Here is a 57671-nt window from a genome sequence, read left to right as displayed (position 1 = left end):
CCTGCACTCTTGCTCTGACGGGAGTGGCGGAAGCCCAATCCATGCGTCTGATAACCCAGAACCAGGAACAACGCGCGCAGTACCCGGCCGAGGCCGAGGCGGTCGCAGCGCTTGCCGAGGCCGGCTTCGATGTCAGCCGCAGCGAATACCAGGCGGTCGGAATTGATCTTGCCGACGGTCTGCGCCTCTTGAGCACCGGCGCGTTCGACATGGCGACGATCCAGGTCGGCAGCGTCGCCAAGGACGACCCGTTTCTCGAGGGGATCGACCTCATCGGCGTGTCCACGAACATGGATGATCTGAAGTCCGCCGTGGACGCCTTCCGCGACGCGTTCAACGCGCGTCTCGAAGAGAAATTCGGGGTCACGGCCGCCGCGATCTGGCCGTTCGGTCCGCAGGTCTTCCTGTGCGGCGCGGAGATGTCCTCGCTCGATGATCTCGACGGGATGAAGGTCCGGTCGTTCACCGCCTCGATGTCGACGCTTCTGGAAAACCTCGGCGCGACCCCGGTCACGCTCTCCTTCCCGGAAGTCTACCCGGCGCTGCAACGGGGGGTCGCCACCTGCGGCGTGACCTCGCCGACCTCGTCCAATACCGGCAAATGGCCGGAGGTCACGACACATCTCTATCCGCTGTCGGTGTCGGGGTCGGTTCAGGCGCATATGGTCAACCTGGATTGGCTGAACGGCCTCAGCGAAGACGCCCGCGCCGCGTTCGAGGAAACCATGGCCGCGATGGAGGCGGAGCTCTGGGATGTGGCGATCAACACGAACGGCACCGCGCAATCCTGTTCGACGGGTGGCGAATGCCCGGAAGGCGGCATCTATACCTCCTACGACATGACGCTGGTTCCGGTGAGTGATGACGACAAGGCGCGCGTGGCCGAGATCTCGGTCTCGGCGGTGCTGCCCGAATGGGCAGAGAAGTGCGAGGCGTCCTATCCCGGTTGCAAGCAAATCTGGAACGACACGGTCGGTGCCGCCCGCGGCCTCTCGATCGACTGACGGCCGAAAGACGTGGAGGCGATCCTCAGGACCGTTGAACACATCGCTGCCGCGCTCGCGCTTGTCGCGGGCGCGGCAATCGCCGTTCTCGGGGCGCTGATCACCATCGACATCGTGGGGCGCGACTTCTTCGGCGCGTCGATCCAGGGGACGGACGAGATCGGCGGATATGTCCTGGCTTTCGTCGGATCATTGGGGATGGCCCTGACCCTGCTGCGGCGCGGGCATCCGAGGATCGAGATTTTCTTCCGGTTCTTCCCGCAGGTCTTGCGGGACTGTCTTCATGTGCTGGCTCAGATCGCCATGGCGGGCTTTGCCACCTTCATGGCCTGGCACGCCTGGGGCGAATTGCAGACGACGCTGCGGTTCGGTTCGATCACCAACACGCCGCTGCAGACGCCGCTCTGGGTGCCGCAGGGGGTCTGGGTGATCGGCATGATCTTCTTCGCCCTGACCGCCTGTCTGGCGACGGTTCACGCGCTGGTGCTTCTGTTCACAGACCGGGCAGCGATCGAGCGCCGCTACGGTGCGCCGACCGTCGAGGAAGAGGTGAGCCAATACGTTCATCCGGGGGCCGACGATGCTCGGGATTGAAGACGCGGCCGTCGGATTCGCGCTCCTCTTGTTCCTGCTGTTCATCGGGCTGCATATCGCCACCGCGCTCTTCATCGTCGCCATAACGGGCGCGTATGTCTTCATCGGGGATGCGATGATCCGCCCCTTCGGCACGATGATGTGGGGCACGCTCAACAACTTCCTGCTGGTCGCGATCCCGCTTTTCGTGCTGATGGGAGAGATCCTCGTCCGGGGCGGCGTGACGGAACGGATGTATCGTGCGCTCGCCGATTGGACGAAACCGCTACCGGGCGGATTGCTGCACACCAACATCGCCGCTTCCACCGTTTTCGCATCGATCTCGGGCTCGTCCGTCGCGACCGCCGCCACGATCGGCACGGTCGCCTTCCCGACCTTCCGCCGTCAGAACTATGCCGAGGCCTGGGTGGCGGGAAGCGTTGCCTCCGGTGCGACCCTGGGCATCCTGATCCCGCCGTCGATCAACCTGATCATCTACGGCGCGATCACCAACACGTCCATCGGTGCGCTCTTCACCGCGGGCATTCTGCCGGGGGTCATTCTGGCACTGTGCTTCATGCTGATGATCGCAGTTGCCTCGTTGCTGAACCCGGCGATCGCCGGACGGCCCGAGCCGATTGCGCCCTGGCCGGAGCGCAGGAAGAGGTTGACCGATCTGGTGCCCCCGCTCGTGATCTTCATCCTCGTGATGGGATCGATCTATCTGGGCTTCGCCACTCCGACGGAAGCCGCGGGCGTGGGCGTGATGGCGGCGCTGGCGCTGACCGCGTTCTACCGGACGCTCGGCTGGCTCATGCTGCGGGAAGCCATGATGTCGGCGGTCACGACCACGGGTATGACCCTTCTGATCCTCATCGCCGCCTTTTATCTGAACTTCGTTCTCGGCGTGCTCGGTGTCCCGGCGCAGGTCTCCGCTTTCGTGTCCACCTTCGATGTTGCGCCTCTGACCATGGTCCTGCTTTTGGTGGTTCTCTACATGCTGCTCGGCTGTTTTCTGGATGCACTGGCCATGATGATCGCCACGATCCCGATCGTTTTGCCGGTCGTCACCTTGCTGGGGTATGACAGCATCTGGTTCGGCATATTCCTTGTGCTGATGTGCGAACTGGCGCTGATCACGCCACCCGTGGGCATGAACCTCTACGTCACCCAAAGCGTCCGGGGCCGGGGCAATGTCGGCACGGTGATCGCTGGCGTGCTGCCCTTCGTGTTCTGCATCCTCGCCGTCGTCGCGATGATCGCGATCTTTCCGGGCATTCTGATCTGATGGCGCGACGGGTCCTTGTCGTGAACCCCAACACGTCGCCGGAGGTGACCGAGGCCTACCTCGCCGCCGCCCGCGCGGTGGCGCCGGATGACGTGGTCCTGACCGGGGTCACGGGACGGTTCGGGGCACGGATCGTTACGATCGAAGCCGAGAACATCATCGCGGGGCATTCGGCGCTGGACCTTGTGGCGGAGCATGTCGGGGGGCACGATGCCGTCATCCTCGCCATCTCTTTCGACACCGGTCTGGCCGCGCTGCGGTCGGTATTGGGCGTGCCGGTCGTCGGCATATCAGAGGCCGCGCTGCAGGTCGCATCGGCCGGCGGACGTCGCCCGGGCGTCGTGTTCTTCGGCGAAATCAGCCGGACGCTCTACGCATCCGTCCTAGAGCGCAACGGGATCGTTCCTGCGGGGATGGTCGCCATCGAGATCGGCGGCGCATCGGATTACCTGTCGCCCGAAGCGAAGGACGCCGCCGTCCTGGACGCCTCTTTGCGGTTGGCGGCAGAAGGGGCCGAGGCGGTCGTAATTTTCGGTGCCGCTATCGTTGGGATGGCGGCGCGGATCGAGGCTCGATCGTCCGTGCCGATCTTTGACGGGGTCGAGGCTGTCGCAGCCTGCCTTGGCGCAATGGCTTCCCATCGGCCACGACCCGCGGTCCGGCCATTGAGCGAAAGCGTGGGGCTGTCGCCTTCGCTGACCAGGCTCTTGAACGGCGACCTGCGATGACTGCGCCGGTGCTCTTCCGCAATGTCCGGCTGCTGGATCTCGACGCGGAAGACGGCATGACGGCGACGACCGAGCTTTTGGTGCAGGGCGGGAGCATCGCCGCGACTGCGCCGCAGGCCGTACCGGACAATGCCCGCGTCATCGAGGGAAACGGCGATCTTCTGATGCCGGGGCTGATCAACGCGCATTTCCATTCCTCGGTGAACCACATGAAGGGGCGATTGCCCTGCCTGCCGCTGGAGCTGTTCATGCTCTACGAAAGCCCGGCGCTGGACACTCTCAGGCCCACGCCAAGGCAGGCTTATCTGCGGACCATGCTGGGCTGCATCGAGATGCTGCGGGCGGGTACGACCGCGGTGATGGACGATTGCTTTTTCGTGCCCGAGCCCACGCCGGAGATCATTGACGCGGTGGCTCAGGCCTATACCGACAGCGGTATCCGCGCGACGCTGGCCCTCGATGAACCCGAGCTTTCGGAACTGGAAAAGCTGCCTTTTCTGGAAGAGATTGCGCCCGAAGCGCTGCAAGCCGGGCTCGGACGGCGGCCCCGGCTGTCGGCGCAGGACTTGCTCGGGCTTTACGATCACCTGATCGGCAAATGGCACGGTACCGAGGATGGCCGTATCGGCGCGGCCGTGTCCTGCTCGGCGCCGCAGCGCGTCAGTCCGGAATATTTCGCCGCGATCGACGCACTGAGCGCCAAGCACGATCTGCCGGTCTTCGCGCATATGCTCGAAACCCGGCTTCAGCGCGTCCTCGGCCAGGAGAAGTTCGGTGGCCGGTCACTGGTGCGATACACGAGCGATCTTGGGCTTCTGTCGGACCGAATGCAGGTGATCCATGCCATCTGGGTCGATGCCGACGACCTTGACCTCATTGCGGAGGCGGGGGCGAACATCGCGCATAATCCGATCAGCAACCTCCGCCTCGGCTCGGGCGTCATGCCGCTGCGCGAAATGCTGGAGCGGGGCATTACGGTCTCTCTCGGCGTCGATGAGGCCATTGCGGATGACGCGGTGAACATGTGGTCGGTGATGAAGACCGCCGGAATGATCCATACGCTTTCGGGCGACGATCCCGACCTCTGGCCGACAGCGCGCGAGGTGCTGCGTGCGGCGACCGTCGGCGGCGGCGCGGCCATGCGGCGACCCGGTCTCGGAACGCTTGAGGTCGGCGCGCCCGCCGATCTGATCCTCGTGGACCTGTCGTCGCTGGCGTTTCTGCCACTGAACGATCTCGTCCGGCAACTGGTGCATGTCGAGACCGGCACATCGGTCCGGCTGACCATGGTCGCGGGGCGCGTGGTTGCCGATAACGGGCATGTCACGTCGGTCGATGAAGCGGCGTTGCTGGACGAAGCGCGGGAGGTCTTCGGGGCGCTCGCGCCGGTCCTGCGCCGTGCCGCCGAGGAAGTGTCGTATCTGCTGCCGGTCTATCGCGCGATGCACGACCGCGCAGTCGCGGTGGACGTGGACATGACGCGGAAACTCGGGAAGGGTCTCGCGTGACAATGCCGTGGACATACTCGGCCATCCCGAGCCGTCGTGAGGGCACCTGGCCGAACGGTGCCCGCGTCGCGCTATGGGTTGCCGTGGGGATCGAGAGCTATCGCCCGGATGACGGCATCACGGAAGACATCCTGCCGCGCGGACCGGCGCCGGATCTCGTGAATGCCGCCTGGCGCGACTATGGCAACCGTGTCGGCGCCTTCCGGCTGTTCGAGCGGCTGTCGGGCATTGGCATCAGGCCTGCGGTTCTGCTCAACACCGATGTCTACGATGAGGCCCCCGAGGTGCGTGCCGCAGCACGCGCAGCGGGATCGGAGATCGTCGGGCATGGGCGTTCGAATTCCGAGAGCCTGACGACGCTGCCGCCGGGCGAAGAGGAGGCTTATATGTCCGGTGTCGCCGCCCGGATCGAAGCCGTGGAGGGCACGAGGCCGAAAGGCTGGTCGTCGCAATGGCTCGCCCACACGCCGACATCCCTGGGGAGCCTCGCCGCCGCCGGGTATCGCTATTTGCTCGATTTGCGGCTGGACGACCAGCCGGTCTGGCTGGACACCGGGGCAGGGCGGATCCTTGCCATTCCCTATGCGGCCGAACTCAATGACAGCACGACGATGATCGGGCGGCAGATGGATGCGCGCCGCTTTGCCGATATGATCCGGGACGAGGCGGCGGAGCTCTTGGCGTCAAGGCAGCCGGTGGTGATGAGCGTCGTGCTGCACAGCTTCATCTCCGGGCAGCCGTGGCGCTTGCGTCCGATTGCGGACGCGCTGGCCGAGGTGGCCGCGACAGACGGCGTCTGGTGCGCCACGCCGTCGGAGATACACGCCGCCGTCGTGTCCGATCCCGACCTCGCAGCCGGGTAAGCGATGCGCATTCTGTTCCTGAACCCCAACACGTCCGACGCCATGGCTGAGGTCATGGCATCCGAGGCCCGCCGGATCGTTTTCACTTAGAAAAACCTGCCGAACGAGGACCTGGTGACCGGGCTCTTCAATGACGTGATCCTGCGTTGCGGCGCGACCGAGATCGCGCTTGCCGACATGCGGCAGGGCAGCGCACCTGTCCAAGCGGGCGACACCGTGGCGGCGGGCCAGCCCTTGCGCGGGGTCAGCGATTTCGGCGCGTCGCGCGAGACGCCCCCGCGCATCCATGCGCAACGGCCCGTCCAGTCTTGTGCACAGGGTATCTCGGACGATCCGCTTGGCCTGAGGATCGACAGGCGACCCCGGAGCGCGGCCGCAGGGTGAATTGAGTGCGCTCGGCGGAACCGGTGAAAACCGTGGCGCCCGCTCGGCGGTCATCCTTCTTGCGCACCGGGCGCGGCGGCCACCGTGGCCAAATCGGTCCGGCCGTTGAGAACGTCCTCAAGCAGGATGCGGGTCGCGACATCCGGTTCCTCGAAAACCGGGCTGTGGGCGGAGTTCTCGAACAGGTAGAACCCCTTCACCGGGGCCTCTATCGCGTCGAAATAGCCGCGCGAGAGATCGGGATTGGCGGTCTGGTCGTGCCGAGCGACAAAGAAATAGACCGGAAGCCCGAACTCGGTCAGACGTGCGCTCAGGTCGTCGCGGATCAGGTCGTCCCAAAAAACGGCCGCGACCAGAGCTTGCCACGCCAGATGTTGACCTTCTCGCTGAGGGTGTAGGCGCGCACCCGCCACGTCGGCAGGAAGATGCCCGTAATGACCGAGTCGATGTCGCGGGTATGCCCGACGCCGATCCGGTGCATCGCGGCATCGCGCAGCCGCATCCATTCGGGCGAGGTGCCCGCCTCCATGCTGACCGGCGCGGCTTCGAGCCGGTGCACCATCGAGATGTCGTCCCGCGCCCGGTAGGCGGCGATCAAGTACGCGCGCGCCATGATCTCGGAGCGCAGCTGGTGCACGATCTGGGCCATGCCCACATATGCGCGGAACCGATCCGGTGCGGCGGCAGCGACCTGGATACCGAGATAGGCGCCCCAGGAATGGCCGAGCAGGAGGATCCGGTCCTGGCCGAAACGGTCACGAAGATAATCGGCGACCTCGACCGTGTCCGAGATCATCTGCTCCATCGTCATGGTCTCGGGCGGGATGTCCGGCGAGAAGGACATACCCGCCCCGCGCTGTTCCCACCAGACCATGGTGAAGTGGTTCTCGAGGCCGGTGGGGTAGTCCTGTTCCATGAAGAACTCGACCATCCCCGGACCGCCATGCAGAAACAGCAGGACCGGGTTCGACGGATCCGCGCTCTGGATGAACATCCCCTGCGGGATGCCACCGATCTCGACGGTTACACGCTCGGACAGGCTGCCCGGGATCGGGTTTTCGCCGGGGTCGCGCAAGGGCGCCAGGCGGCCGGGGCTGATGGCGACAAGGTAGGCAAGGCCCCCGGCGACCGCGAGGAGAAGAGACGCCAGGATCATGATGCGCATCTTACTACCCCGCCGAGCTGAGAGCCGTGTCGCGTGTGACGAGCGCGGTGCGGTCAAGCACTCCGCCACCACGGATCGCGGTGAATCCGGTATGGGGTGCGTCGGCGATGAGTATCTTTCGCGCCATCCTTGGCTCTCCGGTGCATGATTGAACGATCACGTCGGGTGCAAGGCGTCATGTCGCGGATCACGCCTCGAAAGCGGCCGCGGCAATGCACCCGCGGCCCAAAGGAAACCTCGGCGCTGCATCACACCAGCACCGCCTCGACGGGCCGTCTGAGCGACATCGGCAGCGCCGGCGCGCGTCCGAACCGGATCACCAGGTTCGGGCGGGCGCCGGGAATGCCCAGCCAGTCGGCGAAGGCGGGGCGCACCGACAAGACCTCGACCGGCATGTTGAGATGTGCGTTGCGGATGCCGAGCGCGGTGGCCTGAAGCGAAAAGCGCTCGAAACTGCGTCCGACCCGGATCCAGTGCGCGGGGTCGTCGCGGTCGCCGACGAAGACGGCGATCCCGGCGGAGGAATCGACATGGCTGCGGTATTTCTCGTTCTCGGCATCCTTGGTGAAGAAGGACCGGAAGAGCCGCGAGCCGATGAAATCCGGAACTACGGGGTTGCCAGAGCAGGCTGCGAATAGCCCGTCGCCTGTCTCGACCGCGCGGAAAGGGCTGAACCGGATCCAGTCCTCCAATTCCTGCACGAAGGCCGGGTCGTCCACCTGTGCGCTGTTCCCGGCGATGACGAAGTCGAGGATCGCGTCCAGATCCGAGCGCTCGGTAAAGAGCATCAGATTGACGCCATCCTCCCGCGCCGCATTCTCGAGCAGGCGCAAGTCCTCCGTCGAGACGGATTGCCCGTCGTAGACCGACCGCGTCGATTGCCGGAACGGGATCGCCTCGTAGAGCGGTCCTTGCGCCGCAGCCGAAGGCGACAGCGCGATCTCGATCTGCGCCTCGGCACCGGTCCCGATGGCGATATCGGCTGCGCGACCCTGCGCCGCGGCGGCGATTACCAGGTTCTCTGCCGCGCATCCCAGGCTGACGAAGAGGTGATGGTCGTCGGGATCGACGATTTCGGTGCGGCGCGTGAGATCGGGAAGGATCGTGACACTGTCCTCGGCAAGCCGGAACTTCCACGGCTGTGTGTTGTGCCCGTTAGCCGCCAGCGTCGCCATGCGCACGAGCTCCTTGAGGTCGGGATCGTTGCCGAGAAGGCGCCGTTGCCGCTCGACCTCCTCGCGATACCCGTCCATGCGCGGCCACAGGCCGTAGCCGACCGCTCCGAGTGCGGCGACGGAAAGGCCCGCGCCGATCAGTGTTCTTCTTGTCATGAAGGCCATTTTTCGAATTCCCAAATCAGATGCTGCCGCTTCTGTCTTCGCTCAGGGGTCTGTTCATCGGTTCTCACCACCGTCGGCATTGCCGATCGCGAGATCGGCCAGCGCCGCCTCCAGCGCCGGGACAAGGTCGGTGTCGTCGTCGGCGATCCCGACATCGGTGTTGATCTGGAAGGCGACCGTCACGCTGTGATCGGCGTAGTGGCGCAGGCTGGAAACATAGCCCGGGATCCAGCCGCCATGCCCGTAGACGGGACCGCGTGGCGTGTCCGAATGGATCGCGACACCTGCGCCATAGAGAACGCCAGGCGCTTCGGGGGAGACCGGGACACCGTCCAGCACCCGATCGAGATAGGGACCCTCCAGCGCCTCTCCGCCGAACAGCGCTTGGCCCCAACGGGCGAGGTCGCGCGACGTGGAGAGAAAGCCGCCCCCGGTCCATTCCATGCCGGGATCCCAGAGGAGACGCCCGTCGGCATCCGCCGTCCGCTCCGGCAGGCCGAAGGGGTTGTTCTGGGCCACGTAGCCGATGGCGACACCCGGGAGGTCGGGCCGGTCGGCAGGCGCAGTGTTGTCGAGCCCCAACGGGTCGAGAAACCGCGCGGTCACGAGGTCGAAAAACCCGTCACCGCTGACCTTCTCGATCACGAGGCCGAGGAGCAGATACCCCGTATCGGTGTAGGCCCAGCCCGATCCGGCCGGAAACAGCGGCTCCGCGTCCAGAACGAAGGCGATGGCCTCTTCAGGTCCGATTGCCGCGCCACCGCTCGCCATCCGCATACCCATGTCGGCCTGAAAGGATGCGATATGGACGTGGTCCGGCAGGCCGGACGTGTGGCGCAGAAGGTCTTGCACCGTCATCGTGGCATGGTTGGGCAGGCGCGCGACCCAATCGCGGTGGCCGAGGTGCTTGGAGACGGGATCGGTCAGGGACAAAAGGCCCTCATCCTCTAGCGCGAGCACGGTGACCGCCACGAAGGTCTTGCCGATGCTCGCCGCCAGCATGGGGGTGTCCGGTGTCATTGGCCTGCGGGCCTCAAGGTCGGAAAAGCCTATGGCGGCCGTCACCACGGGACCACCGGGCGATGCGATGGCCGCCGTCACGCCCGGGAACCCGTACTTTTCGTGAAAGCCGGCCAGAACGCCTTGCAGGCGGGTCTGGAGCGTGTCGGCGGCAACCGGTGCCGCGATGGCCCACAGCGCTGCGATAACGACGGAACCGACACCGGGCCTCATCGCCGATCCTCGTCCGGGATCACGTCCGTCACCGCGCCGTCGCGCGAGAACATCTCGTCGCGTTTCCACCAGACGATGACAGCCGCCACGCCGATGAGGATCCAGCTGTCCCAGGGCTGCGCGTCCGGCCAGAACGGGTTGATGAGCTGCCAGTGGAACAGCATCGGAAGCAGAAGGCTGCCATGAGACGCGTTGAACATCGGCGTCACCAGAACCGCCAGCGTGATGTTGCCGATCAGAAACGGCAGGAAACTCCAGTTTTCGTAGACCACGCCCGCGAGGTAGAACGCCGGCAGATGCCATATGCCCCACACCGTGCCGATCAGCGCACCGGCCCAGACCGGGGCCAGGTATCGCTGCAGCAATGGCTGGGCGACCCCGCGCCAGCCGAACTCCTCGACGGGCCCGAGAAAGAGCATCATGAACATGAGGCCCAACATGGCGCCCGCGCCCTCGGGCGGCATCGGCGCGATCAGCGGCCCGCCCTTGATCAGCGACCCGGCCATGAAGACCAGCGGGATCCCGACAAGAATGAACAGCCACCACGCGGCCGGGCAGCGCCAGATCAGAAGCCGTGTCAGGAACCGTTTCAGGCCAGTAATCCCGCCATAGAGCAAGACGAGGCAGAGCCCTGCGAGGGCGGGGGACCAGGTGGCGAGGAAGTAGAGCGGGTGCGCACCACTGACTGCGCCGAAACGGGCACTCATTGCGTCTGGCCAGAATATGTAGCTGCCGATCACACCCCAGGTGATCGCGAAGGTCAGGACAAGAAACACAAGGATCGACCAGGCCGGGAGGCGTCTTGTCGGTATTTCCAGAGCGTGGGCCATTCGAATCACCTGACAGGAAAGGGCCTTTTCGATTGTGAATTCTTTTCGAAGATCGGGTCTGCTGACATGTTCTGGATCAAACGGCCGCGGCGCTGCCAGCAATTGCGGGCGATTTCTGGGACCTTTGCGGTGGAGAGATTGGGAAAATTCCCGTTTAATCAATGTCATGGCCGCTTAGTGCGCAAAATCGTGGGCAACCCAATGTCAAGGTTCGCGAAGAGCGCGAAAGCAGCGATCCGCGCAGACGCGCGAATTCGCACTTCGGTCGCATGTGGCGAGTTCAGGCGACGCCGGGAGAACGACAAATCTGCGCCTACGGCACGGGTAGTTTTTCCGCAGAGAAACGGGCAGGGGTTGAGCCACAACAGGCCACTTGGTCTCAAAGCTTGCTGTAAATGGATCGTAGACTGCCTCGGCTGGCCTTCAATCAGCGTGCCGGGCTTGTCGACGATCTCGGTGTCGACCCGCGTCAGGCGTTCCCGCGCCTCGGCATCCTCGATCAGCATCCCGGCCCACGCACCGCGCTCCGCGGCGGCGGCTTTGATCGAGATCGGCGTGGCGAGGCGCGCAAATCCTCCTGCGCGGTCACACCTGCCGCGGCAACGGTCGGTCCCCGGGCTCGAGGGTCGGCAGGCGGTCTTCCGTCAGCCCTCGACCGCGGGAGCCGGCATCCGGAACGTGAAACGGATCACGTCACCCGACGTGACCACGAGCAGGCCGCCATGGGCCTTGGCGATCTCCGAGGCGATGTAGAGCCCGAGGCCCAGCCCTTTTCGGCCTTCCGTGCCGAGCTTCACGAACGGATCGAACAGCTTCTCCAGCGCCCCGAGCGGGATCGGCGCGCCCCGATTGCAGACGCTGATCTCGAGCGCCCCCGGCGCCGATGTCGTGGCCTCCACACTCACCGGCTCTTCGGGATCGCCATGAGCCAGCGCGTTCCCCAGCAGGTTCGATACCAGTTGCCCGATCCGCCAGACATCGCAGGGAACGTCGTGGGCAAGGGATAGATCGAGCCGAACCGCGCGGTCCGGCTCGGCGGCCCGCAATTCGTCCACTGCCTGTCTGATCGCCGCTTCCAGGTCGCCACTTCTGAGATCGAGCACGATGCCGCCACCGAGCCGGTTGCGGGCGAAATCAAGCACATTGTCAATCAGGCGCGACATCCGCTGGATGCTGCCCTGCATCAGCCGGAGGATCTCGGCCTCCTGCGCTTCGCCCGGACGCCGAGACAGCATCCGGACGCCGGAGGACATCGCGGCCAGGGGATTGCGCAGGTCGTGACCGAGAACCGCGACGAATTGCTCGCGCAGTTCGCCCTGCCGCTGCGCCAGAGACAGCCGGACCTCGGCATCGGCGCGGGCCTGCAGCAGCTCCCGCTCGAAATCGCGGCGCGCGCCGGCCTTCAGCATGACCAGACGGGTCAGGCGCTCCTCTCCCTCGCCGCGGGTGTCGGCACTCATCATGACGGCAACCTTGGCGCCGTCCCTCGCCTTGAGGTCGAGGCTGACGCCCGCCACCTCGTGCTGGAGCCGGAGGAGCGGCAGGAGACTGGTCTCGAACACAACGGCGCTGGCAAGCCCGAAGATCGCCGTTGCCTCGCCACCTTCAAGCTCTGCGGCCGGGATGCCGAGCCATCGGGACAGGGTCGCGTTGACCGAAACCACGCGGCCGAGATGATCCATGACGAGATAGCCGCAGGGCGCATCTTCGACGGCGCTCCCGGCCGGTCCCGCATCGCGATCCGGCGTCATTCAGAGAAAGGCGCGCATCGCCGCCACGACCTGGTCGGGCGCGCTGAGGTTCGGACAATGCCCGGTCGCGTCGAGCACGACCATTTCGCTGTCGGGCACGTGGTCGCGGACATAGGCGCCGATGGCCTCGGAGGCGAGGATGTCCTGCCGGCATTGCAGGATCAGCGTCCGGGCCGCGACCTTGGGCAAATCGGCGCGGTTGTCGGCACTGAAGATCGCGCGGGCGAAGTCGCTTGCGATGCGGGGATCGAGGCGGCAGAAGCTTTCGGTCAGTTCGGCGCCCAGCATCGGCTGGTCGGGCGTGCCCATGATCGCCGGCGCCATGGAGGCCGACCACGCCAGCGGGTTTTCCTCGAGCGCGGCGATCAGCTCGTCGATATCGGCCTGGCTGAAGCCGCCCGGATAGCCGACATCGTCGACATAGCGCGGCGAGGGGCAGACCATCACCAGCGTTCCGAACATCGCCGGCGCGCGGATCGCCGCCAGCGCCCCGATCATCGCGCTGACGGAATGGCCGACGAAGATCGCATCGTTCAGGTCCAGCGCGTGCCCGATCTCGACCACGTCCTGGGCATAGCCGTCCAGCGTGCGGTATCGGTCGGGGTCGTAGGCGGTGACGTCCGATCCGCCCGCGCCCACGTAATCGAAGGTCACGACCGTGAAACGATCGGCGAATTGCGGCGCGACGTGGCGCCACATCGTCTGGTCGCAGCCGAAGCCATGGGCAAAGACCATCACCCGGTCTCCCGAACCTGTGACCCTGAAATTGTTTCGTTTTAGCGCAGACACGAGTGATCCCACCGGACATCCTTAGGTTAACGACCGCTAAACCATTACGGCCGCAAACCAAAGAACCAAGTTGCGAGGTCGCGGGGCTGCCGCGCGCCGGGGCAGGGGGCGGAACCAAACCGCCCAAGAGCGGGTTGACCTCGCGAAGGTCATAGCCTTCCGCAACAACAGGAAGCGCTTCATGTCCGGCATCCAGACAATCGACCCGACCACGGAAGACCTCATCGTCACCTATGATCTCATGAGCGAGGACGAGGCGGTCGGGCGCGTCGAGGCATGCCACCGCGCCTTCGAGGACTGGCGCCGGATGTCCCATGCGGAGCGCGCCCCGGTACTGCGCGACGTCGCGGCTTCGCTACGCGAGAATTCCGACAAGCTTGCCCGGCTGATGACACGGGAGACCGGCAAGCTTCTGCGCGACGGAGCGCGGGAGGTCGAACTATGCGCGGCGATCTTCGACTACACCGCCGAGCATGGGCCCGAGCTGCTGGCCGACGAAGAGCGCACCCATTCCGGCGGCGAGAAGTCCGGGATCGTCGCGTATTGTCCTATCGGCGTGGTCTACAGCATCCAGCCGTGGAATTTCCCGGTCTACCAGCCGGTCCGCGTCCTTGCCGCGAACCTGATGGCCGGCAACGGGGTCGTCCTGAAACACGCGGGCATCTGCACCGGAAGCGGGCTGTTGCTTCGCGAGATCTGCGTCAAGGCGGGCTTGCCAGAGGATCTGTTCCAGGTCGTGATCGTCGATCACGACACCTCCGACAGGATCATCGAACACCCGCTCGTCCGCGGCGTCACGATGACCGGCAGCGACGGGGCTGGCAGCCATATCGGCGCGCAGGCCGCGAAGAACCTCAAGAAATCAGTGCTGGAGCTGGGGTCGAACGATGCCTACCTCGTCCTCGAGGACGCGGATGTCGCGCTGGCGGTGAAGACCTGCGTCACGGGCCGCCTCTTCAACAACGGCGAGACCTGCGTGTCGGCCAAGCGCTTCGTGGTGACCGACAAGGTCTACGACGCCTTCATGTCGGACTTCGTCGAGCAGATGCAGGCGATCCGGATGGGCGATCCCACCGACGACGACACCGAGCTCGGCCCGCTGGCCAGCAAGGAGCAGTTCGAGACCGTCTCGAAGCAGGTCAGCGAAAGCGTCGCGAACGGCGCAACGATCCTCTGCGGCGGCACCCCGCCCGACGGGAAAGGATATTTCTATCCCGCCACCGTCCTTGCCGATTGCAAGCCGGGCATGCCCGCCTATGACGACGAGATCTTCGGCCCGGTCGCCGCGGTGATCCGCGCGAAGGACGACGAGGACGCGATGCGCATCGCCAATGACAGCCGCTACGGGCTGGGCGGCGGCATCTTCTGCGGCGACGAGGAGCGAGCCGTGCGCCTGGCGCGCGACCATTTCGACACCGGCATGGTGCGGATCAACAGCTTCGGCGCGGCGGATCCCAACATGCCCTTCGGCGGCGTGAAGGATTCCGGCTTCGGGCGCGAGCATGGCGGGTTCGGCATGAAGGAATTCGTCAACGTCAAGGCGATCTATCGCGCCTAGAGCGGGCCGACCTATAGCGGTCACCACGCCCGCCTCGACGGCAACACTTCTTTTCAGGGATGCACCCGATGATCGACATTCACTGCCTTCAGTATTCCCGCGCGGTGCGCGTCGTCTGGCTGATGGAGGATCTCGGTCAAGGCTACAACCTGATCGAATATCCGCGCACCGATGCGTTTCGCGCGCCCCCGGCGCTTGCCGAAGTGCACGAGCTCGGCAAGTCCCCGGTCGTCGAGGACGGCAAGCTCGTCCTCGCGGAATCCGCCACGATCCTGCGCTATCTCGTCGACAAATTCGCCGACACGACCCACCGGCCGGACACCGGGACGCGGGAGTTCTGGCAGCATGAGGAGCTTTTTGACTATGTCGAAAGCGCCTTTGCGGCCGCGGCGATGGGTGTCTTGCTGCCCGCCATGACGGGCAGCGCGCCGTCGGACGATGGGTCGTGTCGGCGCCTTCGGTGTCTTCCTCGAGGGCGAACTGCTCGACCGGATCGGTCTTGGCACCGTAAGGGTGGCGGCCGAGGAACCGCGGCATGGCAAGGCCCAGGTAGCGCGCATCCTCGCTTTCCCGAAGCGCGCGCCAGGCGGCATATTCCGGGGTCTGGAAGATCTTGGTCAGGTCACGCGGATTGGCCAGCTCGTCCCAGCCGTCCATCTGAAACAGGGTCGGATCGGCGCCGGTCAGGAAGGGCGCGTGGGCTGCCGCTGCGATCTTCGACATCTCGCCCAGAAGCTCGACGTCCTTGGGGCTGTGATCGAAATGATAGTCGCCCACGAGGCAGGCATAAGGCTCGCCGCCGAACTGGCCAAATTCCTCTTCGTAGATCTTCTTGAAAACCGGTGATTGATCCCAGGCCGTGCCTTTGAATTTGCGCAGCGTCTTGGACAGATCTTTTTTCGAGACATCCATGAAGCGGATTTTCAGCATCTCGTCCGTTTCGGTATTGTTCACGAGGAAATGCAGCCCGCGCCAGGCGCTTTCGAGTTGCTGGTATTCGGGGTGGTGGAGCACGTGGTTGATCTGCTCGGTGAGCTTGGCATCGATCTCGGCCACGATCGCCTCGATCGAGCGCAGGGCGTCATCCGAGACAAGCGCCTCGTTCTGCAAGACCTGCTCGGCGAGCGTTTTCACGGCCTCTTCCACGGCCGTTTTCGCCTGCGCCGATTTCGGGCGGAATTCCCTATGCAGCAGATCGGCGAAATCCGTCGAGGCGAAAATCGTGCCGGTCTGCGCGTCTGCGCTGATCTGGGTCGCTTCAGTCATTGGCTTTTTCCTCATCTTCGGACGTCGCGGCGGGAGCCTGAGCCAGAGCTTTCAGCAGGGAAGGGTCGTTGATGATCTTTGCCATCAAGTCTTCGGCACCGGTCTTTCCGTCCATGTAAGTGCTGAGGTTCTGCAGTTGGGTTCGCGCCTCGAGCAGTTTTTTCAGCGGTTCGACCTTTTCGGCGACGGCGGCGGGCGAGAAATCGTCCATGCTCTCGAAGGTCATGTCGACCGCGAGATTGCCGTCGCCCGTAAGCGTATTGGGCACCGTGAAGGCCGCGCGCGGCTGGATCGCCTTCATCCGGTCGTCGAAATTGTCCACGTCAATTTCGAGGAACTTGCGGTCGGCCACGGCGGGCAGGGGCGTTTCGGACTTGCCCGAGAGGTCCGACATCACGCCCATCACGAAGGGCAGCTGGATCGTCTTGTCAGCGCCGTAAAGCTCCACATCGTATTCGATCTGGACCCTCGGGGCGCGGTTGCAGGCGATGAATTTCTGGCTGCTTGCCATGGTCCGTTCCTTTCCTCATCAGGCTGGCATCGCCCGCGGAGGGCGCCGTTCTGTCAGTAAGTGCCCTCTTCCCCCTCATCGGGTTCAAATCCGCCGATCAAAGCGACGTTCTGAACGCCTTCGGGCGCCATATCCTTCATGATCGTGACGAAATCGGCCGAGACGAGGCGCTTGGCGCGGGCAAGAAGAATGGGCAGGGGGCTCGAAGGCTCAAAGCGCGCGTAATAGGCCATGATCCGGTCAAGCGCGGCCTTGACGTCCTGCGGGGTGGTGATCGCGCCGCCTGCTGCCGGGAGAGCCGCGGGTGCGTGTGCGGCACCCTGCTGAGCGGGGATATCCTCTCGGGCTTCCGCTGCTCCGTAGGGAGCAAGCCTTCTGCGGATGTCACCGAGCATCCTCGCCAGGGCCTCGAGGTCCGGGCCTTCTGCCCCGAGATGCGTGTCAAACGTCGCCGAAATCGCCTTCAGGGAAGCCGTCGCGGCTGCAAGCGCGCCGAGCGTTTCGTCTAAGGCCTCGGCGCCCGCGTCCTGAAACGCCGCATGAACGGTCTGGCTGTCGGGAATGCGGTCAAGGCCTTCGGGAGGCACCGCATCGCCGCTTGCGTATTCCAGATCGCGCAACGAGATCCGGCCGAAGGCGCGGCTTTCGATCAGGGGCGCGCGGCGCAGGGAGGCCAGAACGCCGTCTCGTGCTGCCAGTGCGAGGACGGCATTGACCCGCATCGTCGGATCGCCGTCATCCTCGTCGAGCCGTGGATGAACGCTCTCCCAATACTGCGCGAGCGCGCCTTCGATGAAGCCAAGCGCGCGGGCAAGCCCTGCAAGCCCCGAGGTCCTCAGTTCGGCATTGGCCAGCGTCACGGCCACGCGCAGATCGTGGGTCCGGGCCAGAAGACGCTCGGCCTGCCGTGCCACGTCTTCGAAATCCGGGTCGGCGGCGGGGATCAGGCTGTCGCCTATGACGCGCTCTTCGGTGGGTTTCGCGGCCATCTCGAGGGCCACGAAATCCGTGTCGTATTCGAGATCCTCGCCGCAGGGAGCGTCCTCGCTGATGGGATCGAGAAGAGTGTTGGGGTCAAGAATGTTCGGATCCGTTCGGAATGTTTGCCCGTGCATCGGCCAGAAAGCGGGTATGGGCATCCGGTTCGTTGTTCAGATCGGCAAGGCGATCGAGAAGCTGGGTCAGGGATGCCGAGGCTGCCGCCTCGCGCCGGACAAGCGGTCGGGCAATGGGCCCCAGATGCGGTAGCAGCGCGTCGGTGGTTGCCGCGATGTGCACTTGGGTCACCGAGCCCGCGCTCCGGTCGGCAGAGAGGTATCTTGCCATGGCCTGGCGAAGGTGTTCGCGTTCGGGGCCTTCTGCAACTTCGGCCAGGATCTGCTCCATGAGATCGCTCTGATCCACCGCCGTTTGAGCCGCGCGTCGCGCAACGATCTTGCCAATGGGTCCGATCCGCCCCACGAGGCTTTCTTCCAGCCCGCGCATCGTCTCGTTCGAGAGCCATCCGATCATCGTTTGCGGTGCGGGGCCGGTCGGTTTGGCCGCGGCAATCGTGGTCTGGCCGGGGTTGCCCATCTCAAGCGCCGCGGCAAGAGCCTTTCGCATTTGCGCCGCGCTGGCATGGCGGCGGGTCAACTCAGGTGAGATCGCCGTCATCACCACTGCATCGAGCGCCCGCGGCAGGCCGGGCACCAGCGCGGACGGGGGGTCTACAGTCTCTCCCTTTGAGGCGCGCATCACCGCCTCTATCCCGCCGCCCTCGTAGGGCAGGCGGCCGGTGTGCACCTTGTAGAGCACCACGCCTGTTGCATAGATATCGGCCCTGTCATCGACCTCTTCGCCGGAGAATTGCTCGGGCGCCATGAAGGAGGACGTGCCGATCATGCCGGCGCTGGTCCGGTCGGCCTGGGAAAAGCGCGCGATTCCGAAATCCGTGAGCTTTACGGTGCCGTTTTCTGTCAGCATCACTTTGGCGGGCTTCATGTCGCCGTGGATGATGCCTTCGGCATGGATCGCACTCAGGCCGTCGAGGATCTGTGCGAACATCGTGCCAACGTCGCCAAGCGTGAGGGCGTCGGGCTGGGCCAACCGGTCCTCGAGCGTGTGAGCCTGCAACCGCTCCATCACGAGGAAGGGTTGGCCGTCCTGTTCGAGGTAGTCGAAGATCGTCACAAGGTTGGGATGCAGAACCCGGCCCGCCGCGCGGGCTTCGCGCGAGAAGCGCGCCAGCCAGTCCGCGCCGCTGTCGGTGTCGATCAGGTGGCGGTGGATGGTCTTGATCGCCACGATGCGGTCGATGTCGGCGTCATGGGCCTCGTAGACCACCCCCATGGCACCTGCGCCCAGCTGCCTGCGGATCTGATACTTGCCGATCCTGAGCGGCCTTTGGGGCGCGATCTGTGTCTGATCGGTCATTGCGGGTCGTCCTCCAGCATGCGCAGGGCCCGGTCGAGGCTGCGGCGCATGCGGTTGAAGGAACCGGCGAGCGATCCGATTTCGTCTTTCGAAACGCGCGCGTATTCGGCCACGGAGAAATCGCCCAGGCTGACCCGCTCGGCCATTTCCGTCAGATAAGTGACGGGGCGAATGACAATCCGGGTGAGCAGCATGTTTGTGACGATGAGTACCAGCAGGAAAGATGCCGCAAGAACGCCCGCGACCATCACTGCCGTGTCCTCTGCGCGTTCGGCAATCACCTTGAGCGGCACGGTGATGATCTGCGCGCCCACGGTTTCATTCATCTGCCATCCGAAACCATTCACGGTGCCATAGAGGTCGACCATGGCCGGCGGCGCAATGTCGGGCGTGGCATGACAGTTCAGGCAGCCAGGGTTCTTGATCGTAATCGGAAAGGCCATGGCCAGCACCGGGCCTTCCTCGGAGGCGACCTCAGCGGTCAGTCTTTGAAGATCCGGGTCTGCGCGAAACTGCTCGATCATCCGGGCTTCCTGCGGTGTCGGCAGGTCGTCCGGGTTGGTCGGATTGAGAGCGGCTTCCTTGTAGGTGTATTTCGGAAAGTCTTCCGTCACTGCCTCAAATACGGTGCGTGCGGCAAAGGAGGTGACGGCTTCGGGCTGAAACAGGATGTCGCCATCATCCGACAAAAGCGGCTCGATATGTTCGAGCGTGTAGTTGCGCACGGCATTGGCGTTGGTGCGCATCAGCTGCGCTTCGCGTTCCACGTCCCGCAGCGCCGTTTCCTGGACCAGCGTATAGCTTAGCCCGGCGGCAAATAGGACGCCAAGAAGGCTCGCTGCGATCAGAACAGCGTTGTACTTGAAGCGTAATCCCATGAAATGCGATCCTTCTGTCTCTCACCGGGTAAGTCCCGGCAAAGCGCAGGAAGGTTCATCCCCGAGACAAGAGTTCTCGCAATTGGCGGGGTGTCAAAAAGCCCGTGGTCTCATCGTCGCGGTCGGCCTGAAAGCCGGTGATCGCCAGACGGCTCTGGGCGCCGATGATCCCGTCGATGAGCCCCGAATAGTGGCCGAGGCCGCGCAGGGCACGCTGCAGATCGCGTTTCACCGCCGGTGAAAGCGACTTTTCGAGAAACGCCAGTTCCTCTTCGGTGGCAGGTTCATCCACGGGCTCGGGCGCGGCAGCTACGGGCTCGGGTGCTGCACCGTGCGGCGGGCCGACGATGATCGGGGTTTTCAGGACGATAGGCTGGGCGGGACGTGCTGACAGCGTGGCCGGGTCATGCTCTGCTGCGGCCGCGAGCACGCTGGCCAGATCCACGCGCAGGGCACGGGAGGTTGCCGTGTCGAAAGCGCCCAGAAATCCCGAGATGTTTTCGGAAGGGCCAAGCAGGATTTCGCTGGTGCCGGGCACCGGCGCCGGCGCTGATATGGCGCGGGTGATCCCTGCTGGCAGGTCGTCCCCGGCGACACCGGCGGAGACGATGACCGCGCCGCCCTGCGCCGCAAGCGCTGTCAACCGCGCGAAGGCCCGCACCGGCACGCCTTCGGTGAAGAGATCCGTGGCCCGCGCGAGCACGGCGCCCTCAGGCAGTACGAAGGCGCGGCCGTCAAACTCCACTGTTGGCAGATCCAGAAAGACGATGGCCGCATCGGCTTCGGACGCCTCGCGGGCGAAGCGGCGCATGATCGCGCGCAGCTCCGCATCGGTGGAGGCAACCACCCGCAGGATTTCAGCGTCGAGCCTGTCGAGACTGCGCACCACAGCGTCTGCGTCAGGATCGTTGCTTTCGGCCGTGACCACCATCGAAACGATGCGCAGATCCGCGAGAGCGGGCCCCGCGGTCAGGCACGTCAGGGCCAGAGCGGCGAGAGGCGTTCTCCAGGTCATGGCGCGCAGGTCTCCGCGGAGCCGACGATGGCCTGGCACGCATCCAGCATCGCGGAGGTGATGTCTTCGCCGCGCACGGCATTATTCAACCGCTCCGAGATGGCCTGTGGTGTGAGGCCCGGCTCCAGCGCAAGCATCAGGGCCACCACGCCGGACACATGTGCGGTTGCCACCGAAGAGCCCGAGACGTAGCGGTGGTCCGGTCCGGGGGCGGTACTGAGCACGTCGACCATGGGTGCCGGGACGCTGTGCGCCGTGGCTCCCGCAGCGATCACACCGTCGAGGGCGGCGGGATACACAAGGTCCGATTCTTCGCCGGAGGCGGCGATGACAACGATTCCCTTCGCCAGAGCGGCCTCGATCAATTCGGTCAGAAGCGGGTCGTCAGGGCCGCCAAGCGACAGGTTCAAGACATCGATATCGTTCAGTATGGCAAAGTTGATGGCCCGCGCGAGGGAGAACGAATTGCACAGGCCACCGCCGTCGCTTTGCTGCCAGCAGGCGCGCAGCCCCACCAGCTCTGCGGCTGGCGCGACCCCCACAATACCGTCATTCGTGGCCGTGGCCCCAATAATGCCCGCGATCGCAGTCCCATGATCCTCTGCAAGAGCGACGGGCATTCGGGCCACGAAGTCGCGCGCGTCCGAGACACGTTCGGTCAAGTCGGGGTGTGTGCGGTCAATGGCGCTGTCGACGATGCCCACGCGCACACCTTCCCCCATCGAAACTTGATGCGCGACCAGCACATTCAGGCGCTCCAGAGCCCATTGCAGCGGAAAGAGCGGGTCGGAATGGCGCACCTCGGACGTGTTGAAGTCACGAACCCTCTGAACTGTGCGAATACGGTCGTCGGCTGCCATTGCCGCGATCAGAACGTCGATATCCGAACTTTGCCGGGCATCGAAGACGAAGCAATGGACCTGAATGGCGTTGAGAGGCCACTCAGCGGTGAGCGGAACGCCGAATTCAGCTTGAAGGTTCGCGGCCAATGCAGCCAGCGCCTCCGGGTCGTCCCGTTCGATCGTGAGGATCAGAAAGCTGCCGTCCGCGATCGTGTTCGCGTCCACCAGACGCCACTCCTGTGCCGCAATCGGGCGTGCGACAGTCAGGCATAGGCCGAGGCAAAACAGGCTGATCAGACGCCGTATCATCGGGATGTGTCCGGCGCAGCAAAGAGGATCTCAGCGCGCTCCCGGATCAGGGCCGCGATGGCCTCGACATCCGCATCCTCGGACAGCACTGCCGAGTAGACGCCGGATTGCGAGGGACCTTCGACGCTGACCACGCCCAAGGGCGCCAGAAGATCTTGCAGCGCGTCGATTTCCATTGTTTCGGCGGTCTGGAACCGCACCACGGGCACGTCGACGCCGTTCGAACTGGTCAGGGTCACGAAGTCGCTGCCTCCGGGCGGGGCGTCAAACTGAAACGCCAAAACCAAGACGATTGAGGCCGCGATCAAGCTGCCGGCGGCCACCAGACCGCGCCCCCGAAACGCTGCGCGCCAACCGCTCAGACCTTGCTTGGCCGGGGTTCGGGCGGCAACATCGGCCTCCACCTGCGCGCGCAGGGTCTCCCAGCTGCGCTCCAGGGGCACCTCAAAAGGGTCCGTCTTGGCGACACCTTCTGCGAGAGCAGATTGCCGAGCGATCTCTTCCGCAAAGGCATCGCTGTCCATCGCGTGCGCTTCAACCAGACGCACCTCGTCCTCGGACAAGGTGCCGTTGACGTACCAGGGGATCAGTTCCCAGGCCTTGTCACGCTCGTTCGGCGGATCGGATCGGATATCATCATGCAACTTCATTTTCTGTGCCTATCGTTTCTTCGTCGGCGAGGATGTCGCGCAAGCGTCTGCGGGCCGTCATCATCCGCGTCTGCACGGTGCCCACCGGGCAGTCGAGGATTTCCGCGATCTCGGTGTAGAGGTAGCCGTTATAGTAGGTCAGCTCGACCACCGCGCGAAGCTCCGGCTTGAGTTGTTCAAGCGCGTTTTTCAGGTCGGTACCGCGTATGACGGTTTCTGCCGTATCGTCCTGCCCGGCGACCATGCCTTCGTCGAGTTCCACATCACCACTGCGGCGCTGCAGTTTCGTGCGCTGTTTCATCGCAACGCGGTAGGCGATGCCGAATATCCAGGTCGAGGGCTTGGAGCGCCCCTCGAAGCGGTCCGCTGTCCGCCAGACCGTCATCAGCACATCGTTGGCCACCTCTTCTGCGGCTTCTGCACTGCCGGTGATGCGGCGGGCGAAATGCATCAGCTTGGGAAAGTACTTCTTGTGAATGTGTTCGAACGCAGTCACATCCCCGCCGGCAACGGCTGCGATCAACGCGTCATCCGTCAATGCGGCCGGAGCCTTGCCCCGTGTCGTGATGGATTTAAGCAAACGCATGGCTTCGATTTCCTCTTTCGTAGTCTTTGGTCCCCCGGCTGCGCCGAAAGGTTCACGACCCCTGCAAACAAATTTTCGGAGCGTGTCTGTCCCGAATGCGGAAGCCCCGTTTGTGCGTTGACCCTAGGGAAAGGCTGTTGGCGCTAACGTGTGAAAGAGCGTTTGAATTCCCACTGAAAGCGAGCGATCCGGAAAAAATCCATCCGATACGGCAGGGTTTCGGCGTCGAGGCGCACACTTTCTGGGCACTCGACGAACGCAAGACGGCCCTTGAGAGGGCCGCCTGGTAAGTTTCGAGAGAAATCGGGGAATCATGTGCGAATGGTCTGGCCCCAGCGACCCAGATCCATCAGCACCTTCTTGAGGTCCGCCAGTTCCTCGATCACCGTCTCGAAGTCGTGACCCCGTTTCGGATCAAGCTTCTTGTCGCGGTTTCCGTACAGCCCGGTGAATTGCTTCGCCGCTTGAAAGAGCCGTCTTTCCGCATTGCCGGTATAGATCAACTCAAGGTTCACGATGCAGGCGTTCACGTCGCGGCAGACCTGATTGATGCCCTTGTTGAAGAACTCGACATCCGGTTTGCGGTTGGCCTTTCCGTGCCAGGCGAGGCCTTTCTTGAAGTTGGACAGAAGCGCAGTTTTCAGGACCTTGGGGTCGCCGAGGGAACGCACTGCGGATGCCATGTCCTTTTCGCCGCGGGCGTTGCGCGATTTGCGCATCCGGACGAGACTCGCATGCGCATTGGTTATCAGAGTGTCCACGTCGTTCTGCAGGATCCTGCTGAGATTGGTGATGTCCTTCTTCTTCTGCTCCAGTTCCGCCCGGCCCATGTCGGCCTCCACCGCCTTGTCGGTGAGCGTCACGAAAAGCTGAGCCACTTTGGTACTGGCTTTCTTGCCGACGAGCTTGATCAGCTTCTCGAAATTGTCGAAGGCGGTTTTGGCCTGATCTGCCGGCGCATCTTGGGCGATCCTGTAGGCTTCATCCATTTTGCCGAAAAGCTGGGACAACTCCGTCTCGGCGGGTTTCTTGGCCTTGTGGAATTTGGCAAATACTCTCTGGCGCAGATTTTTCTCTTTCACCTTCTTTTCTGCATTGCCGACTTCCTTGTTGAAATAGGCCAAGCGCCGTTTCCACTCAGCTTGCCATTGTCCGTTGAGGTTGGTCATCGGGGGTCTCCGTATTTGATGCCGTTTTCTTGAGTGGCGCGGCTGCGCGACAAGGTTCATGCGCGCTCTAAAGAAGCCCCAGGCTGCGCCATTCCTCGATCTTCTCGCGGCTGACTTCGAAGTGCATGCTGTCTTCGCGGCTGAAGCCCGCACCCCAGATCCAGCCTGCCTTGTTGAAAAACTCAGCCAGCAGGATCAGACCCAACTGCGTTCGCCCATCGGCGAAGCCGTCCAATTCGCCATCGATGTTGAGGTCGACCGCGAGCCCGTAGGCGTGGGCGGAAGCCGCACTTGCCGAGCCACGGATGAGCCGCACACAGAGCGAGCCGGAGGAAGCGATCCGCGCGTAAAGCTCGGGCTCGAAGGCCTCGATCTCGGCAAAGACCGCGCGCAGGGAGGCCAGCGCCGGCGCCAAGAGGCGCGCGCGGATCGGGCCGACGTCTTCGGTGGCGATGAGATTGCGCAGGCGTGGGTTGGTCAAGGCACCGCACTCATCGCCAAGCTGCGCGCCAGGCAGGCCAAAGGTGTCCCGCAGAAAGCGAGGCGAGGCCACCGTGAGCCCGTCATTGGCGTTCCGACGACCGGCGATCAGCACCACCTGCGCAAAGTCGTCCTTGAGACTGTCGGCCAAGGGAACCCGCGCGGCGATGGCAGCTTGCGCGGGAGCGATTGCGCCGCCCAGACCCGGCGCAGTTGCGCTGGAGAGCCCGATGGCCGTACGCGCATCGAGCCCGTCGACCCGCTCGCGCAGCGTTTCGACTTCGCGCCGGAGGGCTGCGATCTCTGCCTGCAAAGCGTCCGCAACGGGCACTTGCGCGCCCACGGAGCTTCCCGGCAGAGCCGTTTGGTCCCCGCGCATCACCTGCCAGATCACCGGTGCGATCAACACCACCGCAGCGGCAAGTAACCCCAGAGCGATCATGCCGAGACGCTGCGCCATCTCAAACCCCTTTCAAATCGGTCCGTGTTGCACGTGAGTGCCGTCAGATCGAAGCAGGGTTTGGACCCCGTTGCGCGTTCCTCTCTACGGATGGCTCGAAGGCGCACCCTGTTGCTTGCATGAGGTCCGCCAAAGGTAGTTGCGCCCCGCACGCGACTTGCGCGCGGCGTGAACCCACGCGCGGTTTGGCGTCACTTACAACCTGTAGCCCGCATGAAGGGATGACCCTCGGGCCCTAAAGGCTCCTGATTACGCGGGGAGATAAAAGCGATGGCCCTGGAAGACCTGCGCCAGAAGCAGAAAGACAGGGGTGAAAAAGCAAAGGGTGTCGGGACACAGATGTTCATGACCTTGCGGCTAAAAGGTTTCATCGCCTGACGGATGGGCGTCTGCGCCTGCACTTCCCGTAAGTCGTCTTCGGGTCTGGGCCCGTTTGCTTGACCCGGGTGTCAAGGAACGCACTTGACAGGCGAGGGGAGCGGCGGGCAGGTTGACAACCATGTGTCATGAGCGCCGTCGCTTGCCACCAATCTGGCACGCGGCCCGCATGCCATGTCCGGGACGGGTTCTACAGAAGTTTTCGCCGGATTTTTCGGCTACGAGCCGTCGCGAAACCGGGGCCGGCGTGCGGCGACGCATCTTCCAATCCTTGTGGCCGGTGACCAGCGAGACCTGTTCGATCGCGAACCCGGCCTCGAACAGGCGGCTTGTGCCTTCATGGCGCAAGTCGTGGAAATGCAGGTCCTTCACGCCGACCTCGACGCAGGCGCGCCGGAAGGCTGTACCGACCGATTTCGAGTTATAGGGAAAGATCCGCCCGTTGGTGAGATCCAGATACTTGGCCTGTTCAGTGACCAGCGCCCAGGCGTCGAACCCGTTGGCAGCGAAAAGGGGGATCCGCTGGTCGTTGCCGGTCTTGTTGCGAGGATCCTTGCGGTCGCGGATCATGAGCATCCGTCGGTCCACGTCGAGATCGGTCCATTTGACGCGGCAGATCTCGTCGAGCCGCACGGCCGTGGCCACCGCGAACTTGACTATCCGCGTCATCGGCAGGGTCAGGCGATCGTTGTAATAGAAGCAACGGAAGAGGCGGTTCAACTCATCGCTGGTGGGGCGACGTTCCCGCTTCGTGCCCTTGCCGATCAGCCCGAGACGCTTGAGCGCGACACGCGCCAGATCGACGGGCTCCGGAGAGATGTCGAGCCCGTGCACGGCTGCGGCGTGGGTGATGATCATCTCGATCACGCCGATGTCGATCCCGAGCGTCACCGGGCCGTTCGGCTCTCAAATCGGTCCACTGGACCGATTTACATGCCGCGCCTCACCTAACTCCGCGCGCATCTTGCCGACGTCGATCAGCTTCTACCGATCGAGGTGCCTGACCCTCTCTTTGCCGAGATCGCGCTTGAGCGTCGTGAGCGTGGCGGCCTTGGCTCGCGACGCGGCGGTTTCCCTACCTCGCACATATCGGCTATATGAAGGTCGATGAGGTCGTCAAAGGTCTGGAGGCGGGAAACGGACGACTTGTTCGGCGCCAGCCCCTGATCGACCCGGGTCTCCGCCTGGCGGGCCCAACGATGGGCGTCGTCGCGGCGGAGGAACGTCTCGCGCAGAAAAGCGGCCCTTTCGTCTGATCTGGACGCGGGTCAGGCACCGGAGGGGAGCTTGGTTATGGAGGCCATTTTCGTGTGCGCTGTGTGTGCAATGAGTCGTCGTAGAGGGGCAAATTTGGGGATATCGGGGCGTATTCCAGCGTAGCAGCATCCGCCGCCAACAGTTTGAAGATACATAAAAAATGCATATAAAACAACACGCTAGATTATCCACGGCCCCTATGATGGACTGGACCGACCGGCATTGCCGGGTGTTCCACCGGGTGCTCTCTAAGGAGACGTTGCTCTATACCGAGATGGTCACCGCGCCGGCGTTGGTGCGGGGGGGCGCGCTGCATCTCCTGGACCATGACCCGCGTGAGCATCCGGTGGCGCTGCAACTCGGTGGCAGCGATGCTGCGGAGCTGGCCGAGGCGGCGCGGCTCGGGGAAGAGGCGGGGTATGACGAGATCAATCTCAATTGCGGCTGCCCGTCGGATCGCGTGCAATCGGGCACGTTCGGCGCGGTTCTGATGACCGCGCCCGACACGGTCGCGCGGGCCGTGCGGGCCATGCGGGATGCGGTGTCGGTGCCCGTCACGGTGAAATGCCGCATCGGCGTGGACGATCAGGACCCCGAGACGGTGCTGCCGGATTTCCTGGCCCGGATCCGCTATGCGGGCTGCGAACGGGTCATCGTGCATGCCCGCAAGGCCTGGCTGCAGGGCCTCAGCCCGAAGGAGAACCGGGATATTCCGCCGCTCGATTACGACCTCGTGGCGCGGATGAAGACGGCGTTTTCCGACCTGCACCTGTCGATCAATGGCGGGATCGAGACGCTGGAGGCGGCGGAGCGCTTCCTTGCGGCGGGTCTCGACGGGGTCATGATCGGGCGGGCGGCCTATCACCGGCCCTGGGATATCCTCGCCGAGGCGGACCGGCGCATCTTCGGACAGGACGTGGAGCCCATCGCGCCCGAGGACGCGGCGCGGGCGATGCTGCCCTATATCGAGGCGCATATCGCGGCGGGCGGCAAGCTCCATCAGGTCATGCGGCACATGCTGGGGCTCTTTGCCGGGCGGCCCGGGGCACGCACATGGCGGCGGGTCCTGTCGGAAAACGCCACCCGGCCCGGCGCCGACGGCGCGCTGGTGCTGCGCGCGCTGGAGGAGATGCACCTCGCGCGGGACGCCGCCTGGGCGTGCGTGCCCGCCTGACCATCGCCCCCATAAATGATGGCCGAATTGTGGCGCAATTCGGGCGCGCCCATGCATTTGTTTCCGGCACGGCGACAATCGGAAATAAAGCTTCCCATTCTGCCGGTTCGCGCGGATCATGGTGCGATTGCAGTGTTTTACCGGGGGGGATGGTTTCATGTTGTGGCTGCTCAGCGCTTTGCCTTTTGTGCTCATCTCGACGCTCGTCTTTCGCGATGACGACGATGACGACGACACCACCACAGACACGTCCGGAGAGGTCGGCGAGCCGCCGCTTTCAACGGGCGTCGACGATGATCTCGACCTGACGGAGGGCGACGACCGCTTCGACGCCAGTTCCGGCGACGACTTCGTCCGCGGGCTCGGCGGGAACGACTTCATCGAGGGCAGTTCCGGCAACGATGCCCTTTCGGGCGGCGACGGCAACGACACGCTGCTGGGCGAGGGCGGTCGCGACCTGCTCGAGGGCGGACCGGATGACGACCTGCTCGACGGCGGGATCAACGACGACAGCCTGCTGGGCGGGACCGGCGATGACCTTCTCGACGGGGGCGATGGTGCCGATTCCATCAAGGGCAATGACGGCAATGACAGCATCAGGGGCGAGAACGGCGATGACACGCTGCAAGGCGGCCTCGGCGAGGATGACCTGCGCGGCGGCGACGGCGACGACATCGTCGAAGGCGGGGCCAATGACGACGTGGTGCGTGGCAATGACGGCAACGACACGGTTCTGGGCCTTGAGGGCAACGATACGCTCGAGGGCGGCGCGGGTGCGGACGTGCTCGATGGCGGGCCGGGCACGGATCAGCTGACCGGCGGCGCAGACAGCGATACCTTCATCATCTCGATCGATCGCGGTGCCGGGGAACCGGTGCCGGAAAACACCGCGACGATCACCGATTTCGCCACCGAGGGCGCGGAGGAAGACCTGCTCGAGCTGTTCCTCGGCCCCGAGGATGACGCTCTGGACCTGAGCGTGGCGGAAGACGGCGACGATGCGCTTCTGACGCTGGGCGAGGGCGCGGAGGCGGTCACCATCGCGCGGATCGTGGACGGGGCCGTGAAGGGCTTTTCGCTGGCGAATGTGGTGACCATCGCGGAGGATGCGGTGCCCGCGACGGCGGCCTGAGCGGCCGTGGTCCGGGACGGCGATCCCGACGGCTATGGCGTCAGGTCTGGTCGGTCGCGATCCGGGCTTCGCGGCCACCCCGGCGCTTTTTCAGACGCGGTGCGCGGTCGGGCAGTTCGGCCATGATCGCGCGGCGCTCCTCGGCGCTCATGCGGGACCAGCCGGTGATTTCCTCGATGGTGCGCAGGCAGCCGACACAAATGCGTTCGGCGGGATGAACGACGCAGGTCTGCACGCAGGGGCTTTCGATCTCGTCGCGGCGCCAGACCTTCTCTGACGGCGTCTGCCGGTCGGTCATGGTGAACATCCCTATCCCTGTCCCTGACGCAGATGCCTAATGCGGTCGAGTGCGCCCTGCAAGATGTATGACGCCGCGACGTGATCTATCAGTTCGGCGCGTCTTTTTCGCGACGTATCCGCTTCGAGAAGCGCGCGTTCGGCGGCCACGGTGGACAGGCGTTCATCCCAGAAGGCGATCGGTCCGTCCCAGAGCCGCACGAGATTGCGCGCGAAGGCGCGGGTCTTCTGGCAGCGCGGGCCCTCGCTGCCATCCATGTTGCGCGGCAGGCCGAGCACCACGCCGCCGATCTCGCGCGAGGTCAGGATCGCGATCAGTGCCTCGGCATCGAGGGTGAACTTGCGCCGCTTGATCGTCTCGAGCGGGGTGGCCACGGTCAGAAGCCGGTCCGACACCGCGACCCCGATGGTCTTGTCGCCCAGATCGAGCCCGGCCAGCGCCCGCATCGGCGGCAGCGCCTCCGCCGCCGCTTCGAGGGACTCGTGGATCATTCCGCGACACCGGCGCTGCGCGCACCTTCGCGCACCACCTCGAGCGCTTCGGAATTGCCCAGGAAGACCTCCTGCGCATTGTTCCAAATCGCGCGCGCCTGGTCGGCGTCGCCCAGAACGCCGTAAGCGGTGATGAGCCGCGCCCATTCCTCGGGCGTCCCGCCTTGGCGCGACAAGCGGTCGGAGAGGCGTGCAACCATGCCCGCGATCATCTCCTGGCGGGCCTCGGCGCTCATCTCTCCGGCGGCGTCCATGTCCTCCGCGCTGGGGCCGGGCAGGGGGGCTGCGGGCACAGCGGGGTCGGGCAGGGGCGGCGTGTAGTCCTGCATGCCGGCGCGCCAGGCCATCTCGTCGATCTGGCTCGCGATGGGCGCGACCCACGGATCGTCGGCCGAAGACCGGCGCAACAGCCCGTCCCAGATCCGGAAGGCGCGGTCGGGCCGCCCGGTCTGCGCAAAGCTGAGGCCGGCGTAATAGGTGGCCACGCCGTTCTCGGGATCACGGGCGAGGCCTGCCTGAAGCGCGCGCTCAGCCTCGGGCGAGACATAGCCGCCGGCGGCGAGGATCATCATGTCCGCAAGATCGACGTAATCCTTCGCGGTGGCGTCATCGCCCTTCAGCGCGATGATCCGTTGCTGCGCCTGATAAGCGGCCTTGTAATTGCCCAGCGCCGCCTCGGAGCGCGCCAGAAGCTGGAAGCCCTGCAGATCGTCCTGCCGTTCGGCCACCGCGCCGCGCAGGCGCTCCACGAGTGCGAGATATTCCGGCGCAGGCGGCTCGGTCGGCTCCGTCGCGGGGACCTGCGCCTCGGCGCTGGCCTGGTCGGGGCGGTTGGCACGCGCCTCCTCGGCCTGGGCGATGCGGTCCGCAAGGCCCAGATCGCCGTAGCCGGGCGCACCGAGCGTGCCGTAGAGATAGAGGCTCATGCCCATGAGGAAGGCCCCGACCAGCACGGCCACGGCGAGCGACAATCCCCGCGGCTGGGACGCGCCGTCGGGTTTGTGCTGCGCGGCGGCATCGGCGGCGAGGATCCTGCGTGAGACTTCCGTGCGCAGCCGCTCGGCCTCCTCGGGGCCGATCACGCCCCGTTCGAGATCGCGGTCCACCTCGCGCAGCTGGTCGCGATAGACGCCGATATCGGACGCCGTGTCGGCGCGGCCCGCGCGCTGGCGGCGTATCAAGGCCAACGCGATCAATGCGGCCACCAGTAGCGTCATGGCGACGCTTGCGATCCAGAAGGCGATCATGCCTGCTCCCAATGTTGTCCCGTTGCCGACATATCGTCCCGAAACCGCGATCAAAAGCCAAAAGCGCGTGTGCGGCGCCGACGCGGCGATGGGCGGCGGCAGAGACCGGGGATCGGGCGGAACATCGGGCGATCCGCCACGTTTTGGCACGAGGGTTCCGCGCTGGCGACTTGACCGCGGGGCCTTGTCGGCGCACCAACGGCGCTATGTCACATATCAAGTTTTGAAACAGGAGAGGACTGTCATGGCTTTCGAACTTCCCGATCTTCCGTATCCCCACGACGCACTGGCCTCCAAGGGCATGTCGCAGGAAACGCTCGAGTTCCACCACGACATTCACCACAAGGCCTATGTTGATAACGGCAACAAGGCGATTGCCGGCACCGAGTGGGAAGGCAAGTCCGTCGAAGAGATCATCAAGGGCACCTACGATCCCAAGGCGATCGCCCAGAGCGGCATCTTCAACAACGCCTCGCAATACTGGAACCACAACCAGTTCTGGGAAATGATGTCGCCCGATCACGTGGCGATGCCGTCCGAGCTGGAAAGCGCCATCACCGAGAGCTTCGGCTCGGTCGACAAGTTCAAGGAAGACTTCGCCGCAGCGGGCGCGGGCCAGTTTGGCTCGGGCTGGGCGTGGCTGGTCAAGGACACGGATGGCGGCCTGAAGGTCACCAAGACCGAGAACGGCGTGAACCCGCTCTGCTTCGATCAGACCGCGCTTCTGGGCGTCGATGTGTGGGAGCATTCCTACTACATCGATTTCCGCAACAAGCGTCCCGCCTACCTGACCAATTTCCTTGACAACCTGGTCAATTGGGAAAACGTGGCGGAGCGTCTCTCGAAGGCCTGATCGCCTGAAGATACTTTCGCAATACGCTGTAGGAAAACGAAAAACGCCTCGGGTCCTGCCCGGGGCGTCTTTCGTTTGTCGCCTTGCCGCGCAGCTTTGGCGGAACTGCCGCCCGGGGGCCGCGTTGGTTTATGAGACACATGCAATCAACGCAGGAGACCCGCAATGGCAGAGCGCATCAAATCGAAGGACGGCACCCGCGAGACCGAGCAGGTGCTCGGCCAGACGCCCGAGGAGATGGAAGAGGCGCCGGGTCACGCAGGCCGCAGCGACGGCGAGATCGCCCGCAAGGTCGGCACCCGCGACGAAGGCAAGGCCGTGGACGAGACCTCGAATGGCCGGACCGCCCCGAAGGCACAGGACCAGGATGGCAGCGGCGACAAGGAAAAGGTGTAATGGCACGGATCGAGACGGGCACATGGGTACTGATCGCCGATGGCGAGAAGGCGCTGTTCCTGCGCAATGACGTGGATGCGGAGAACCCGGACCTGAACGTCGTGCGGCTCGAGGAGCAGGACAATCCCTCGGACCGTGCGCAATCGGCCAACCGGCCCGGGCGCATGAACGACGGCGGGCCCTCGCAGCGCTCGGCGGTCGACGACACCGATTGGCACGAACTGGCCAAGGAGCGGTTCGCGCACGATCTTGCGGATATCCTCTACGCGCAGGCCCACAAGGGCGCGTTCGACAAAATCGTTCTCGTGGCCCCGCCGCAGGTCTTGGGCGACTTGCGCGACACGCTGCATCAGGAAGTGCGCAACAAGGTCGTGGCAGAGGTCGACAAGACCCTGACCAACCATCCGCTTGACGAGATCGAGACGCTGCTGCGCGACACGCTGGCCGAGATGTAGGATCAGACCCTTCAAGACGATGATGCGAAGGCCCGGTTTTCTGCAAAGCCGGGCCTTCGTTGCGTTTGCGCCCCGGCTCTGGCAGAGCCATGCCATGCAAGGCCAACACACATGAACGCGCATAAGGCGGGCGTCCTCGCGATGGTCCTGTGCTGCGCGTTCTGGGGGCTTTCCCCGCTCTATTACAAGCTTCTGGCCGATGTGCCGACGCTCGAAGTGCTGGCGCATCGCACGTTCTGGGCGTTGATCTTCTTCTTTCTCTATCTCGGCCTGCAGGGGCGGCTGCTTGGGTTGTTCGCGGGCCTCAGGGATCCGCGCACGCTGGTGGCGATGGCCTTCGCGGCGGGGGTGATCTCGGTGAACTGGTTCCTGTTCATCCTGTCGGTCCAGACCGGCCGAACCACCGAGGCGAGCCTCGCCTATTACATCTTCCCGCTGGTCGCGGTGATCTTCGGCATGATCGCCTTCGGCGAACGCCTCGGGCGGCTACAGGGCGCGGCGGTGGGTCTGGCCGCTGTCGCGGTGGCGATCCTGACGCTGCAGCTGGGTCATCCGCCTTGGTTCGCACTGACCATCGCGGTGTCTTTCGGCCTTTACGGCGTGGCCAAGAAGCGCCTGACCATGGGGCCCGTCATGTCGGTCGCGGGCGAGGTGCTGCTGGTGCTGCCGCTGTCGGCGGGATACCTTTTCAAGCTGCACGTTCTCGACGGCACCGGTCTGTTCGGCACCGACTGGACGATGACGGGTCTGCTGATCCTGTCGGGGCCGCTGACCTCGGTGCCGCTGATCCTGTTCAGCTATGCCTCGCAACGCGTGTCGATGGCAACGCTGGGGCTCATCCAATACCTGAACCCGACGCTGCAATTCCTTGTGGCCATTATGATTTTCCGCGAGCCCTTCGGGGCGGCCCATGCCATGGCCTTCGCCCTGATCTGGACCGCGCTGGCGATCTATTCGACCGCCACGTTCCGCGACGACAGAAGGCGGCGCAGGGCCGCGACGCATCCCGCCACATCGCCCGAGACGTGAACCGCCGCCCGGGTCTCGGCCCCGGCGAAGCCTTCGGCGACCACGTGATCCAGAAGCTGGATGAGCTTGTCCCAGTAACCATCTATATTTAAAAGGATGATCGGCTTTTCATGCAGACCGAGCTGGCGCCAGGTGAGCACCTCGAAGAACTCGTCAAGCGTGCCCGCGCCGCCGGGAAGCACGACGATCGCGTCGGCATTCATCACCATGACCTTCTTGCGCTCGTGCATCGTCTCGGTGACGATGAAGCGGGTAAGGTCGCGCTTGCCGACCTCCCAGTCGAGAAGGTGCTGGGGAATGACGCCGAACGTGTCCGCACCCGCGCCCTGTGCGGCCCGCGCCACGCGGCCCATCAGGCCCACATCGCCGGCACCGTAGACCAGCCGCCAGCCGGCATCGCCGATCGCCTGCCCGAGGGCCTCCGCGGTTTCCGCAAAGACCGGGCGCCCCCCGTCGCGGGCACCGCAATAGACGCAGATCGAGGCCTGTTGCATGGACGCACTCCGGGTCGTTTCGTCTTTTGACCGTGCATAGCTGCGTTGATATACAGTCGCAACAGCGCCGACCGGCATGCAAGTTGCCGGGTCGGCCGTTCGATGGGGATGCGGGCGGACATGGATAAGCGCACCTTTCTGGGGGGCCCCGGCGGTGTTGTGGCGGGTATCGCAGGCGTGCTCGGCCTCGCGCTTCTGGCGCTGTATGGCACGGGCACGCTGGCGCCGGATACAGGTGACGATGCGGGCCCGGCGGTTGCCACGGATACACCCGAGGCGGCAGTCGAACCCGGTCCGCAGATCGCCGATGCGACCGCGCCCGAGCAGGAGACCGCTGCGCCGCAGCCCGACACAGTGGCGGAACCGGGCGCAGAGGCCTCTGCGGCGACCGAAGCAGAGCCGGCCGAAATGGATGCGGATCCGCGCCCCGATCCCGACTTGTCCGAGACAGCCGAGGCAGCCCCGCCTGCGCCATCCTCGACAGCCGCCGGGGATGCGGCAGAAATGCCCGAGACGCCGGAAACCGCGCCCTCGGGCAATACGTCAGCCCCGGTGGCGCCCAGCATAGACATCGTGCGTGTCGACCCGGTCGGGGCAGCAGTGATCGCGGGCCGCGCAGCGCCGGGCCGCCGCATCGACGTCATGCTCGACGGCACGGTCATCGCGTCGGAAAGCGCCGATGCCTCCGGAAATTTCGTGTTCCTGCTCGATCTGGGCACCTCCGGCACCGCGCGGGTCCTCACCATTGCCGGGGAGGGGCCGGACGGACCGGTCATGGCCGAGGCGGATGTCATCCTCGCGCCGACTGCGCCGGTTGAAGTGGCCGAGGCGCGGCAAGCCGCGACTGAGCCGGTCGCCGAATCCCCCGTGACCCCCGCACCGGAAGCGGACGAACCCGGGCAAGAGGAGGTCGCGCTGGCTTTGGCCGAGCCTGCGCCCAAGGCGCCGGAACCGTCTGCCGAAGAGAGCGGCGGCGCGACAGAGACCTCTGCGGGCGACACACCTGCCACGTCCCCGGACCCCGCCGCAGGCATTCCGGCTCCCGAGGCGGTTGCCGGTGCCGCAGAGTCGGAGGCCGCGGCACCGGAAACGACGCCCGCCATCACCGCCGTGCCCGAGGTTGCGGTGGCCCTGGACCCCGCGCCGGAGGGCGCGCCGCAACCCTCCGCGGTGTTGATCTCCCGCCCCGGCGAGATCGAGGTCGTGCAACCCGCCACCGATCCCGCGTCCCTGCCCGAGGGCGATTTCGTGGCGCTCGACAGCATTTCCTACGATGCCGCGGGCCAGGTCCAGCTGTCCGGGCGCGCGACGCCCAATGGCAATGTCCGGGTCTATCTCGACAATGCCGAGGTGGTGCTGACCGATGTCGGCGACAGCGGGCGCTGGCAGACCGGATTGCCGGGCACCGATGCGGGCATCTACACGCTCCGGCTCGACCGGGTCGATGCGACGGGCCGGGTGCTCGCCCGGATCGAGAGCCCGTTCCAGCGCGAAAGCCGCGCGGCGCTCGACGCGGCCAGCGCCGAGGCGGAGGCCCCGGTCTACGCGGTCACGGTCCAACCCGGCAACACGCTGTGGGGCATTTCGCGGGCGCGCTACGGGGAAGGCCCGCTTTACGTGAAGGTCTTCGAGGCCAATCGCGACCAGATCCGCGATCCCGACCTGATCTATCCCGGCCAGGTCTTCGCGCTGCCCGAATGAGCCGGATCAGCGCGGCAGGCTGTCCTCTTCGCCCTCGGCCGCATTGGCCAGCCAGTCGCGGAAGGCCTTCAGCGCGGGCGTGATCGGCCGATCCGTCGGCCATGCAAGGTGATAGGCGCCAAGCGTCGCGGGCGGCGCGTCGCAGGCAAGGCGCAATTGCCCACGGGCGAGGTCTTCCTCGCTCAGGTAATCCGGCAGCAGCGCCACGCCCAGCCCGTGCAGCGCGGCTTCGAGGATGGTGGTGAACTGATCGAAACTCGTGCCGGGCAGGGCCCGTTGCGCGGCACCCTGCGCCGCGAACCAATCCTCCCAGGCGGTGGGACGCGTGTCGATGTGCAGAAGCGGCAGCTTTGCCAGCGCCGCGAGGCTCACCGGGCCATCGGGCAGAAGCGCGGGGGCCGCCACCGGGCGCACCCGTTCGGGCCGCAGGAACAGCCGCTCCGTGCCGGGCCGCGCCGAGGCGCCGAATTCGATCGCGGCATCGAAGGGCTCGGCGGCGAAATCGGGCGGTCGCAGCCTCGTGGTGAAGGAGATCGTCACCTCCGGATGGCGGCGGGTGAAATCGGGCAATCGCGGGACCAGCCAGCGCATCCCGAAAGATGGCAGGATCGATAGCGACAGCGCGCCCGCCTTCGACGGCATCCTGAGCGCCAGCGAGGCCTGCGCGATCCGCTTGAGCGCGCTGCGCACCTCGGCGGCGTAATCCTGTGCCTCGGGCGTCAGCGCCAGCGCGCGGCCCTCGCGGTTGACCAGCGTCAGGCCAAGCTGTTCTTCCAAGGTCTTGATCTGGCGGGAGATCGCGCTCTGGCTCAGATCGAGCTCGCGCGCGACCGCCGACGCGGTGCCGAGCCGGTCCAGCGCTTCCAGGGCCCGAAGCGCGGTCAAAGGCGGCAGAAGGCGCCGCGACAGAGGGGATACTTGCGTCTCGTGCATGGGTTCTTGCGGTATTGTCGCTTTTTGTTGCCATCGGCGCAAGGTATCACTCGCGCAAGAAATTAGGAGGACGCGCGATGAAAGACCTGAGCGAAACGCCTGAACTGAAAGCCAAGGACGCCCCCAATCTCGGCACCTTCGACTGGCAGGACCCGTTCCGCCTGAGCGATCAGCTCGAAGAAGACGAGCGCATGATCGCCGACAGCGCACGGGCCTATGCGCAGGAGAAGCTGCAAACCCGCGTCATCAAGGCCTATGAGGACGAGACCGTCGAGCCGGAGATCTTCCGCGAGATGGGCGAGATGGGCCTTCTGGGCACCACCATTCCCGAGGAATATGGCGGGCTCGGTGCCGGCTACGTCTCCTACGGACTCGTCGCCCGCGAGATCGAGCGCGTTGACTCCGGCTACCGCTCGATGATGTCGGTGCAATCCTCGCTCGTGATGTATCCGATCTACGCCTATGGCACGGAAGCGCAGCGGCAGAAATATCTGCCGAAACTCGCCTCGGGGGACTGGATCGGCTGTTTCGGTCTGACCGAACCCGATGCCGGATCGGATCCTGCGGGCATGAAGACCCGCGCCGAGAAGATCGACGGCGGCTACAAGATCACCGGCTCCAAGATGTGGATCTCGAATTCGCCCATCGCGGACGTTTTCGTGGTCTGGGCCAAGTCCGACGCCCATGGCGGCAAGATCCGGGGCTTCGTGCTGGAAAAGGGCATGAAGGGACTGTCGGCACCGAAAGTGGGCAACAAGCTGTCGCTGCGCGCCTCGGTCACCGGCGAGATCGTGATGGAGGGCGTTGAGGTAGGCGAGGACGCGCTTCTGCCCAATGTCGAAGGCCTCAAGGGTCCGTTCGGCTGCCTCAACCGCGCACGCTACGGCATCGCCTGGGGTGTGATGGGCTCGGCCGAGTTCTGCTGGCACGGCGCGCGGCAATACGGCCTCGACCGCAAGCAGTTCGGCAAGCCGATTGCGCAGACGCAGCTTTTCCAGAAGAAGCTCGCCGATATGCAGACCGAGATCTCGCTCGGGCTTCAGGCGGCGCTGCAGGTCGGTCGCCTGATGGACCAGGCCAAGGCCGCGCCCGAGATGATCTCGATCATCAAGCGCAACAATTGCGGCAAGGCGCTGGATATCGCGCGGATGGCGCGGGACATGCATGGCGGCAACGGCATTTCCGCCGAATTCCAGGTGATCCGGCACATGGTCAACCTCGAAACGGTGAACACCTACGAGGGCACGCATGACGTACATGCGCTGATCCTCGGTCGTGCGCAGACCGGTCTGCAGGCCTTCTTCTGAGGCGCAGCTCTTCGAGCCCTTGCGGCCTCTCATTGCGGGGGCCAAGGTGGCGGGCGCGGGGGAGATCCTCCGCGCCCTTTTTCATGGCGGAAGACGGCGGGATCAATGGACGCAGCGACGCGGGTGCATGAGCGGTTTCTCGAACGGGTGCGGGCGGGCGATCTGCCCGGAACCGATCCGGGCGCATTGACCGAGGCCGGGCTGGACCTCGACGGGCTGCTGGCGCTCTGGCGCGCACAGCTTCTGTCGCGCCACATGGACCGCGTCGGGCGCTGGCTGCAATCGCAGGGACAGGGGTTCTACACGATCGGGTCTTCGGGTCACGAGGGCATGGCGGGCGTCGCCGCCGCCCTCAGGGTCACGGATCCGGCCTTCCTGCATTACCGCGACGGCGCGTTTCAGACCGCCCGCGCGGTGCAGGCGGGCCACGATCCGGCGCATGACATGGCGCTGTCCTTCGCCGCCTCGAAGGAGGACCCGATCTCGGGCGGGCGGCACAAGGTGCTGGGCTCAAAGCGTCTCAACATCCCGCCGCAAACCTCTACGATCGCGTCACATTTGCCGAAGGCGGTGGGCGCGGCCTTCGCGCTTGGCCTCAACCGGCGACGCGGGCAGGCGGAGGACCGGCTGGTGATGTGTTCTTTCGGCGACGCCTCGCTGAACCATTCCACCGCGCAGGGCGCGCTGAACGCGGCGGGCTGGACCGCGTGGCAAGGGGCGCCGCTGCCGCTGATGTTCGTCTGCGAGGATAACGGCATCGGCATTTCCGTCGCCTCGCCCGAGGGATGGGTGGATGCCGTCCTGCGCGCGCGTCCGGGGCTGTCCTACGACCGTGTCGACGGCTGCGACGTGGTGGCGACCCATGCGGCGGCGCAGAAGCTGGCCGCCGAGATCCGGAGGACCAGGCGGCCCGGTCTGCTGCATCTGGGTTGCGTGCGGCTTTACGGCCATGCCGGCGCGGATGTGGAAAGCGCCTATCGCAGCGAGGCCGAGATCGCGGCGGACGAAGCGCGCGATCCCTTGCTCTACACGGCGCGCCACCTTCTTCATGCAGGACTTGAAGAAGGCGATATTCTTTCATCATACGAAGAGGTTGCGGAGCATTGCTTCGACGCGGCGCGGCGCGCGATGGACCGTCCGCGGCTGCACAGCGCCGCGGAGGTCGCGGCCTCGCTGATCCCGCCCCGGCGGGAGGCGCCGCGCCGCAACGCGCCGTCCCCCGAGGACCGCGCGGAGAGTTTCGGCGCCGCCGACCTGCGCGCGATGGAGCAGCCGCAGCCGATGAACAAGCTCATCAACCTCGGTCTCGCCGACCTGCTGCTGGAGACGCCGGAGATCGTCATCGCGGGCGAGGATGTGGGCCGCAAGGGCGGCGTCTACGGCATCACCAAGGGGCTGCAGGCGCGCTTCGGAGCGATGCGCGTGATGGACACGCTGCTCGACGAGCAATCCATCCTCGGGCTGGCCATCGGCCTCGGTCAGCAGGGCTATCTGCCGATGCCGGAGATCCAGTTCCTGGCCTATCTGCACAATGCCGAGGACCAGATCCGGGGCGAGGCGGCGACGCTGCCGTTCTTCTCGAACGGGCAATATGCCAACCCGATGGTCGTGCGGGTCGCTGGGCTGGGCTACCAGAAGGGCTTCGGCGGGCATTTTCACAACGACAATTCGCTGGCCGTGCTGCGCGACATCCCCGGCATCATCATCGGCTGCCCGTCGGACGGCGCCGACGCGGTGCGGATGTATCGCGAGGCGGTGCGTCTCGCGCAGGAGGAACAGCGCGTCGTCGTGATGATCGAGCCCATCGCGCTTTACCCGATGCGCGACCTTCTGGAGCCGGGCGATGGCGGCTGGATGCGCGCCTATCCCGACCGCGCGGAGACCGCGCCGCTGTCGCAGCCGCGCCGGATGGGCGAGGGGACGGATCTGGCCATCGTGACCTATGGAAACGGCGTCTACCTGTCCGAACAGGCGCGGCACGACCTCGCGGCATCGGGCATCGCCGCGCGCATCGTCGATCTGCGCTGGCTTGCGCCGCTCGATCCGGAGGCGATCCTCGCCGCGACGCGCGATTGCGCGCAGGTGCTGATCGTCGATGAATGCCGCCGCACGGGATCGCAATCCGAGGCTCTCATGACGCTCTTCGCCGAGACCGGACGCGCGGGCGTCGCGCGTATCACGGCGGAGGATTGCTTCATCGCGACGGGGCCCGCCTATGCGGCCACCTTGCCCTCGCGCGAGGGGATCGTGGCGGCGGCGCAAGCCCTGTTCTGAGCGCGGGTTGGCCCTACGACCACGCTTGGCTTGACCGGTCGGATTTAACCGATCACGCTTCGTCGAGATATTTTAGCTATTTGTTTCCTGTCGTGGAGGCCCGAGCGTGGAGAATGTGCGTCCCCATGCGGGCCTCTTCACCGATCCGTCCATTCTGACAGCCGTCACCGGTGTTTCGATCTCTTGGGGCGGCGGCGTTGCGGTGTCCGGCTATAGCCTGACCCTCGTGACGTCCATCACCGCCACGCTGGCACCGGCCCTGCGCGCGCTGCGCCTTGCCGGGGAATGCCCGGTCGAGATCGAGATCACGGATTTCCGGCCATTGTCCGAACCGAGTGGCGCATTGCGCGTGACGGCGATGCGTCTCGACGATGCGCTGACCTTCGAGGAGGTGGCCGATACCGGCCATGCCGAGACGCGGCTCACCGAGGATCCGCAAATCGGCTTCATGGTGCGCATCTTCACCAAGCCCTACGCGGCAAAGGGCACCGGCCCGCCCGACTTCGGGCTCGGTCTGATCCTGCCCGGCCCCGAAGACGTGGGGGAATGGTCTCTCGCCGAAGGGCGCGCCTCGGGCGGGCCGGGGGCGCGGGTGCTGGAATTGCGTCTGACGGGGGCGGTGGGCCCCGCGGGCGAGGACACGAACGCGGTCTCGTCGGCGCTGAAGGCGCGGGCGGTCGAGCCCTTCGTCGTCGCGATGGCGCATATCCTCGCATCCCTGCTGCCCGCGGCGCTTCCGCCAAGCCCGGAACCCGAGGCCGCGCCGCAAGTGAACGGGGTCGGGCTGCTGTGGCTTCTGGATGCGCGCAGCTGGTATTCGGCGTCGGTCTACGGCGCCGCGCCACAGGCCGCCGACCTGCGCGAGGCCGCGCTCAAGGCGCTTCCGGCGCAAACCAGCGCGCCGGACGACCTGCTGAATTTCTTCCTGCAGGTCATGTTCGGCACCGACAACCTGCGCAAGACCATCGTCACCGCGCAGGGCGCGCCGATCCTGAGTTTCAGCCGGGCCGGCCGTTTTCGCCGGGCGCTGGCGCGCTGGGATTCGTCCGGCACCGCGCCCTTCGCGCCGCTTCTGCCGGGCGATCTGTCGGCCACGCGGCCCATGCCGTGGCTCGACGTGATCTTCTTCCTGCTGGAGGCGCAGGTCCTCCTGTGCCCGTTCCTCGAGGTGGGCGGCGGGATCGACGACGATATCGAAGAGCCGGAGCTGGAACCGCTGGTCGCGCGGATCCACGAGGACATGCCGAACCGCCTGTCGCTCTACCACACAGCGATGAAGATCGCCGGGGAGAGCGATCCCTACGGCCATCTCGTGCATATCGATATCGAGGACATGCCGCGGATCGAGACCGAGACGCTCTATGACGCGCCGCCCAAAGACGACTATCCGCGGATGCCGATGGAGGAGATGTTCACCTGGGAATACATCCCCGCCGATCCGGACGATCCGCGCACCGACCCCGATACCGCTATTCCGAAAGTGCTGATCGTGGCGGGGCCCGGCGTGACCGTGCTCACCTCGCACTCGGAGGCGGTCAGGGTCGAGGTGCTGCGCACGCGCGATTACGGCTTTCCGCCTTGGGGAGAGCCCATCGACCCCAAGCAGATCTTCCAGCCGTTTTTCCGTCCGGCAACGCCGCCACCCGGCAATGCCGATCCCCTCGGCACCTATTTCAGCGACGGTATCCTGGTGGTCGAGAAACCCGACGGGACGCAATACGCGCTTTTTGCAGGCATCGAGGTCAATGTCGCCGACGGCCAGCCCACCGCGCCGCTCGGAGATCCCGACGCCAGCTTCGATCTGAAATATCCCAATCAGGGCTTCGGCACGAACGGCTATCGCGCGGATTTCGATTTCGTCGAATATTGGAGCGACCGCGACAGCGATCATTCGCGCGAACGCCTGCCCTTGCTGCGGGTTCTGCGCGCCGGCGACATCCGGCTCGCCGCAGCCCAAAGCACCACGGTCGCGATCAGTGCCGAGATCTACGATGCGCCAAGCATCAGCGACGTGCATCGCCTGTGGCCCCATTTCATCCCGCTCCGGGAGCGGATCGTGTCGCTGGGCAACGGATTCCAGGACGGCGCACCGACCGAGTTTCCGTCCGAATTCCCGACCGAGATGGTTCCGGCGGACCGGGCGCTGTCGCGGCTGACGGGGCAGGTTCTGCCGATGCTCGAGATGTCGGACTTCACCGCGGTGCACCTCGTGCCGCTGACGATTGACGGCGACACCGTGCCGACCGAGCATATCTTCTCCTGGCCGGACATCTTCCTGCTGATCGTCGATGTGGTCGTCGGCTTTCATCCCTATGCGATCGCGCTCGATATCGCGGAGTTCATCTACGCCTACAACACGTCGCGCGACCGCTACGGACGCCCCGTGACCACGCAGGACCTCGTCTTCATGGCGATCGGGATCGGGTTGCCGATCTCGGGCTACATGGCGGCGCAGCTCGGGCGCGGCGCGGATATCCTCAAGGCCCGCTGGACCCCGCCGCCGAGTGCCGCCGACGACACCGCGACGATCCTCGACGATGTCGAGGCGCTCGCGGCCAAGACGGCGGATGAGCGGGATGCGCTCGCGGCGCGGCTGGGCGACGCGCTCATGGCGGCCTCCGATACTTTGGGAAGTGCTGCGCGGGTTGCCGGGCGCAGCATCGGCCATCTGATGGATGCCAGCCGCCGCACGATCATCGATCCGGGCCTGAGCCACGATTATCGCCGCTGGCTGCTGCAGGCACTGGTCGAGCAAAAAAAGCCGCTCAACCCGCTGGGAGCGTTTTCACCATGAGCATTCGGCACCTGCCACAGGAATATATCGACCAGATGGTGCGGTTTCCGCATCGGTTCCTGTTCGGCGGGTTCTCGAAGGTGCAGCGGCTGTCGCTGGGGGTGCTCGACGATCTCGATGACTGGCGGCCCGAGGCGTTCCGGGAATTCCTCGGCCAGGTGGGGCCGCATTTCCCGAGCTTCGTGAAGATCCCCTTCACGCATATCGGGGAGCCCGCCGTCTGGAAGGACACGTCGGACGTGCTCAAGCTTGCCGATGAGCAGGCATTGCTGGCGTACCTGCCCGCCAGCGAAGGGTTCACGTCGGAACACGCCGCGAAGGTGATGCAGCTGCTGCGCGAACAGGCGCCGGACGGCAATGTGGGCAATCTCGGCCCCGACGACATGCGGGCGCTTTACGGGCGCGCGAGGCGCATCGGCGATCCGACCGGGGACGCGCCCTGGATTTCGGTCATGGACGTGGTGCGGGGGCTGGCGCGCGCAGCGGATCTCTTTGAACAGGAGGCCATCGACATCGCGGGCGACGCCGCGGAAGCCGCCCTCCTCAAGGCCGATGTGATGCAGATCGACGGGATCCAGACCGCGGCGGGCGCGCTCATGACGCGGTCGGGACGCGGCTGGGGCACCCGGTTCGAAGTGCAGGCGGCCGCGATCTTTCGCCATATCGGCCACGAGATCGCGAATATCCGCATTTCCTTTCCGATGAAGGACGAGCTTCTGGGGCCCGATCTGGGGATCTATCGCGGCCTCGATGACCTGGGCCGCTGGGTCTTTTCGGTGATCGAGTGCAAGGCCATTCAGGATTTCAACGCGCTTGTCTCCGCCGTGCCATCTTCGGAAAGCCTCAGGAAGATCGGCAGCACGGTGCGCCGCTTCGGCGCGCAGGACTGGATGGGCGCCGCGCCGGGCCGGGGGTTCGACGATCTGAGCGCGATCTTCGATGGCGGCTACAGTTTCGCCTTCAATTTCGATCATTTCATGCGGAACGGCGCCGCCCCGATCACCACGATCGCCAATCAGGCCGCGCGTTACGGCGTGCCCTTCGATGCCACGAAAACCGGCGTCGCCCTTATCGACGAATGCAAGCGGGCGATGCGGGATATCATGGATCTGCGCGGGCTTTTTCTTGGGGATTGCGTGAATATCCTGCGTACCGCTGCCACCGATCCCGTCCAATATACCGACGAGATCGGCGAGGCGCTGGCGGCGATGATCAGCAATCAGGTGCGCCGCACCTTCAAGAATGCAAAGCCGCCGCACCTGTCTGCGGCAGAGATCACCCCGGAATACCTTCTGGAGAACAATTTCATCGGTCCGAGCGAGCTTGACGCGTTCCGGGCGCTGGCCGCGGGCCCCGACCGCGGGGCGTTCATGATTGCCGCCACGCGCGCCGCACTTGGCCTTACGGAGGCGCAATTGCAGGCCATGCCGCCTTTCCATGTAACGATGGTGCTGGTCGAGGAGGGCGGCGGCTGGATCAAGACGGCGACGGGCACCGTCAGTGCCAAGCTCGCCGCATGGTGGATCGAGACGGTGGAGTGACATGAGCAGTGTTCTGACCCTCTTCGCGCAATTCTTCGCCCCCGTCACCGAGGCGGTGGACGATCTGTCGGCGATGGAGGCGCTTCTGGGCGATCTCGGGGTCGATGTCCCGCTGACGGCCGCCCATGAAGAGGCGCTCGCGGCGATCCTGCCGGTTCGGGACCTGCTGCGCGATCTGACCGAGACGGCCGAGAGCCCGCCGAGCGACCTCGGCGAGGCGTTCTGGATCGCGCAGGCGGCCACGGCTTTCGATGCCATTGCGGGCCTTGCCACGCTGACGGACGGCGACGTGGCGGCCTTGCCGGGCGTTCTGGGCGACCGGGCCACGTGGCAGCGGATCGCACGGGAATTGCCGGGTTACCTGCTGCTGACGTGGCTCGACGACGTGTACCCGGTCGTGACCGCCTTCCTTGCGCTCGGCGGCGCGATCGAGGTCATCCCGCGCGGCCCCGGAAAGCCCGTGCGGCGACGGCTCGACTGGGCGGCGACCGGCGCGCTTCTGCGCGACCCGCCGGCGCAGATCGCGGGCACCTGGTCCTTCGGTGGCACGGCCTTCGACGCCAACGGCTTTCTCGTGGCGCTGTCGGCGCTGTTCCAGGCGATGGGCCTGCGCGCGCGGCTGATGAACACGCCCGCCATCGCCACCGCGGCCCTGGGCGACCGCGCGCCCGCCGCCGCCATGCGCGCGCTGGACGGGCAGCTTCTTTCGGGCACGGTGCTGGACGGCACGACCTCGGGCCTGCTGTCGCTGATGATGACCGGGGCGGCGCGGCCCGGCGGCGACACGCCCGCGGGTCTTGCGGTTCTGCCCGTCCTGTCGGGGCAATTCAGCCTTCCGCCCATTGATCTGGGCAACGATGTCTCGCTGAGCCTGTCGGCCTCGGGCGAGGCTGCGGGCGGTGCCGGTCTGGCGATCTATCCCGACGGGCCCGAGCCGATCCTCGGGCAGGGCGCGGCCGAGGCGGGAGCGGCTGCGACGCTTGCGGGCGCCCCGGGCGCCGGCACGGCGGAGCCCGGCTGGATCGTGATCGGCGCGCGCGCGGCCTCGCATCTGCGGCTCGATCGCTTCGCCTTCACAATGTCCGTGGACAGCCAGCCCGCCGATCTGTCGGTGACGCTGGACCTCGTGGAAGCCATCGCGCTGCGCATCGCGGCGGGGCCGGACAGCGACGGGCTCATCAACACCGTGCTCGGCGACACCGAGGTGGAGGTCTTCGGCGGGGTCAGCGCCACCTGGTCCAGCCGCCACGGGTGGGACTTCACAGGCGGGCTGGGCCTCGAGGTGCAGGTGCCCATCGGCGCCGATATCGGGCCGTTCACCGTGGACAGCGTGACGCTGGCCGGTTGGGCCGGAACCGAGGGCTTCGGCACGTCGGCAGCCATTACCGGCTCCATGACCCTCGGGCCGATCTGGCTCTTCTTCGATGAGATCGGCGTGATCGTCGACCTCGTGCCGATGCCGGAGGGCCAGCAGGGCAATTTCGGCGCGCTCGAGGTCACGCCGCGTTTCAAGCCGCCCGAGGGCTACGGCGCATCGCTCGATTTCGACCCCGTGACCGGCGGCGGTCTCGTCATGAAGGACGGCACACAATATCGCGGCGCGCTGGCGCTCAGCTTCCAGAAATTCGGCCTGTCGGCCTTCGCCATCCTCGACACCGAGATGCCGGGCGGCGATCCGGGATTTTCCTTTGCGGCCTCGGTCTTCGCCGAATTCAACGTCCCGCTGGCCTTCGGCTTCTTCCTGACCGGGTGCGGCGGCATGATGGGCATCAACCGCACCGTCGATACCGACGCCATGCGCGGCGTGCTCTTCGATGGACGGCTCGACGATCTGCTCTTCCCGGCCGATCCGATCGAGGACGCGCCGCAGATCCTCGCCGACATGGCGTCGATCATGCCGGCCCAACCCGGCCAGCATTTCTTCGGCCCGGTCGTGCGGATCAGCTGGGGGCAACCCGCGCTGGTTCATATCACCCTCGGCGTGGTCATCGAGGTGGGCGCGCAGGTGCGGATCATCATCCTGGGGTCCGTCAAGATGGCGCTGCCGGACGAGGATCACGCCATCGTCCTCTTCCAGCTGTCGTTCTTCGGGGTGATCGACTTCGCCGAGGGTCGGATCGATTTCGACGCCTCGCTGCAGGGCTCGAAGGTGCTGATCTTCACCATCACCGGCGATGCGGCGGTGCGCACCGGCTGGGGGCCGGGCATCTTCCAGATCGCCTCGCTGGGCGGTCTGCATCCGAAATACCCCAAGCCCGACAACCTGCCCGACCTGCGGCGCCTTTCGGCGGGCTTCGGCAGCCCCGGCGACGATGTGCGCCTCACCATTGCGGGCTATTTCGCGCAGACGCTGAACTCGGTGCAATTCGGCGCAAGCGCGGAGCTTTACGCCCGCGGCCCCAAGGTGCCGCTGCTGGGCCGGGTCAGCGCGGAGGGGCAGATCGGCTTCGATGCGCTGATCTACTTCAACCCGTTCGCCTTCACGGTCGACGTCTATGGCGGCATCTCGCTGATGGTGGACGGGAAGGTGAAGGCCGCGCTTTACTTCGCGATCACCATGCGTGGGCCGAACCCGTTCTTCATCTCGGGCGAGGTCTGGGTGAAGGTCTGCGGTATCAAGGTCCGCTTCGCGGTCACCCACACCTTCGGGCAAGCCCGGGCCGCGCCCACGGCGACGGCCTCGGCGGTGGCGGAGCTGACCCGCGCGCTCGCGGCGGCCGGCGCGCTGGAGGCCGCGGCGCCAAGCCCCGGGACGGGCGGGCAGATCACCTTCCGGCAGGTCGAGGAGATGCTGATCGAACCCCTGGGCCAGCTTCGGATCACGCAAAGCGCCGTGCCGCTGGGCGTCACGCTGGAAAAGCTCGGAGAGGCGCGTCTCACCGGTGGAAAGCGGCTGACGCTGGCCATGCGCGGGCCGGGTGGCAACCGTCTTCCCGCCGCCGATCTGCCGGGCGACTTCGTGCGCGCGCATTTCTTCGAGACGGGTCGGGCGGAGCGGCTGCGCGCGCCTGCCTTCGAGAGCCACGATGCCGGGCTTGAGGTCACCGATACCGGTTTTGCCATCATCGGCGCGTCGGTCTTCGAGGAATACGAATACGAGGTGATCATGGTGGGCGAACGTCCAAGCGGCAGACCGCCCCTGATCGAGGGACTCGACAAGGTCCAGTTCCAGCGCTTTGCGGGCAAGTTCGCCGAAGGCCGGCTGCATCCGGGCGGCATGGCGCGCCGCGAGGTGACGCAAGCGGACCGGGTCACGACGCGTGCGGACCACTTTCTCGGCCACAAGGCCGCCGATGTGATCGGCCGGCAGAGCGCCGGGTCCGGGGCCGACCTGTCCGCGATCCTGCGCTCGGCGGACCGCGCGGCCCGGCGGACCCTGTCGGCCTTCAGCGCAGACGACATCGCCGTCGAGCCCGAGATCAATTCAGGTGTCGTCGATTACCTGAGCGCCGCCTGAGGAGGACGCCCGATGCCCAACGCCTTCCGCTTCTTTCCGAACCTGCGCCTTGGCGCCGTGGCGGAGGCCGAGGTCGCAGACGATGGCCGACTCGTCGCGCGTTTCGAGGTCGATATCGCGTCGGACAGGGCGGGCGAGGATACCTCGGTGCCCATCGACGCGCGCTTTCGCGGTCCGGGCGACGTGATCGGCATCAATCCGGACGAGATCGCCCGCTTCGAGCCGCCGCTCGGCGTCACCGATTTCGAGCCGGATTACTTTCCCTTCGTCGAGTTCCGCGCGCCCGATCTGCCATGGCGCTTTGCTCTGGGCGATGGCGATCACGACCGGCCCGCGCCCTGGCTCGTGCTGATCGCGCTGCGGGACGACGAGTTCCAGGCGCTCGGGCGGGGCACGGCGCCCTGCCTGCGCGTGCAGGTCCATGACGCCGCGGCCTCGCTGCCGCCGCTCGCGGATCGCTGGGCCTTCGCGCATGTGCAGCTCAATTCGCCCCAAGACGAGGCGGCGGCCACGCAGGCGCTGCGGGACGATCCCGATCAGGCCTTCGCGCGGCTTCTCTGCCCGCGCAAGCTTGCGCCGCTGACGCGCTACAGCCTGTTTGTCGTGCCTGCCTTTGAGACCGGGCGCCGCGCGGGCCTCGGGCTCGATCCCGCGCCGGACGATGCCGGTCCTGCGGCGCTGGCCTGGGATACGGGGCAGGGCGGGCCGGTGACGCTGCCCTTCTACGCCTCCTCGTCGTTCCGCACCGATGAGGGTCTGAACCTCGAGGCGCTGCTCGAGCAGCTGCGCTCGCTCGACGATACGGAGGCCGACAGGCTGGCCGAGGCGGAGCCCTTCCGCCTCGACCATCCGGGCTATTTTCGCCGCGCCTTTCCCAAGGCGGGCGAGACCGATGCCGAGAAGGCGCTGATGCCGACCGGTCATCGCGCCGGCCCGAGCGACGCGCCCGAGGCCATGCAAGCGGCGATGGCCGCCGTCCTGAACCAGGTGATCGACGGCGAAACCGGCCCCACGCGGGAAGAAGAGGCGCTGCTGGCCCGGCATCTGACCGGCGAGGACACAGCCGAGGACGATGCCGACGAGGACCCGCTCGTCGCCTTTCCGCCCTATGGCTTTGGCTATCTCGACGCGCCGCGCCTGCGCACCGATGTCGCGCGCTGGGTCGAGATGGTGAACCTCGACCCCCGCTTTCGCGTCGCGGCCCAACTCGGCGCCGCCTGCATCCGCGACCACCAGGAAGAGCTGATGCAGGCGGCCTGGAGGCAATATCCAGAGATCGTCGAGACCAATCGCCTGCTGCACCGCCTCGAGACGGCGGCGGTGCTGGTGGCCCGCACCAATGCCCGCCGCTTCGCCAAGCTGCCGCCCGACGTGGGTCTCGTGCTGGCCGAACCCTTCACGCCCTATGCAAGGCGGCAGGATGGCATGGCGGCGGGCGCGGGGATCGGGTTCGAGGCCGGGACGAGCGTGGGGGGCTTTCTTGCGGAAAGCGGCGCGCCGCCCGCCTATGCCAGCCGCGATCTGCGCCGGGTGGGCGCGCGGGTGCAGACCTGCAATCCGGCAGGGGCAGGGCTTGCGCTGCGCGCCCCCGCGATCCCCGGAGCCCGCGATGCGACGGCGGCAGGCACGGTGCGCAAGTGCTCGCGCCTGCGGGAGGTCGAGCGTCATATTGCCGGGCGCGACCGGCGCATCGCGCTGGACCGGCTGGGGCAGGGTGGTGCACTCCGCCAGACGCAGGAAACGCGGCTGCCCGCCCGGCGCAGCATCGCCGTCCGCGTGACCACCTTCGAGACCGCACCGCTGCGCGACGTGCTGGTCCAGCGCCTCGACGCGCTGCCGGGCCTGAAGGCGGCCTTCCGGGTCACCGGCCGCAGCCAGGCTGAGGCCGAGGCGGGCGGCATTCTCTATCGCGCGCCGCGCCTGCCGGTGCCGCTGGTCGAGTACATGATCGCCCGAGAGCCCTCGGCGCTGATGGCGGGCGTGCGTGACATGCCCGACAACACCGTAGCCTTCTTCGAGGAAAACCGAGCCTTCATCGAGGCGCTGATGCTGGGCGCCAATCACGAGATGAACGGCGAATTGCGCTGGCGGGGATTTCCGACCGACATGCGCGGCACGCCGCTCACGCGGTTCTGGAACCGGGGCCTGCCGGATCACCAGGCCGCGCATGACGATATCGGGCCGATCACCGATTGGCAGAAACTGCTGGGCCAGCAGTCGAGCCCGGTGAACCCCAACGGCAACGCCAATCTCGTGGTGCTCATCAAGGGTGCCGTGGTGCGCAAGCTCGATGAGCCGATCCTGCGCATCGACATCTCCGACGAGGACGGCGTCTGGACGCCGAAACCGAAACGGGCCCCGACCCTGCCGTCCTTCAGCGGCAAGCTGAGCCCGACGCTGGCCTATTACGGCTTCGATATCGGGCTCGATTTCCTGACCGATCCCAGCCGTATCGACCGCGCCTTCTTCGTCATCATGGAGCCCGCAGGGCGGCTGCGCTTCGGCCTCGACGTAGGCAGCCTGAGCGTCCGGCGCATGCGCGTGCTGGACCGGCAAGGTGCGGGCCCGGGGGGCCTGACGGCCGAGACGCGCAATCCCGGACGGCTCGAGGACTGGGACGAGCTGGGCTTTGCGGATCTGCACCGGGGGCCGTCGGACTACATCGTCTCCGACCAGACGCTGCGGAAGCCCGCGGGGTCGGACCTCGATCTCTGGGGGCTCGAGCGCAATTCGGCGACCATTGCGCGCTCTTACTGGCAGAAACCGGTGGCAGCCGTGGTTCCGTTCAAGGGGGTGTTCGATGGGCGTTGAACCGGGCAGACGGCGCGGCGGCGGTGGCGGTGGCGGGAGCCGCAGAGGCGGCGATGGCAGCGGGCGCCGACGTGGTGAGGAGGAAGGCCGCCGAGGCGGCGGTGACGGCGGTCCTCCGGGCGGTGACGGCAACGGTCGCCGCGGCGGCGGGCGCCGGCAGGACGGCACCGCGCGCGAAGACCGCAAGACCCCTGCCGGTCCCATCCTTCTGATGCCCATGCGGCTCGAGATGCGCCGCTTCGGGGCCGGCGAAGCGGCGACGGTCCTGCGCCGCAGCCGTGACGGCACGCCCGAGCGCGAGACGTTCCGCGCGGGCCCCGGTGGCGCGATCTGGTTCCGCTGGTTTCCCGACGGAAATTTCGCCGAGCGTGGCATCGCCTTGCCCTCCGACACCGACCGCGCCGCGCTCGCCACCTTCGAGGCCTTAGAGCATCGCGGCGACTTCCCGCGGATGAGCCGACCCGAGACCCGGAATGCCTGGGACGCGTTCTGTGCCGATGTGGGCGGCGCTGCACGCGCGACATGGCTCTGGCGCAACCGCGCCGTGCTCGACCGGGACCGCGACGATCCCGATCTGCGCAACGGACGCATCTGCGGATTGCCGCGCCGCGTGGCCGTCTTCGCGCTGATCGGCCGGGACGTGAAACACCTGGCCACGGGTGGCGTGATCGACCGCGGCGGCCCCGACAAGCCCAACGCTCTGTCCTACGCGCCGGGCCTGATCGACAGCCGCAGTTGGTTGACCGATTTCGACATCGCCATCGCGGCGGGGATGGGCCTGCGGCTCGATGCGCCCGACCCCGTGGCGCTGGCCAGTTCTGCCGACTGGCTGATCGCGGTGGGCCTCTCGGGCGAGGATGGCCGGGCCGAGATCGAGGCCTTCCTCGAGGATGCCACCGCCAACGATGCCTTGGCCTTCCTGCGCAGCCACGATGCCACCAACAACGCGGGCGAGGTCACGACAGGCTTTTCCGCGTCGGCCACGGCGCCCCTGAAGGACGGACCGGACCGCTTCGCCTTCGAGGAGGGTGTGTTCGAAAAACCGGGCCTAGCCGCAACCGATCTTGCCGAGGCGCTCGGCATTTCCGAACAGCGGCTGTCACAGGTGCCCGATGCGGCCATCGACCATCGCGGTGCCGCGTCGGCGATGATCACGCTGATCGGTCCGGTGCTGCTGGATGACAAGCTCGACGGCACGAGCCAGCTTCGGGACATGCCCGAAACCGCCTTTATCGCCGCCGTGGCCGAGCATTTCATCCCGCGCGGCTACCATGCGCCGATGCGGTTTGGCGACAATGCCTACGGAATCGTGCCGCTGGCGCCGATGGCGGGTTTCGCCGCAAAGGACATCCCCGATGCCGATCAGGCGCAGGTCGCCGCCACCACGCAGGTCTTCGGCGCGCTGCTGGGCGGGGTGATGGCCGCCGAAAGCGAGATCACCACGCCCCGCATCCATCCCGAAGACCCGGATGCGGCGGAAAAGCTGGAGGCGATCCTGCAATCCTACGCCACCGGGCGCCGGATCGAGATCTACCAGACGGAAGACGGCGAGGAGGACGACACGCCCCTGATGCTGGATTGCGCATACGTGGCGGGGCCGGATGCGGGCGATCACCCCTCGGCCTATCTGAGCCGCCTTCTGGAGGAGGATATCGACGATCTCGACGATCCTGACGCCTCCGACCGGAAGACGCCGCTGCTCTACCGGCTCATCCGGCGGTCGCTGACGCGGAATTTCCGCTTCCAGATGGTCCGGGCCGAGGGCGATGTGGACTTCGTGCTCGACCGGCTGTCGAAGCTCGACGCGGTCGTGACGACGCTGCCGGGCGGAGTGCGGACCGCGATCGACTGGACGCAGGCGCGCTCGCTTTCGGGCATTGCCGGGACCGATCCGGGCCAGCGCTTCCCCGGTCTCACGCCGCAGACGCGGGCGTTTCTCAACCCGCTGGCAGACCGCTTCACCGCAGCGTTGCGCACCCTCAAGGTGCTGGCCGACCGCGAAGACGGTGTGGCGCAGCTCGAGGCGCTGATGCTGGAAGTGGTCGACCTGTTCCAGTTCCGGCTCGACGCCTGGATCACCGGGATTTCTCAGATGAAACTGGCAGGTCTGCGCGCCGACGCGGAAAAGGACCCGGACGTCGCCCCCGCACCGCTGCGGCTGGGCTATTATGGATTGCTCGCGCTCAGGCGCGACAACGCCGAGGCAGAGGAAAACCGCGCGAAGACGAAATGCGGACAGATCGGACATTTTCTGCAAGCCCCGACACCGGCGCAGGCCACGGCGGCGGCGGTGCTGCATTCGGCGCGCATGCGGCACGGCGACAGCGGGGCCTTCGACATCGATCTCAGCGCGCCGCGCGTGCGGCTCGGGCTCGACCTTCTGGACCGGTTACGGGTGGGAATGCCGCTCGGCGCGGCGCTCGGGCTTCTGGGCGAACGCAGCTTGCGCGACCGCGAGGCCAGTATGCGCATCCTGCCCCTGCGCCATAACTTTCCCTTCGTCAATGCGGCCAGTGCAGACAGGGCCGGGCAGGGGCGCAGGCCCGCCATCGCCAATGTCTTCGACGGGCTGGCCTTCGTATCCGCCCCCCGGCCCGCTGCCCCGGCCAGCGACCGGGCGCTGCATGACCGGCTGTCCGAGGCGCTCGATGCGCTGAGCGATCTGGTCATGGCAGAGGCGGTCTATCAGCGCGCGCGCGGCGCCTCAGAACGGGCGGCGGCCTGGCTCGATGTTCTGTCCGGCGGTCCGGTGCCCGAGCGGCCGGAATTCATCGGCTCACAGCGTCCTGCCCACGCCTCGGAGCATCGGGTGATGCTGGCTTTGACCCCGGCGCCGACCAGGGCAACCGCGGCCGAGACCGGGGATCCGACGCTCGGCGACATGGACGCGGCCACCCCGACACCTGCGGGCTTGCTCGCGGAGGCCGATCCCGATCTTGCGAGCCTCGCGCGGAAGGCGTTGTCACGCAGAGGCGAGGACGGCGTTGCGGTCCGGATCGAAACATTGTCGGAGAATCGACCCGCGACGGAGGTTGTCCTGTCCTTCAAGGAAACCTTCTATCTGCCTGAAATAGAGCTTCTTTTCTCGTCCGAAGAGGCCCTGGAACGGCGCGCAATCGCCGCGGCCTTGAATGTCATGGCGAATACGCGGGACCCCGAGACCCGCGCGCAATTCGCGGCCTTCGATGCCGACGGGTTGCGGTCATCCGGCGCTCATCGCGTCACCCTGCATCACCATCCGAGCGGCACCCCGTTGGCCGAATGGCATCGCCGGGCGCGCGAGGTCGCCGGCATGCTGCGCCGGGCGCGCCGGCTGGAGCCCTCCGATTGGCAACCGATCGGGCGTCACGACATACCCGTGACCGAGGCCGATTTCCTGCCCGCCTGGCGCTCCGCGCTGGCTGCCCTGCGCGGCCGCCGCACGGCGCTCGAGACGCGTCTGCGCGAGAATCTCAAACGCCTCGACCGTCAACGCGGGCAATTCTTCGATGATTTCGACGCGGGTCTCTTCGGCGATGGCGCGCACGATCCCGCGTCGCCCGGCGGCCCGCCGGAGCTTTGGCGGCAATGTGCGCGGTTCAACGAACGGCTCACCCGGGTCGCGGTCCTGATGCCCGGGGCGAAGCTGCCATTCCTGACCCCGGACCGGCTGGCGACCGACCGGCTGGAGATGGAAGAGGCCGTGACGCGGTTGATCGAAACGCTTGCGCAGCGGCAATCGGCTGCGCGGAAGACCGGGCAGGGCCCGGACGACGACACCGAAGGGGCGCTCCGCGCTGCGCTCGACGCCGAGATCGCCGCGTTGCAGATGCTTCTGGGTCGCGACAAATTCCCGGTTTCGGTCCGTTTTCCGCATGTGGAGGCCACGCGGCCGGCGTACGAGGAGCCGCGCCATCTCGATGAGGGGCTGGCGCCCTGGGTGTCCATGCGCAAAAGCCTCGCGCCGCTTCTGACGCTGGGTGAGATGATGCCGGAGCTGGAATTGCGTCCCGGCATCGATCATGCGGCGACGCCCACCGCGACCGCCGCGCGCGACGATCTCCGCGACGAGGCGCAGGCCCCGCGCAAACACCATTTCGCGCGGATCATCGGTGCCCCCAGAAGCTTCACCCAACAGGTGAACTTCGCCGGGTATACCATTGATGAGTGGACGGAAAAGCGTCCCTCCCGTGTCCAGAACGCGACCCTGGCCCTGCATTACGACGCGCCGCAGGCCGAGGCCGCGAACGCGCTTCTTCTGGGGGTGCCGCCGTCTCGCGACGCGCCCGACTGGACCGCTGACAGCGTGGCGCATCTGGTCCGCGATCTCGTCACATGGACGCGGATCCGCGCGATGACAACGCAGGACACCATGCTGGAAACGTCGATCCTGCCGGGCTCCAACGTCGTCGAGGGCAAGGGGCAGGGCGCCGCGTCGGTGTTCCGCATTCCAACCCGTGAGGCGCGGCTGAATGTCGGCCCACCTTCCCGCATCGCGGGCCGCTTCGAGCGATCGGCCGCGGGCGAGGGCGTCGGCATGGCGGCAAGCGGACTGCATGAGGCCGGCCTCTTCTCCGGCAAGCGAGGTGGAAAATGAGCTCAAAATCTCAGAGGCTTGCAAGTTCTTCTACCTCGCCCGACATCGCCGAGGCGCTACAGGCCCGGCTGTGCGATCCACTGTGGTTTCTCGCCCGGCAATGGCAAATGGGGGAATTTGAAGGCGAAAGCGGCGGCATGCCCGTGGCCGTCCTGATCGGCGAGCGGCACATTCCGTTGACCCAAATTCGCGCGGGCAACATCACGCGCGACAACGATCCCGACGCGCCGCTCGAGGCGCTCGTCGAGGCCGAATCAACCGGGCCTGCGGGGATGGGCGTGCATCTTCCGCAAAGCTGGGACAGCGCGCGGCTCGGATACCGCTTCGAAGTTTTGGGTCCCGGCATGCGGTATTCGGTCACCGACTATGACGGAAGGGCGCTCGACTGGTTCGACTTCGCCCCGCAAGAGATTGACAAACAGGCATTTTCAAAGACGCCGGACACGCTCTTCGAGGCAATCCCGGGCACGCTCGGCTTCCCCGGCGCGCCTGAGCCGCGCTGGTGGACCATCGAGGATGGGACGGCCTATTTCGACAGCGCGGTGGACCCGGAACCGAACGTGCTTTCGATGATGCTGCCGGAGTTCTTCTATTCCGATATCCGCAACTGGTTCCTCGTTCCCGCACCGATGCGCGCGGGTCATGTCCGGCGTATGGAGCGCGTGGAAGTGGTTGACTCCTTTGGCGTTATCACGGAACTTGACCCGGTGCCCGCGGAGCAGACAAATTTGTTCACGCTGGGTGCGGACGCGTTCGGCAATGACACGATGCTGATCCCCAACGTCGCAGCTCAGGTGGTGGATTGCGATGCACTCGAAGAGGTCACCTGGAGCCGTGACGAGGCCGGTAACCTGGTCTGGGCCCATGAGCGGACGGTCACGGACCGCATCTCGGGCCAGACCTACGAGACCGGTACGGAAACCGCGCCCGATACGTTGAGCACCAACGAGGCGGGGGATTACTACACGCTCAAGAACGATCTGCCGCGCGCCTATATCCCGTATGTCCCACGCCAGACGGCGAAAATTCCGGCAGTGTCCGGGGATATCGCGTTGCGCCGGGGCCGCACGCAGGCGGATGCCACGGGCGAGGCGCCGCAGCATCGCTCAGAGGTCGTGGCCGAAAGCACCTGGCTGCATCATGAGACCGTGCCGCCCGACGGGGTGAAGACGCGGCGCGTGCACCGCTTCGCCCGTGGATCCGATGGACGCGCGCATGTCTGGATCGGCCGCGACAGGAATGCCGCGCTGCGTCCGGACCGGGTTGGGCTGCGGTTCGACTTCATCCGGAAGGAGGAGGGAACGGAGGACGGTTAAGTCTGCTGGAACTGATGGCTCAAGGGTCGTTGCGACGGTTTCCGCTATCTCAGTTTCATCATCTCTCCTCTGAAGGCTTCGGTTGGGGTGCGCCATCCGAGGCATTTTCTGGGTGTCCCGTTCAGGCGGTCACAAATCGCCTTCATATTGCGATTTGAGAGC

47 protein-coding genes and 3 pseudogenes are annotated in these 57671 nt (G+C 66.0%); 24 read left to right on the top strand and 26 right to left on the bottom strand.

What is annotated here, in order from left to right; all coding sequences use genetic code 11:
* Window positions 1-41: 41 nt before the first annotated feature.
* From BW990_RS14875 to BW990_RS14845, 7 genes are all read left to right on the top strand, one after another.
* Window positions 42-1004: a TRAP transporter substrate-binding protein gene (locus tag BW990_RS14875; RefSeq protein ID WP_234990271.1), complete on the top strand. Its 963-nt coding sequence runs from the start codon at window positions 42-44 to the stop codon at window positions 1002-1004.
* Window positions 1005-1016: 12 nt separating this feature from the next.
* Window positions 1017-1598 carry a TRAP transporter small permease gene (locus BW990_RS14870; RefSeq protein ID WP_076449116.1) on the top strand — a complete coding sequence of 194 codons (582 nt, stop codon included), beginning with the start codon at window positions 1017-1019 and terminating at the stop codon, window positions 1596-1598.
* The gene (locus BW990_RS14865; RefSeq protein ID WP_076449114.1) at window positions 1585-2865 is read left to right on the top strand and encodes a TRAP transporter large permease; all 1281 of its coding nucleotides are present in this window, start codon (window positions 1585-1587) and stop codon (window positions 2863-2865) included. Before BW990_RS14870 ends, BW990_RS14865 begins: the two co-directional genes overlap by 14 nt.
* Entirely contained in the window at window positions 2865-3593 is a 729-nt protein-coding gene (locus BW990_RS14860; RefSeq protein WP_076449112.1) for an aspartate/glutamate racemase family protein, read from the top strand. The genes BW990_RS14865 and BW990_RS14860 overlap by 1 nt, the downstream gene beginning before the upstream one ends.
* Window positions 3590-5101: an amidohydrolase family protein gene (locus BW990_RS14855; RefSeq protein WP_076449110.1), complete on the top strand. Its 1512-nt coding sequence runs from the start codon at window positions 3590-3592 to the stop codon at window positions 5099-5101. Before BW990_RS14860 ends, BW990_RS14855 begins: the two co-directional genes overlap by 4 nt.
* Window positions 5102-5103: 2 nt before the next feature.
* Complete coding sequence (locus BW990_RS14850; protein ID WP_076449108.1) at window positions 5104-5964, top strand: polysaccharide deacetylase family protein; 861 nt, start codon at window positions 5104-5106, stop codon at window positions 5962-5964.
* 114 nt (window positions 5965-6078) lie between these two features.
* Window positions 6079-6348, top strand: a complete 270-nt coding sequence (locus tag BW990_RS14845; RefSeq protein ID WP_076449106.1) for a hypothetical protein — start codon at window positions 6079-6081, stop codon at window positions 6346-6348.
* A gap of 50 nt (window positions 6349-6398) precedes the next feature.
* Here BW990_RS14845 and BW990_RS21510 read toward each other — a convergent pair whose 3' ends face one another.
* The 8 genes from BW990_RS21510 to BW990_RS14810 all read right to left on the bottom strand — a co-directional run bounded on the left by BW990_RS21510 (window position 6399) and on the right by BW990_RS14810 (window position 13402).
* Complete coding sequence (locus BW990_RS21510; protein ID WP_143526219.1) at window positions 6399-6761, bottom strand: alpha/beta hydrolase family protein; 363 nt, start codon at window positions 6759-6761, stop codon at window positions 6399-6401.
* The gene (locus tag BW990_RS14840; protein ID WP_083950627.1) at window positions 6674-7513 is read right to left on the bottom strand and encodes an alpha/beta fold hydrolase; all 840 of its coding nucleotides are present in this window, start codon (window positions 7511-7513) and stop codon (window positions 6674-6676) included. Before BW990_RS14840 ends, BW990_RS21510 begins: the two co-directional genes overlap by 88 nt.
* A 248-nt stretch (window positions 7514-7761) precedes the next feature.
* Window positions 7762-8844 (bottom strand): Acg family FMN-binding oxidoreductase, encoded by a 1083-nt coding sequence (locus BW990_RS14835; RefSeq protein WP_083950633.1) that lies wholly within the window; start codon window positions 8842-8844, stop codon window positions 7762-7764.
* 63 nt (window positions 8845-8907) lie between these two features.
* Window positions 8908-10086 (bottom strand): serine hydrolase domain-containing protein, encoded by a 1179-nt coding sequence (locus BW990_RS14830; RefSeq protein WP_076449102.1) that lies wholly within the window; start codon window positions 10084-10086, stop codon window positions 8908-8910.
* A complete protein-coding gene (locus tag BW990_RS14825) occupies window positions 10083-10916 on the bottom strand; it encodes a CPBP family intramembrane glutamic endopeptidase (protein ID WP_076449100.1) in 834 nt (277 codons plus the stop codon). Before BW990_RS14825 ends, BW990_RS14830 begins: the two co-directional genes overlap by 4 nt.
* 164 nt (window positions 10917-11080) lie before the next feature.
* Entirely contained in the window at window positions 11081-11422 is a 342-nt protein-coding gene (locus BW990_RS14820; protein ID WP_076449098.1) for a hypothetical protein, read from the bottom strand.
* A 138-nt stretch (window positions 11423-11560) separates the two neighbouring features.
* Window positions 11561-12667 carry a PAS domain-containing sensor histidine kinase gene (locus BW990_RS14815; RefSeq protein WP_076449096.1) on the bottom strand — a complete coding sequence of 369 codons (1107 nt, stop codon included), beginning with the start codon at window positions 12665-12667 and terminating at the stop codon, window positions 11561-11563.
* On the bottom strand, window positions 12668-13402 hold the full coding sequence (locus BW990_RS14810; RefSeq protein ID WP_083950626.1) for an alpha/beta fold hydrolase: 735 nt from the start codon (window positions 13400-13402) through the stop codon (window positions 12668-12670).
* 235 nt (window positions 13403-13637) lie between these two features.
* Here BW990_RS14810 and BW990_RS14805 point away from each other — a divergent pair, with 235 nt between their 5' ends.
* Both BW990_RS14805 and BW990_RS22305 read left to right on the top strand, forming a co-directional pair.
* The gene (locus BW990_RS14805; RefSeq protein WP_076449092.1) at window positions 13638-15014 is read left to right on the top strand and encodes an NAD-dependent succinate-semialdehyde dehydrogenase; all 1377 of its coding nucleotides are present in this window, start codon (window positions 13638-13640) and stop codon (window positions 15012-15014) included.
* A gap of 59 nt (window positions 15015-15073) precedes the next feature.
* A pseudogene (locus tag BW990_RS22305) lies at window positions 15074-15256 on the top strand (glutathione S-transferase family protein); the annotation flags it as partial.
* A gap of 208 nt (window positions 15257-15464) precedes the next feature.
* On the opposite strand, the pseudogene tssC reads toward BW990_RS22305, so the two are convergent.
* From tssC to BW990_RS21070, 12 genes and pseudogenes are all read right to left on the bottom strand, one after another.
* Window positions 15465-16280: pseudogene (gene tssC / locus BW990_RS14795) on the bottom strand (type VI secretion system contractile sheath large subunit); the annotation flags it as partial.
* Window positions 16273-16791, bottom strand: coding sequence for a type VI secretion system contractile sheath small subunit (gene tssB / locus BW990_RS14790; protein WP_076449079.1), 519 nt, complete (start codon window positions 16789-16791; stop codon window positions 16273-16275). The gene tssB and the pseudogene tssC, both read right to left, overlap by 8 nt.
* Window positions 16792-16844: 53 nt before the next feature.
* Window positions 16845-17906 (bottom strand): type VI secretion system protein TssA, encoded by a 1062-nt coding sequence (gene tssA / locus BW990_RS14785; RefSeq protein ID WP_076449076.1) that lies wholly within the window; start codon window positions 17904-17906, stop codon window positions 16845-16847.
* Entirely contained in the window at window positions 17866-19206 is a 1341-nt protein-coding gene (locus BW990_RS14780) for a serine/threonine-protein kinase (RefSeq protein ID WP_076449073.1), read from the bottom strand. Before BW990_RS14780 ends, tssA begins: the two co-directional genes overlap by 41 nt.
* Complete coding sequence (locus tag BW990_RS14775; RefSeq protein WP_076449070.1) at window positions 19203-20084, bottom strand: c-type heme family protein; 882 nt, start codon at window positions 20082-20084, stop codon at window positions 19203-19205. Before BW990_RS14775 ends, BW990_RS14780 begins: the two co-directional genes overlap by 4 nt.
* A 55-nt stretch (window positions 20085-20139) precedes the next feature.
* The gene (locus BW990_RS14770; RefSeq protein ID WP_076449067.1) at window positions 20140-21099 is read right to left on the bottom strand and encodes a peptidoglycan-binding domain-containing protein; all 960 of its coding nucleotides are present in this window, start codon (window positions 21097-21099) and stop codon (window positions 20140-20142) included.
* Window positions 21096-22250: a S8 family serine peptidase gene (locus BW990_RS14765; protein ID WP_076449066.1), complete on the bottom strand. Its 1155-nt coding sequence runs from the start codon at window positions 22248-22250 to the stop codon at window positions 21096-21098. Before BW990_RS14765 ends, BW990_RS14770 begins: the two co-directional genes overlap by 4 nt.
* A complete protein-coding gene (locus tag BW990_RS14760) occupies window positions 22247-22900 on the bottom strand; it encodes a hypothetical protein (RefSeq protein ID WP_076449065.1) in 654 nt (217 codons plus the stop codon). Before BW990_RS14760 ends, BW990_RS14765 begins: the two co-directional genes overlap by 4 nt.
* Window positions 22887-23486 carry an RNA polymerase sigma factor gene (locus tag BW990_RS14755; protein ID WP_076449064.1) on the bottom strand — a complete coding sequence of 200 codons (600 nt, stop codon included), beginning with the start codon at window positions 23484-23486 and terminating at the stop codon, window positions 22887-22889. The genes BW990_RS14760 and BW990_RS14755 overlap by 14 nt, the downstream gene beginning before the upstream one ends.
* 311 nt (window positions 23487-23797) lie before the next feature.
* Entirely contained in the window at window positions 23798-24655 is an 858-nt protein-coding gene (locus BW990_RS14750; RefSeq protein WP_143526218.1) for a hypothetical protein, read from the bottom strand.
* A 67-nt stretch (window positions 24656-24722) separates the two neighbouring features.
* Entirely contained in the window at window positions 24723-25595 is an 873-nt protein-coding gene (locus BW990_RS14745) for a M15 family metallopeptidase (protein ID WP_076449042.1), read from the bottom strand.
* A gap of 504 nt (window positions 25596-26099) precedes the next feature.
* Window positions 26100-26864: a site-specific integrase gene (locus BW990_RS21070; RefSeq protein WP_234990270.1), complete on the bottom strand. Its 765-nt coding sequence runs from the start codon at window positions 26862-26864 to the stop codon at window positions 26100-26102.
* Between the two features lie 526 nt (window positions 26865-27390).
* On the opposite strand from BW990_RS21070, the gene dusA reads away from it, so the two are divergent.
* Window positions 27391-28404, top strand: a complete 1014-nt coding sequence (gene dusA, locus BW990_RS14735; protein ID WP_076449040.1) for a tRNA dihydrouridine(20/20a) synthase DusA — start codon at window positions 27391-27393, stop codon at window positions 28402-28404.
* A 157-nt stretch (window positions 28405-28561) separates the two neighbouring features.
* Complete coding sequence (locus BW990_RS14730) at window positions 28562-29536, top strand: calcium-binding protein (RefSeq protein WP_076449037.1); 975 nt, start codon at window positions 28562-28564, stop codon at window positions 29534-29536.
* Window positions 29537-29576: 40 nt separating this feature from the next.
* Here BW990_RS14730 and BW990_RS14725 read toward each other — a convergent pair whose 3' ends face one another.
* From BW990_RS14725 to ccmI, 3 genes are read right to left on the bottom strand one after another with little or no spacing between them, the layout of a single operon-like run.
* Window positions 29577-29834, bottom strand: coding sequence for a DUF1289 domain-containing protein (locus tag BW990_RS14725; protein ID WP_076449241.1), 258 nt, complete (start codon window positions 29832-29834; stop codon window positions 29577-29579).
* Window positions 29835-29845: 11 nt separating this feature from the next.
* Window positions 29846-30325 carry a Holliday junction resolvase RuvX gene (gene ruvX / locus BW990_RS14720; RefSeq protein ID WP_076449035.1) on the bottom strand — a complete coding sequence of 160 codons (480 nt, stop codon included), beginning with the start codon at window positions 30323-30325 and terminating at the stop codon, window positions 29846-29848.
* Complete coding sequence (ccmI, locus tag BW990_RS14715) at window positions 30322-31572, bottom strand: c-type cytochrome biogenesis protein CcmI (RefSeq protein ID WP_200798054.1); 1251 nt, start codon at window positions 31570-31572, stop codon at window positions 30322-30324. The genes ruvX and ccmI overlap by 4 nt, the downstream gene beginning before the upstream one ends.
* Window positions 31573-31816: 244 nt before the next feature.
* Between ccmI and BW990_RS14710 the strand changes: the two genes are divergently transcribed.
* From BW990_RS14710 to rarD, 4 genes are all read left to right on the top strand, one after another.
* Window positions 31817-32425, top strand: a complete 609-nt coding sequence (locus tag BW990_RS14710) for a superoxide dismutase (RefSeq protein WP_076449033.1) — start codon at window positions 31817-31819, stop codon at window positions 32423-32425.
* A gap of 165 nt (window positions 32426-32590) precedes the next feature.
* Window positions 32591-32821, top strand: coding sequence for a hypothetical protein (locus tag BW990_RS14705; protein WP_076449031.1), 231 nt, complete (start codon window positions 32591-32593; stop codon window positions 32819-32821).
* Window positions 32821-33276: a baeRF12 domain-containing protein gene (locus BW990_RS14700; RefSeq protein WP_076449029.1), complete on the top strand. Its 456-nt coding sequence runs from the start codon at window positions 32821-32823 to the stop codon at window positions 33274-33276. The genes BW990_RS14705 and BW990_RS14700 overlap by 1 nt, the downstream gene beginning before the upstream one ends.
* A gap of 111 nt (window positions 33277-33387) precedes the next feature.
* Window positions 33388-34305: an EamA family transporter RarD gene (gene rarD, locus BW990_RS14695; RefSeq protein WP_076449026.1), complete on the top strand. Its 918-nt coding sequence runs from the start codon at window positions 33388-33390 to the stop codon at window positions 34303-34305.
* On the opposite strand, the gene BW990_RS14690 is transcribed toward rarD, so the two are convergent.
* Window positions 34227-34799 (bottom strand): LOG family protein, encoded by a 573-nt coding sequence (locus tag BW990_RS14690; protein ID WP_076449024.1) that lies wholly within the window; start codon window positions 34797-34799, stop codon window positions 34227-34229. The genes rarD and BW990_RS14690 overlap by 79 nt on opposite strands.
* A gap of 120 nt (window positions 34800-34919) precedes the next feature.
* Between BW990_RS14690 and BW990_RS21915 the strand changes: the two genes are divergently transcribed.
* On the top strand, window positions 34920-36500 hold the full coding sequence (locus BW990_RS21915; RefSeq protein WP_159441662.1) for a LysM peptidoglycan-binding domain-containing protein: 1581 nt from the start codon (window positions 34920-34922) through the stop codon (window positions 36498-36500).
* A 6-nt stretch (window positions 36501-36506) separates the two neighbouring features.
* On the opposite strand, the gene BW990_RS14680 is transcribed toward BW990_RS21915, so the two are convergent.
* A complete protein-coding gene (locus BW990_RS14680; RefSeq protein WP_076449020.1) occupies window positions 36507-37433 on the bottom strand; it encodes a LysR substrate-binding domain-containing protein in 927 nt (308 codons plus the stop codon).
* Window positions 37434-37510: 77 nt separating this feature from the next.
* Between BW990_RS14680 and BW990_RS14675 the strand changes: the two genes are divergently transcribed.
* The 8 genes from BW990_RS14675 to BW990_RS14640 all read left to right on the top strand — a co-directional run bounded on the left by BW990_RS14675 (window position 37511) and on the right by BW990_RS14640 (window position 57509).
* Complete coding sequence (locus BW990_RS14675; protein WP_083950624.1) at window positions 37511-38740, top strand: acyl-CoA dehydrogenase; 1230 nt, start codon at window positions 37511-37513, stop codon at window positions 38738-38740.
* 105 nt (window positions 38741-38845) lie between these two features.
* A complete protein-coding gene (locus BW990_RS14670; RefSeq protein WP_076449019.1) occupies window positions 38846-41014 on the top strand; it encodes a thiamine pyrophosphate-dependent enzyme in 2169 nt (722 codons plus the stop codon).
* Between the two features lie 106 nt (window positions 41015-41120).
* Window positions 41121-43808 carry a hypothetical protein gene (locus BW990_RS14665; RefSeq protein WP_076449017.1) on the top strand — a complete coding sequence of 896 codons (2688 nt, stop codon included), beginning with the start codon at window positions 41121-41123 and terminating at the stop codon, window positions 43806-43808.
* Window positions 43805-45349: a hypothetical protein gene (locus BW990_RS14660; RefSeq protein WP_076449015.1), complete on the top strand. Its 1545-nt coding sequence runs from the start codon at window positions 43805-43807 to the stop codon at window positions 45347-45349. Before BW990_RS14665 ends, BW990_RS14660 begins: the two co-directional genes overlap by 4 nt.
* 1 nt (window position 45350) lies before the next feature.
* Window positions 45351-48806 carry a DUF6603 domain-containing protein gene (locus tag BW990_RS14655; RefSeq protein WP_076449014.1) on the top strand — a complete coding sequence of 1152 codons (3456 nt, stop codon included), beginning with the start codon at window positions 45351-45353 and terminating at the stop codon, window positions 48804-48806.
* 12 nt (window positions 48807-48818) lie between these two features.
* Window positions 48819-51617, top strand: a complete 2799-nt coding sequence (locus BW990_RS14650; RefSeq protein WP_076449012.1) for a hypothetical protein — start codon at window positions 48819-48821, stop codon at window positions 51615-51617.
* A gap of 211 nt (window positions 51618-51828) precedes the next feature.
* Window positions 51829-56193: a hypothetical protein gene (locus BW990_RS14645; RefSeq protein WP_076449010.1), complete on the top strand. Its 4365-nt coding sequence runs from the start codon at window positions 51829-51831 to the stop codon at window positions 56191-56193.
* A gap of 137 nt (window positions 56194-56330) precedes the next feature.
* On the top strand, window positions 56331-57509 hold the full coding sequence (locus BW990_RS14640; protein ID WP_143526217.1) for a hypothetical protein: 1179 nt from the start codon (window positions 56331-56333) through the stop codon (window positions 57507-57509).
* 44 nt (window positions 57510-57553) lie between these two features.
* Here BW990_RS14640 and BW990_RS22515 read toward each other — a convergent pair.
* Window positions 57554-57671, bottom strand: a pseudogene (locus BW990_RS22515) (IS30 family transposase); the annotation flags it as partial.

This window comes from Roseivivax lentus (assembly GCF_900156805.1).
GTDB lineage: Bacteria > Pseudomonadota > Alphaproteobacteria > Rhodobacterales > Rhodobacteraceae > Roseivivax > Roseivivax lentus.
This window is presented reverse-complemented; position numbering and strand designations above follow the sequence as displayed.

Coding starts and splice junctions, on each gene's coding strand:
- BW990_RS14850 (WP_076449108.1), top strand. CDS start 5,104: ATGCCGTGGACATACTCGGCCATCCCGAGCCGTCGTGAGGGCACCTGG.
- ruvX (WP_076449035.1), bottom strand. CDS start 30,325: ATGATCCACGAGTCCCTCGAAGCGGCGGCGGAGGCGCTGCCGCCGATG.
- BW990_RS14805 (WP_076449092.1), top strand. CDS start 13,638: ATGTCCGGCATCCAGACAATCGACCCGACCACGGAAGACCTCATCGTC.
- BW990_RS14640 (WP_143526217.1), top strand. CDS start 56,331: ATGCCCGTGGCCGTCCTGATCGGCGAGCGGCACATTCCGTTGACCCAA.
- BW990_RS14680 (WP_076449020.1), bottom strand. CDS start 37,433: ATGCACGAGACGCAAGTATCCCCTCTGTCGCGGCGCCTTCTGCCGCCT.
- BW990_RS14675 (WP_083950624.1), top strand. CDS start 37,511: ATGAAAGACCTGAGCGAAACGCCTGAACTGAAAGCCAAGGACGCCCCC.
- BW990_RS14765 (WP_076449066.1), bottom strand. CDS start 22,250: ATGATACGGCGTCTGATCAGCCTGTTTTGCCTCGGCCTATGCCTGACT.
- BW990_RS14770 (WP_076449067.1), bottom strand. CDS start 21,099: ATGACCTGGAGAACGCCTCTCGCCGCTCTGGCCCTGACGTGCCTGACC.
- BW990_RS14875 (WP_234990271.1), top strand. CDS start 42: ATGCGTCTGATAACCCAGAACCAGGAACAACGCGCGCAGTACCCGGCC.
- ccmI (WP_200798054.1), bottom strand. CDS start 31,572: ATGATCGCCTTCTGGATCGCAAGCGTCGCCATGACGCTACTGGTGGCC.
- BW990_RS14760 (WP_076449065.1), bottom strand. CDS start 22,900: ATGAAGTTGCATGATGATATCCGATCCGATCCGCCGAACGAGCGTGAC.
- BW990_RS14745 (WP_076449042.1), bottom strand. CDS start 25,595: ATGGCGCAGCGTCTCGGCATGATCGCTCTGGGGTTACTTGCCGCTGCG.
- BW990_RS14750 (WP_143526218.1), bottom strand. CDS start 24,655: ATGACCAACCTCAACGGACAATGGCAAGCTGAGTGGAAACGGCGCTTG.
- BW990_RS14855 (WP_076449110.1), top strand. CDS start 3,590: ATGACTGCGCCGGTGCTCTTCCGCAATGTCCGGCTGCTGGATCTCGAC.
- BW990_RS14825 (WP_076449100.1), bottom strand. CDS start 10,916: ATGGCCCACGCTCTGGAAATACCGACAAGACGCCTCCCGGCCTGGTCG.
- BW990_RS14820 (WP_076449098.1), bottom strand. CDS start 11,422: ATGCTGATCGAGGATGCCGAGGCGCGGGAACGCCTGACGCGGGTCGAC.
- BW990_RS14725 (WP_076449241.1), bottom strand. CDS start 29,834: ATGACCGACCGGCAGACGCCGTCAGAGAAGGTCTGGCGCCGCGACGAG.
- tssB (WP_076449079.1), bottom strand. CDS start 16,791: ATGGCAAGCAGCCAGAAATTCATCGCCTGCAACCGCGCCCCGAGGGTC.
- BW990_RS14705 (WP_076449031.1), top strand. CDS start 32,591: ATGGCAGAGCGCATCAAATCGAAGGACGGCACCCGCGAGACCGAGCAG.
- BW990_RS14780 (WP_076449073.1), bottom strand. CDS start 19,206: ATGACCGATCAGACACAGATCGCGCCCCAAAGGCCGCTCAGGATCGGC.
- BW990_RS14655 (WP_076449014.1), top strand. CDS start 45,351: ATGAGCAGTGTTCTGACCCTCTTCGCGCAATTCTTCGCCCCCGTCACC.
- BW990_RS14840 (WP_083950627.1), bottom strand. CDS start 7,513: ATGCGCATCATGATCCTGGCGTCTCTTCTCCTCGCGGTCGCCGGGGGC.
- dusA (WP_076449040.1), top strand. CDS start 27,391: ATGCATATAAAACAACACGCTAGATTATCCACGGCCCCTATGATGGAC.
- BW990_RS14645 (WP_076449010.1), top strand. CDS start 51,829: ATGCCCATGCGGCTCGAGATGCGCCGCTTCGGGGCCGGCGAAGCGGCG.
- BW990_RS14860 (WP_076449112.1), top strand. CDS start 2,865: ATGGCGCGACGGGTCCTTGTCGTGAACCCCAACACGTCGCCGGAGGTG.
- BW990_RS14670 (WP_076449019.1), top strand. CDS start 38,846: ATGGACGCAGCGACGCGGGTGCATGAGCGGTTTCTCGAACGGGTGCGG.
- rarD (WP_076449026.1), top strand. CDS start 33,388: ATGAACGCGCATAAGGCGGGCGTCCTCGCGATGGTCCTGTGCTGCGCG.
- BW990_RS14830 (WP_076449102.1), bottom strand. CDS start 10,086: ATGAGGCCCGGTGTCGGTTCCGTCGTTATCGCAGCGCTGTGGGCCATC.
- BW990_RS14775 (WP_076449070.1), bottom strand. CDS start 20,084: ATGGGATTACGCTTCAAGTACAACGCTGTTCTGATCGCAGCGAGCCTT.
- BW990_RS14755 (WP_076449064.1), bottom strand. CDS start 23,486: ATGCGTTTGCTTAAATCCATCACGACACGGGGCAAGGCTCCGGCCGCA.
- tssA (WP_076449076.1), bottom strand. CDS start 17,906: ATGCACGGGCAAACATTCCGAACGGATCCGAACATTCTTGACCCCAAC.
- BW990_RS14700 (WP_076449029.1), top strand. CDS start 32,821: ATGGCACGGATCGAGACGGGCACATGGGTACTGATCGCCGATGGCGAG.
- BW990_RS14835 (WP_083950633.1), bottom strand. CDS start 8,844: ATGACAAGAAGAACACTGATCGGCGCGGGCCTTTCCGTCGCCGCACTC.
- BW990_RS14690 (WP_076449024.1), bottom strand. CDS start 34,799: ATGCAACAGGCCTCGATCTGCGTCTATTGCGGTGCCCGCGACGGGGGG.
- BW990_RS14810 (WP_083950626.1), bottom strand. CDS start 13,402: ATGGTCTTTGCCCATGGCTTCGGCTGCGACCAGACGATGTGGCGCCAC.
- BW990_RS14815 (WP_076449096.1), bottom strand. CDS start 12,667: ATGACGCCGGATCGCGATGCGGGACCGGCCGGGAGCGCCGTCGAAGAT.
- BW990_RS21915 (WP_159441662.1), top strand. CDS start 34,920: ATGGATAAGCGCACCTTTCTGGGGGGCCCCGGCGGTGTTGTGGCGGGT.
- BW990_RS14660 (WP_076449015.1), top strand. CDS start 43,805: ATGAGCATTCGGCACCTGCCACAGGAATATATCGACCAGATGGTGCGG.
- BW990_RS14730 (WP_076449037.1), top strand. CDS start 28,562: ATGTTGTGGCTGCTCAGCGCTTTGCCTTTTGTGCTCATCTCGACGCTC.
- BW990_RS14710 (WP_076449033.1), top strand. CDS start 31,817: ATGGCTTTCGAACTTCCCGATCTTCCGTATCCCCACGACGCACTGGCC.
- BW990_RS14865 (WP_076449114.1), top strand. CDS start 1,585: ATGCTCGGGATTGAAGACGCGGCCGTCGGATTCGCGCTCCTCTTGTTC.
- BW990_RS14650 (WP_076449012.1), top strand. CDS start 48,819: ATGCCCAACGCCTTCCGCTTCTTTCCGAACCTGCGCCTTGGCGCCGTG.